This is a genomic window from Streptomyces fructofermentans, assembly GCF_014651055.1.
Lineage (GTDB): Bacteria > Actinomycetota > Actinomycetes > Streptomycetales > Streptomycetaceae > Streptomyces > Streptomyces fructofermentans.
The window spans coordinates 18,840-76,510 of sequence record NZ_BMWD01000009.1 but is presented as its reverse complement, the minus strand read 5'-3'; the positions used below and the strand labels follow the sequence as shown (position 1 = coordinate 76,510).

Below are 57,671 nucleotides of genomic sequence, written 5' to 3'. Positions count from 1 at the left end.
GCTGGCCAAGGTCCCGGCCGGCCAGTACCAGGACATGGTCCTGGAGGCGAAGGACGCCACCCTCCTCGACTACGGCACGATGAAGGCCGAGAAGGTCGACAGGATCACGGTCGTGCAGACCCTCAAGGGCAACGTGGAGGCCTCCGAACGCATAGAGCGGACCGCGGGCCGGGACGTCGTCGTCTGGGACGGCCTCTCCTACGTCCAGGGCCCCGACGGCGAGATGGTCTCCAAGTTCCCCGAGCGCTACATCTTCGACGCGCACACGCAGGAACCGGTCCACGCCACCGGGGAGTCGGTCGACGGCACGCCCGTCCGGCGCGAGGGCCTGGAGTTCAAGTGGCCCTTCCTGACCGAGAAGCGGGACTACGAGTACTTCGACGCACAGGCCCGCATCACGGCGCCCATCCACTACAAGGGCACCGAGGACTTCCGGGGCGTGGAGGTCTACTACTTCGAGCAGACCATCCCCTGGACCAAGGTGCCCTTCCCGAAGATCATGCCCGTCGAGGGCATCACCCCGGAGTCGGTGGCGGAGACGGGCACGACCCGCTGGTACACCACCGTGCGCAAGTTCTGGGTCGAGCCCGTCACCGGGGCGCCCGTCTACGGGGAGGAGATCCACCGCGAGGAACTGCGAGGCGGCACCCTCCTGGGCGGCCGCGACAAGGTGACGGCGTTCGCCGGCCACGTGAAGATGCGCGAGGACTACATCCGCTCCACCGTCGACCTGGTCGAGTCCCAGCGCGTCGCCGTCCTGCTGATGACCTCGTACCTGCCCTGGGGCTTCCTCGTCCTGGGTGTCGGACTGCTGTCGCTCTCCCTCTACCTGGAGGCGCGCGGCCGCCGCCCGGGCGGCCCGGCGCCCGCGCAGGACCGCGAACCGGAACCCGTCGGCGCCTGACCGCGACCGCGGGAACGTCGGACAGGGACCGGCCCCGAACGGCCCCCGGCCCGGTCCCTGGACAGGCCCCGGAGACCCCCGGGCACGCCCGGAACGTCCCTGGGGCCCGGGAGGAACAGGCCGGCACGGCAGCGCATGCCCGCACCGACGGCGCCGTACGGACAGGGCCGGACCGGCCCGGCGACCGCCGCGCCCCGCCCGAGCGGGAGGCGCGGCGACCTGTCAGCGGTTCAGGCGGGCCTTCGTGTGCCGGGTGGGCGCGGCCGTCGCCGGGTCCTCGGGCCAGGGGTGCTTCGGGTAGCGCCCGCGCAGTTCCGCCCGTACGCCCCGGTAGCCGTCCTTCCAGAAGGACGCGAGGTCGGAGGTGACGGCCGCCGGACGTCCGGCGGGCGACAGCAGGTGCACGAGAACGGGCACCCCGGCGAGCGAGGGGGACTCCCGGGCGCCGAACATCTCCTGCACCTTCACCGCGAGCACGGGCCGCTCGGGATCGGCGTAGTCGACCCGGATCCTCGACCCGCTCGGCACCTCGACGCGCTCGGGCGCCAGCTCGTCCAGCCGGGACGCCTGCCCGGACGCCCACGGAAGCAGGCGGTTCAGGGCCTGCCCCGCCTCGATCCGGCCCAGATCGGCGCGTCGCGAGGCCCGGCCCAGTTCGGGTTCGAGCCACTCGTCCACGCGCGCGTGCAGCGCGTCGTCCGACACGTCGGGCCACGGGTCGCCGAGCCGGTGGTGCAGGAACGCGAGCCGCTGCCGCAGCATCTCGGCGTCCCGCGACCACCGGAGCAGGCCGAAGCCCTCCTCCCGCAACCCCGTGAGCAGCGCGTTCCGTACGGCACCGCGTCCGGCGGCGCGCAGGGGCCGCACCGTCAGCTCGACCGCTCCCAGCCGCTCGACCCGTCGCGCGACCACGTCCCCGTCGGCCCAGCGCACCTCGTCCCCCTCGCCGTGCAGGGCGGAGGCGGCAGCGCGGGCGACGCCCTCGTCGATCACCGCACCGAGCCGCACGCGCGCGTGCCCCGACCCGACGGGCCGGTCGGCGACGGCGACCGCGATCCAGGGGGCGTCGCGCAGGCCGCTCCCGTCGCCGAGTCCGGCCCGGGTGCCCGACACCATCAGGTACGAGCCGCCCTGCGCTCTCGCGACCCGCTCGGGGAAGGCGAGGGCGGCCACGAGTCCCGCGGCACGGTCGTCGCCGCCCGAGCCGTCGGCGCTCGCGGGCCGGCCGGGCCCCTCGGGGCGCGCGCGCCCGTCGGAGGAGCCGCGGGGTGCCGCCGCGGTCCGCAGCCTGCGGACCTCCGTGCGCCAGCGGGCCGCGTACCCGTCCGCGCCCCGCCGTGCCGCCCGCAGGGCCGACGCCAGGTCGTCCCCGTACTCGCGCGGCGGCTCCTCGCTCAGCAGCGCCACCACCTCGGCGGCGCGCTCCCGGCCCGCGGAGGGCGCCGCGTCCAGCAGGGCGCGCCCGAGCCGCGGATGGAGGCCGAGCCGCGACATCCGTATGCCGCGCTCGCCCGCGCGCCCGGCGGCGTCGACGGCGCCGATGGCCTCCAGGACGCCACGGGCGGCCGCCATGGCCCCGGACGGCGGCGGGTCCAGCAGCGCCAGCCCCGAGGCGTCGGGATCGCCCCAGCAGGCCGCCTGGAGGGCGAACGCCGTCAGGTCGGCCACCTTGATCTCGGGCGCCGGGAAGCGCGGCAGCCGTCCGTCCTCCGCCTCCGTCCAGCACCGGTACACCGCGCCGGGTGCCTCCCGCCCCGCCCGTCCGGCCCGCTGCCTGCCCGCCGCCTGCGACGCCCGTACGGTCGTCAGGGCGCTGAGGCCGCGCGCGTGGTCCACCCGGGGCTCGCGCGCCAGCCCGCAGTCCACCACCACCCGCACCCCGGGGACGGTCAGCGACGACTCGGCGACGGCGGTCGCGAGGACCACCCGCCGCCCCGTACCGCCCGAGAGCACGGCGTCCTGCACGGCCGCCGGCGCCCGGCCGTGCACCTGCAGCACCTCGACCCCGGGCAGCCCGCCGAGCTGCCCGGCGACCCGCGTGATCTCCCCGACGCCCGGCAGGAAGCACAGGACGTCCCCCTCGCGCTCGGCGAGCGCGCGCCGCACCACCGACGCCACGTGCGTGAGCAGTACGGGGTCCACACGCATCCCGTGCGGAGGGCGCACCGGGCGCGCGGGCGGCGCCCACACCACCTCCACCGGATGCGACACGCCGGCCGCCTCGACCACCGGAGCGTCGCCGAGGAGCCGCGCCCACCCCTGGGCGTCGGTCGTCGCGGAGGCGGCCACCAGCCGCAGCTCGGGCCGGAGCGCGGCCCGCACGTCGAGGAGGAAGGCCGCGACGGTGTCGGCGTCCAGGTGGCGCTCGTGGCACTCGTCCAGCACGACCACGTCGACGCCGGTCAGCTCCTGGTCGCGCTGCAGCCGCTGGAGCAGCACGCCGGTCGTGACGACCTCCACGCGCGCGCGTGGCCCCACGACGCGCTCCCCGCGCACGGTGTAGCCGACGCTCTCTCCGGTCCGCTCGCCGAGCAGCCACGCCATCCGGCGCGCGGCGGCCCGGGCGGCGATCCGCCGGGGCTCGGCGACGACGACGCGGCGGGCGGGCCCGCCGCCCACGAGGCCGGCGAGCACCAGCGGGACGAGGGTCGTCTTGCCGGTGCCGGGCGGCGCGACGAGCACGGCGGTGCCGCGCTCGTCCAGCGCCGCGCCGAGGGCGGGCAGCGCGTCGCGCACGGGCAGGACGTCGAGGGCGTCCTGGCGGATCACCGGCTCAGTCCCGTACGCAGACGAAGATCGCCGTGCCCGGGATCAGGTTGCCGCGGAGCGGCGACCAGCCGCCCCACTCCTGGCTGTTCCAGGCCGGCCACTCGGGCTCGACCAGGTCGACCAGCCGCAGACCCGCCGCCACGATGTCCCGGACGCGGTCGCCGACCGTCCGGTGGTGCTCCACGTACACCGCGCGTCCCGTCTCGTCCTGCTCCACGTACGGCGTGCGGTCGAAGTAGGAGGCGGACACGCTCAGGCCCTCGGGGCCGGGCTCGTCGGGGAACGCCCAGCGGATCGGGTGGGTGACGGAGAAGACGAAGCGGCCGCCGGGGCGCAGCACGCGGCGCACCTCGGCGAGGACCGCGACCGGGTCGGCGACGAAGGGCAGCGCCCCGTACGCGGAGCACGCCAGGTCGAAGGAGCCGTCGCGGAAGGGCAGCGCCCCGGCGTCCGCCTCCACGAGGCCCACGCCGTCGGCGCCGATGCGCAGGGCGTGCTGGAGCTGGCGGTGCGAGAGGTCGAGGGCGACGGGCCGGGCGCCCTGGGCGGCCAGCCAGCGGGAGCACTGGGCGGCCCCCGCGCCGATCTCCAGGACGTCCTTCCCCTTCAGTTCCTCCATCGGGCCGAGCAGCTCGGCCCCGATCTCGTCGAGTCCCTCGGGGCCCCATACGAAGCGGTCGTCGCCGAGGAAGGTCCCGTGCTCGATCTGGTAGTCGTCCGCGTTCCGGTCCCACCAGCCGCGATTGGCTCGGGAACTCTCGCCGCCCCCCGCGTCGCGGCGGGTGGCCTCGGGCTCGGACGGTTCGGGCTCTTGGATGATCGGCTCCCTCGTATTAGTCTGCGATTTCTTCCGTCCAGCCCGTTCCGGCGGCGGTCACGAAAGGGGCGACACGGGGTCCGCGTGGCCTCGTGAGACAGGTCTTGTGCCGGGTATGCGGCGATCCGCCCCGGGTGTGCGCCTTCGCGCATTGACCCTGCCCGGCTGCCCCCGTATGCTACAAGTTGCGCTGCGGGCCTGCGCTCCTCAGACGTAGCAGGCTGCGCTCGCATCTGTCGTATGTCCCCTCGGTTTTCGAGGCGCCACCGGCATGTGTCCCCCAGGGGGCACGGCCCGGATTCGGCGCTTCCTTGGCTGTCCGGCTTCTTCAGAGCGAAACGGGCTCCCGGCGTAAGCAGTACCTACGACTCACTGTCCGTACCGGAGCCCTTTCCCACATGACGAGCAGCACCGAGACCACCTCTACCACGCCGCAGGTAGCGGTCAACGACATCGGTAACGAGGAAGCCTTCCTCGCCGCGATCGACGAGACGATCAAGTACTTCAACGACGGCGACATCGTCGACGGCGTCATCGTGAAGGTCGACCGGGACGAGGTCCTGCTCGACATCGGTTACAAGACCGAAGGTGTCATCCCGAGCCGCGAGCTCTCGATCAAGCACGACGTCGACCCGAACGAGGTCGTCAAGGTCGGCGACGAGATCGAAGCCCTTGTTCTCCAGAAGGAGGACAAGGAAGGCCGCCTGATCCTCTCGAAGAAGCGCGCCCAGTACGAGCGCGCCTGGGGCACCATCGAGAAGATCAAGGAAGAGGACGGCATCGTCACCGGCACCGTCATCGAGGTGGTCAAGGGTGGTCTCATCCTCGACATCGGCCTCCGTGGCTTCCTGCCGGCCTCCCTCGTCGAGATGCGCCGTGTCCGCGACCTCCAGCCCTACGTGGGCAAGGAGCTCGAGGCCAAGATCATCGAGCTGGACAAGAACCGCAACAACGTGGTCCTGTCCCGCCGTGCCTGGCTGGAGCAGACCCAGTCCGAGGTCCGCCAGACGTTCCTCACCACCCTGCAGAAGGGTCAGGTCCGCTCCGGCGTCGTCTCTTCGATCGTCAACTTCGGTGCCTTCGTGGACCTGGGTGGCGTCGACGGCCTCGTGCACGTCTCCGAGCTGTCCTGGAAGCACATCGACCACCCGTCCGAGGTTGTCGAGGTCGGTCAGGAAGTCACCGTCGAGGTCCTCGACGTCGACATGGACCGCGAGCGTGTCTCCCTGTCGCTGAAGGCGACGCAGGAAGACCCGTGGCAGCAGTTCGCCCGGACCCACCAGATCGGCCAGGTCGTGCCCGGCAAGGTCACGAAGCTGGTTCCGTTCGGTGCGTTCGTCCGCGTGGACGAGGGCATCGAGGGTCTGGTCCACATCTCCGAGCTGGCCGAGCGCCACGTGGAGATCCCGGAGCAGGTCGTCCAGGTCAACGACGAGATCTTCGTCAAGGTCATCGACATCGACCTCGAGCGCCGCCGCATCAGCCTCTCGCTGAAGCAGGCCAACGAGTCCTTCGGTGCCGACCCGGCCTCGGTGGAGTTCGACCCGACGCTGTACGGCATGGCCGCGTCGTACGACGACCAGGGCAACTACATCTACCCCGAGGGCTTCGACCCCGAGACCAACGACTGGCTCGAGGGCTACGAGTCCCAGCGCGAGGTGTGGGAGAACCAGTACGCCGAGGCGCAGACGCGCTTCGAGCAGCACCAGGCCCAGGTCATCAAGTCCCGCGAGGCGGACGCCCAGGCCGAGGCCGAGGGTGCCAGCACCACGGGTGCGGCTCCGGCCGCCTCCGGTGGCGGCGGCGGTTCGTACTCCTCGGAGTCGGACGACAACTCCGGCGCCCTGGCGTCGGACGAGGCCCTGGCTGCCCTCCGCGAGAAGCTCGCCGGCGGCCAGAGCTGATCGCTCACCGCTAGGCGCAAGCCGACTGCTCATCGCGGGCCCGCACTCCTTCGGGGGTGCGGGCCCGCGGTGCGTTGTGGCGGCGTCTCGCGTCGCGTGGGTCGGGTCGGTAGGTGGGTCGGTGAGGCGTCGCCCCTGCGCCACGTGCGATGCGTGGCGTCCCGCCGGGCGTGACCCGGGCGGGGGTCTGCCGCGCCGGCGCGGGGCGGCGGGATCGCGATGCGGGGGGCTGCCGCGCCGGGGGACGCGTCCGGGCTGCGGAAACACGGGTGACATGCCGGTGACTGACGGGCCGTAACGGGCTGCTGGGAGGCTTCCCCGGGCGGGAGCGGGAGCGGGGGTGAGGGCGCGGGCGCGGGTGCGCGCGGAGCGGTCGGTGTGCCGTACCCGCTTCCTGCTCCGAGCCCCGGCGGGCCCGTCGCCCGGCGTAGGGGAGACAGGGATCGGGCTCCCGTCGCTAAGCGTGCCCGTACAGCGGCACAGAGCGACGGAGGTCAGGGGTGGAGATCCCTGGGGCCGGGGGCCGGATTCCGTCACGCGGCCGTGCGGTGCCGTGGTCCCGCCCCGGACCGTGAGAGCGGTGAAAGGCGGCGCCGGAGGGGCGCGGGCGGGGAATGCGGGCGTTGCCGGCCGCGTTGTTCCCTAGGAACACGAGGAGGAGCGGTCACTGTGCTTGATCCGCAGGGTTTGTACGCCTGGGAGCCGAAGGGCCTGGCTGTCGTCGACATGGCGCTCGCGCAGGAGTCGGCCGGTCTTGTCATGCTCTACCACTTCGACGGATACATCGACGCGGGCGAGACCGGCGAGCAGATCGTCGACCGGCTGCTCGACTCGCTGCCCCACCAGGTCGTCGCCCGCTTCGACCACGACCGGCTCGTGGACTACCGGGCCCGTCGTCCACTGCTGACGTTCAAGCGCGACCGCTGGGCCGACTACGAGGAGCCGACGATCGACGTGCGGCTCGTCCAGGACGCCACGGGGGCGCCCTTCCTGCTGCTCTCCGGTCCCGAGCCGGACGTCGAATGGGAGCGTTTCGCCGCGGCCGTCCAGCAGATCGTGGAGCGCCTCGGCGTGCGTCTGTCCGTGAACTTCCACGGCATCCCCATGGGCGTCCCGCACACGCGGCCCGTCGGTCTCACGCCGCACGGCAACCGCACGGACCTCGTCCCCGGCCACCGCAGCCCCTTCGACGAGGCCCAGGTCCCCGGCAGCGCGGAGTCGCTCGTCGAGTACCGCCTCATGGAGGCCGGCCACGACGTACTGGGTGTCGCCGCGCACGTGCCGCACTACATCGCCCGGTCCCCGTACCCGGACGCCGCCCTGACCGTCATGGAGTCGATCACCGCCGCTACCGGCATGGTGCTGCCCGGGATCGCGCACACGCTGCGGACCGAGGCGCACCGCACGCAGAACGAGATCGACCGGCAGATCCAGGAGGGCGACGAGGAACTGGTCGCGCTCGTCCAGGGACTTGAGCACCAGTACGACGCGGCCGCGGGTGCCGAGACCCGCGGCAACATGCTCGCCGAGCCCGTGGAGATCCCGTCGGCGGACGAGATCGGGCTCGAGTTCGAGCGGTTCCTCGCCGAGCGGGAGGGCGACGGATAGCGGCTCGCGCACGGCACCGGTGCCACGTTGTACGGCACCGGTGCCGTGTTTTGCTTTCCGGTGCACCGCCGCGGTGCCCGCCCTGCGGCAGCGCGCGGCCACGGCCTAAGCTCGGAGCATGCTGAAGGTGGGCCTGACCGGTGGTATCGGCGCCGGCAAGAGCGAGGTGTCACGGCTGCTCGTGGAGCACGGGGCCGTGCTGATCGACGCCGACAGGATCGCGCGCGAGGTCGTCGCACCGGGAACTCCCGGACTGGCGGCGGTGGTCGAGGCGTTCGGCGAGGGCGTGCTCACCGCCGACGGGAGCCTGGACCGGCCGCGGCTCGGCGCGATCGTCTTCGCGGACGCCGAGCGGCTCGCCGTCCTCAACTCGATCGTGCACCCCCTGGTCGGAGCCCGGTCCCGCGAACTGGAGGAGGCCGCGGCGGAGGACTCGGTGGTCGTCCACGACGTGCCGCTGCTGGCCGAGAACGGCCTGGCGGCGCTCTACGACCTGGTGATCGTCGTGGACGCGGCGCCCGAGACCCAGCTCGACCGGCTCGTCCGGCTGCGGGGCATGACGGCCGAGGACGCGCGCGCCCGCATGGCCGCCCAGGCGACCCGCGAGAAGCGGCTGGAGATCGCGGACGTCGTCGTCGACAACGACGTACCCCTGGAGGAGCTGGAGCGGCGCGTCGGGGACGTGTGGGCGGAACTGGCGCGGCGGGCACGCCCGGCGTCCGGTTGATGGGCGGCGGGCACGCCCCGCGTCCGGATGACGGGCGGGTCCGCCGCGGAATACGAGGGGCCCGCGGGGCGTTGACCGGGTCCAGTGAGGGAAGGACTCTGCCGTGCCCGAGACCAGCGGATTCGCCGGACGTACTCCGGAGACGCATGTCATCGACTTCCGTGCCGCCGAGCAGTTGCTGGCCGCACGGGATCCGCGGGGTGCGGTGAAGCTGCTCGACCGAGTCATCGCCGTACACCCGGAGAACACGGCGGCGCGGCTGCTGCGCGCCCGCGCCTTCTTCGCCGCGGCCCAATTGCGGCCGGCCGAGCTGGAGTTCACGATCGTGCTGGAGCGCGAGCCGGACAACGCGTTCGCGCACTTCGCGCTCGCCCGCACCTACGAGCGCTCCGGACGGCCAGATCAGGCCAAGCGCCACTTCCGGCTCGCCGCCGCGCTCGACCCGCAGCCGGAGTACCTGGCCGCGGCCCGCTTCGACGACTGAGCCTCCGGAGTTCCGGGTTCAGAACCGGTGCTCCGGCGGACGGTACGGCGGGATGTCGCGCCCGGGCTGGTAGTGCGGGCCCTGGCGCAGATGCCGCACGACGACCGCAAGATCGACGCTGACGACCAGGCACAGGACCGCGCAGGCGATCATCCAGCCCGTCCGTGCGGTGAGGGCGAACGCCGTCGTCCCCACGACCGCCCAGACCAGCCCCCACACGCTCAACCACAGCCGCGCCCGCAGCGCACTGCGCGCGGTCGCCGGTTCACTGCCCGTACGCATCCGGACCACCTGTCCCTACCGGAAAAAGTACTCTTCGTCGTGCACGTTCACCAAGAGGCGGACGAACGGGAGAGCGGCTGTGCTGGTGGAGACGCTGCGGGCGGACGAGAAGCTGGCCCGGTGGCTGCGGGACCTGGAGAGCGAGTGCGCACCCCGGTCGGACGGGACCGACCTGCGGGACGGGCCGGACCTGCCGGACGCGAACGACCTGCCGGACGTGCTGCTCGACCTGTCGGTGCCGCACGAGCACGTCAACGAACTGGTGGCGCTGCGTGAGCTGCTGGCGGCGGACCCGGCGGCGATGACACTGCTGCGGCAGTGCGTCGGCCGGTTCGTGCGCGACATGGGGGAGATAGGCGGGGGCTGGGAGCCGCCGCCGTTCCCGGCGAGCACCGGGGCGCTGGGCCGCACCTTCAACGTCTTCGTGTTCGTCGCCGCGCTTCCCCATGTGCGGGCCTACCACCGGCAGCGGGGCATCCCCGCCGACGTGTCCCGGCGCACCCTCGCGGACCTCGGGCGGCACCTGGCCGTGCACCAGCGGCGCTCCGGCACCGTGGGGCTGCGCGTGCCGTGGTGGATCGGCCTGCACTTCCACGGGGAGCTGTACCAACTGGGGCGGCTGCAGTTCCAGCGCGCCCGGCTCGGCGGGCACACGGGGCGAGCGGCGGCCGCCGCGGGCCTCGACACCGGGCCCGGCGAACTCTGCCTGAGCCTGCACATCGCCGACTTCCGGGGGCCGCTGTCGCCCGAGGCCTGCGACCGGTCGCTGGACCAGGCACGGGAGTTCTTCGCCCGCCACTATCCGGAAGAGCGCCACGAGGTCGCGGTCTGCCACTCCTGGCTGCTCGATCCGCAGCTCAAGCGGCACCTGCCGGCCGACTCCAACATCGTCCGGTTCCAGGAGCGGTTCCGGCCCGCGCACGAGGAGACCAAGGCGGACGACAGGAACCCCGTCGGGTTCGTGTTCGGCGACCCGGAGCTGCCGGTGGAGGGGCTGCCGCGGCGGACCGGCGTCGAACGCGCCGTCGGGGACCACCTGCGGGCGGGCGGCCACTGGTACGGCGGGCACGGCTGGTTCGCGCTGTAGGCATGCCCGCGGCCGCACGCTGCACACGTGTCCTTCGCACTGTCACTCGAACGAGTGGGAGTCGGCGGGCCGGGAACGGGCCGGTCCGTACCGGCCGTTGGGCGGGTATGACGATCGAAATGCGTGAGGGGTACGAGGGGACGGGACCCGGAGCCATCACACCGGACGGCTGCGCCGTGGAGTTGTACGCACGCCTGCCGGTGCGCGACGAGCCGGACATCGTCGCCGCGGCGGTACCGCCGGGGGCGCGCGTCCTCGAACTGGGCTGCGGTGTGGGGCGGATGACGCATCCCCTGCTGGCACGGGGCTTCGAGGTGACGGCCGTGGACGAGTCGGCCGAGATGCTGGAGCGCGTGCGTGGAGCGCGCACGATACGCGGGCCCATCGAGACGCTCGATCTGGCCGAGCGGTTCGACGTGGTGCTCCTCGCGTCGTTCCTCGTCCACGCCGGGGACGCCGGGGTGCGGCGCGGAATGCTCGACGTCTGCCGGAGCCATGTCGTGGACGGAGGCTGTGTGTTGATCCAGCGCGAGGGGGAGGACTACCACACGAATCTGCCGCGCGAGCGGGTGGACCCGGGCGGTTTCACGGTACGGATGGTGTCGGCGGAACCGGTGGGGGACGGCGTCAACTCGGTCCGCGCGGAGTACGAGTTCCCGGACGCCGTCTGGACCCAGACGTTCCTGGCGAGACCGCTGACGAGGGACCAGTTCGAGACGGCGCTGGGGGAGGCGAGCCTGAGGGTCGACCGGTATCTGACGGAGGACGGAACCTGGGTGCGGGCTGTGCCGGCGGCCTGACGGCCCCCCGTGGTCCGGGGTAGCGGTGGGTTCGGCGATGAGTTTCGGGTGCGGGTGCGGTCTGACTCCGTGACAGCGAACGAACCGCTTCCCACAGGAGACGTCATGTCCGAGACCACCGTTCCCGCATCCTCCGGTACGTCCGCCCTTTCCGGCCCCACCGGGCCTTCCGCCCCTTCCACCTCTTCCGCCCCATCTGCCGTGGTTGCCGCTCCCGGGCCGGTCGTCGGGGAGTCTGCGACCGCTCGGGGGCGTCGGGCCCGTACCGCCCTGCTCGCCCTGCAGGTGGTGCTCGCGCTCTTCTACGCGGTGGCGAGCGCCCTGCCCAAGCTGATCGCGCACCCCTCCGCCGCCGAGGGCTTCGACGAGATGGGCTGGGGCAGCGCGGGCATGTACGGCATCGGGGTGCTCGAACTGGCCGGAGCGGTGGCGCTGCTGATTCCGGTGCTCTCGTCGCTCGCAGCCATGTCGCTGAGCGCGCTGATGCTGGGCGCCTTCGTCACGCAGATCGTCGTCTTCGACGGGGAGAACGCGGCGACCCCGCTCATCCTGATCGTGCCGCTGGCACTCATCGCCTGGGCCCGGCGGGGACAGAACGCGGAACTGCTGAGGCTCGTACGCCGCCGGGCCTGAGCGCACCGGGCTCGTGCGGCGGGGAGCCTCATGGCACGGCACGGCTTCGCGCAGCGCGCGGCACGGTGTCCGGCGGGGAGTCCATGCCCGGGCCGGACATCGCGCCGCGCGCTGCGGTGGGTGCCGGGTGCCGGGCGCTTCGGTGAGGCAGGGGGCTGGGGGCCGGGGTGCGGTGGTGGGTGAGATGCGGTGGTGGGTGAGGTGCGTCCGGTCGGTGCGGAGGGCGTCCGGTTCCGTGGGCCCGCATGCCCGTGGTCTGCGGTTCTGCGGGTCCGGGTCCGGGTCCGGGTCCGGCGGTCGGGGGTCCGGCCCCGTGCCGGGTGGTCGGGGCGGTGGGCAGCCGGCTTGTCCGTCAGCCCGGTGGTGCCGGGTGCGGTCCGCGCCGGTTGCGGAGTGCGCCCGGCTAGGGCCTGGGGGGCAGGGCGTGCGGGTCAGGGGGTGTTCGGGGTGTCGTGCGGAGGGATGGGGCCGCGCAGGCGTTCCATCTCGCGGCGGTCGCGCTTGGTGGGGCGACCCGTACCCCGGTCGCGTACGCCCGCCGGGGCGACGGCCTCGCGGGGCGGGGGAGGCGGGCTGTTGTCGACGTAGCACTCGGCGGCGACGGGGGCCCCGACCCGCTTGCGGATCACGCGCTTCACGACGACGACCCGCTCACGGCCCTCGTGCCGCAGGCGCACCTCGTCGCCGACCCGGACACCGTAGGCGGGCTTGACGCGCTCGCCGTTCACGCGGACATGGCCGCCCCGGCAGGCGGTGGCGCCCAGCGAACGGGTCTTCACGAGGCGTACGGACCAGATCCAGGCGTCGATGCGCACGGTCTCGCCGTGCGTGGGCGCGGCGGCCTTCGCGACCGCCACGGCGTCGGCGCCCGCACCCGTGTCACCGCCGGTACGCGCGCCACCGCCGGCACCCGTGCCCGCGTCGGCTGCCGTGCCCGCGGCGGCTGCCGTGGCAGCACCCGTGGCAGCACCCGTGCCGGCGGCCGTGCCCGTGTCCGTGGAGTGGGCCGGGCGGGGCGTCGCGTCCTCGCGCGCCCTCCGGTTCCCCTGGGTCCCTGAAGCCATGCTCCGACCTTAGCCCTCGGTGGGCGTACGGCCGGAACCGTTTTCCGCCGCGGCCGGATCGGTCGGGGCCGACCCGGCCGACGGTTCAGGCTTCCGGGGGCCGTCTGTCGGTCGGGTGGCCGTCGGCGGGGTCGTCGCCGAGGACCCGGTCGTCGAGGTGCGCGCCGAAGTGGTCGCTCTGGCGCGCCATGATCTCCCGCATGGAGGTGCCGCGGGGAACGCCGTACACCGTGCCGGGGAAGTCCAGCTCCCTCTGCACCTCCCACAATGCGTCGTGCCGCCCCGGTTCGAAGAGCCGGGCCTCCGGAGTACCGGCGGCGATCCAGCCGATCGGTACGACGGTGCCGGGCGGCAGGATCGAGTTGGCGTGCAGGACGCTGTTGATCCGCAGCTCCGAACCGGCGCCCACGACCGATCCGGGGAAGGCGCAGGCGCCCGTGGCGACGAAGACCTCGTCCTCGACGCGGGCGCCGTTGATGTGGGCGTGCGGGCCGACGAGCACGGAGTTCCCGATGATCGCGGGATGGTGGCGGCGACCCCGTACCAGGGCGTTCTCCATGATGACGACGTCCGATCCGGTGCGTACCTCGCCGTCCTCCGCCGTGAGCACGGCACCGTGCAGCACACGGGCGCGCTCGCCGAGGGTGACGGCGCCGCACAGCACCGCGGAGGGGGCCACGTAGGCGGAGGACGGGACGAAGGGGCTTCGCCCGCGGTGCTCGATCAGCACGGGGCGGCTCCGGGTCCGTCCTGATCCCTGGTCGCGGGAGCCGTGCGCGGCTGAGGGCGGGGGTGGGCGGCGGACATCGAGTCGGGGGAGGCGGCGGGACCGGTGCCCTGGGGCTTTTGCCAGCCCTGCCCGCGCAGGATCTCCGACACGTCGGGTGCCCGGTAGTGGTCGCCCTTGAGGACCTTGCCGTCCGCCCGGCGGTGCACGCGTCCGTCGGGCCCCAGCTTGGTCATGTTGGAGCGGTGGATCTCGGCGATCACCTCGTCGAGGTCGATGCCGTGGACGAGTGCCGTGCCGTACGCGATGTACACGACGTCGGCCAGTTCGTGGGCCAGCCTGTCGAGCGGGCCCGTCACGGACACCTCCGCCACCTCCGCGGCCTCCTCGACCAGCAACTCGCGCCGTGCCGCCGCGAGTTCGGGCGAGACCTCCATCGGTTCCGTACGGGCGTCCAGTCCGAAGGCCAGATGGAACTCGCGGACGAGGCGCGCGGGGGAGGAGGGAGGGAGGGGTGGAGCGGGGGAGGAGTGCATCCGGGGATGCTACCGGGGTGCCCGGACGTTCCCCCGGTTCGTCTGCGTCCGAACAGACCGGAGGCTGCGGGGAGGTGCCCGCCGAGGCGGCCTTCCGCATCGGCCACGCGGGCGTGCGCCGGGACGGCACCCGGGAGGCCGCCGGTGGCGGCGTCCGGCTCACCGCTGCCGACGGCAGCCGAGGCGACTGGCCGCCGCCGAGCGGCGCCGGCTGCTCGGACAGGAACGGCGGTGCGCTGCTCATCCCCGCGTACGGGGCGGCCGGGTACGAACTGCGGGCCGCGGAGAGCACCACCGGGCGGCGTTCACTCGCCGTCGACTCCGGCGGGGGACCTGTCCTTCGGCGTCCGGCCCCGCGGCCCGCGGGCGGTCGCCCGGTGACTCCCGGGTGCGGGCGGTGTCGGCGAATAATGCTTTGTGGAGCGCGAGTTGCCGCCGTTAAGGTCGGTGACGTGGCGAAACTCAATCAGATCATTGCTGTCGAGAAGGGCATCAAGTCCAAGTCCCACCAGGACCTGACGGCTGCTCATCACGGGCTGCAGAAGCCCGCTCTGCTGGCCGGAATCTCGCGTACGTACCAGCCCAAGGACGAGGAGGGCGAGCAGTTGCCGCCCGAGTCGACCCGGGTCCAGGTGCAGGCCGAGGACGTGCTGCGGGAGACCGCGGCCACCCTGACGCGGCTGTTCGACGTGACCGCCACCAAGGACTGGGCCAACTGCACGGCCCGCGCGGACGTCAAGGTCGACGGTCAGGTCCTCGTCGCCGACGTGCCGGTGTCGTACCTGCTCTTCCTGGAGAAGCAGCTCACGGACCTCAACACCTTCGTGCGCAAGCTGCCCGTCCTCGACGCCTCCGAGTCGTGGGTGCAGGACCCGTCGACCGACGCGTGGAAGACGGAGCCGGTCCGCACGCTCCGTACGAAGAAGGTGCCCCGCAACCATGTGAAGGCGGAGGCCACCGACAAGCACCCGGCGCAGGTCGAGGTGTACTACGAGGACATCCCGGTCGGGTACTGGACGACGGTGAAGTTCTCGGGTGCCCTGCCCGCCCGCCGAGTCAACGAACTGCTGGGCCGGGTGGAGAAGGTGCAGCAGGCCGTCAAGTTCGCCCGTGAGGAGGCGAACGGCGCGGACGTCACCGACAAGCGGGTCGGGGACGCCGTGTTCGGCTACCTGTTCGGGTAGCCTCGAAGACTCCCCGGTCCCTTGTGACCGGGGTGCGCGAGGAGCGCAAGCTGAACCTGAAGCTTGTCGTGACTGCGCGGTTCCAGTGGAGGTTCGAGTCCTCCCCGCGGCACCAACCGGCATCCGTACGCGATGCCTTCGCGCCGCGGTGGCCCAACTGGCAGAGGCAGACCGCGATCAATCTCAGACTATTGCTCCAGTCTCAGCATTCGCCGCCGATCGCCGGATCGACCGGGCTCGGGCTCCGGGCGTCGAAATGCCGGTTCAAGTCCGGCTCGCACAGCTCGATGTGCGATGGTCCAAAGGCAGGACGCGGCGACATGACACTGACCTGAGTTCTCAAGCGTGCCGGTGTGCTGTATGGGTGGCATCACAGGGCTCGGGGGCCGGCTACGCCCCCGGGCCCGCTCCCGTTTCCGGGGGCGTTCCCCCGCGTCGGGAGCATGGCCCGGGCCGGGGGTTGCCCGGTGGGGGGCGCGTTCCTCGTGTCCCTGGGGAGTCTCCTTCGGCACCGGGTTGCCTGGGCCGGTGCGGCAGGCTGCCGTGCTGTCGCGCAGTTCCCCGCGCCCCTGAGGGTGGGTTCCGTGCGGGGTGCCTTCTGTGGTGGCCGTGAGTTGGCGTGCTGTCGCGCAGTTCCCCGCGCCCCTCGGGGGTGGTTCGGCACCGGGTTGCCTGGGCCGGTGCGGCAGGCTGCCGTGCCGTCGCGCAGTTCCCCGGGCCCCTGGAGGGTCGTTCGGCACGGGGTTGCCTGGGGTCGGTGTCGTAGGCCGCCGTGCCGGTGCGCAGTTGCCCGCGCCCCTGGGGGTGGGCGGGCGGTGCCTGGTTGCCTGCTGTGCCGGGCGTGAGTTGGCGTGCAGGCTTCGCGCGCCGAGGTGGTGTCACACCGTGGAAACGCCCCCGTCGGGTTCCTGGTGGAGAACCGAACTATCGTGGACGGCACCGCCCAGGCCGACGTCGCCCGAAGGCATCCCGCCCTCGACCGACAGGAGCACCGTGCCCGCGCCGCGCGTCCCCCTTCCCCCTGGTTCCGTCCTGCCGCCCTGGCTCGCGCACGCCCTGCGTACCCAGCGGGGGCCCGTGCCCTGGAGCGCCGTGGTCCGCGGGGCACTCGCCGCCGGGCCGCTGCTGCTCGCGGCGGTGCTCGCCGGGCGGGAGTCGCTCGGAGTGGTGGCCGCCCTCGGGGCCATGCTCGCCGGCATCAACGACAGGCCCGGGAGCCGGCGTGCCGCCGTGCACCGGGTGGGCGTCCCGGCGCTCGCCGGAGCCGCCGGGCTCGCCGTCGGGACCTACGCCGGCGCGAGCGCCGGAGCGGTCGTGCTGACACTGGTCCTGACGGCGCTCGGCCTCGTCGCCGGTGCCGTGAGCGCCGCCGGGCCGGTCGCCTCCGGAGCCGCCACCCAGCTTCTCGTCGCCGCGGCCGTCGGGGCCGGGATGCCGCTGCCCGAACCCGGCTGGGAACGGGCCCTGTTCTTCCTGGCCGGTGCCGGCTGGCTCATCGTGCTGCGGCTCGCGCTGCCCACGCCGGGGGCCATGGCGGACGACTTCCGGTTCGACGGGGAGCGCGCGGCGGTCGCGGGCGTGTACGACGCCGTCGCCGGGCTGCTCGCCGCGACCGGCGGGCCGCACGCCGGGACCCGCAGGGCCGCGCTGACCGCCGCGCTCGACCAGGCGCAGGACGCGCTCGCGGGACCCCGGCTGCGGCGCCGCGCCACCTCCTCGGCCGAGCGGCGGCTGCGCGCGCAGTACGCCGCCGCGCTGCCCCTCGCCGAGGCCGCGACCGCCCTGGCCTGGTCGGGCGAGCCGCTGCCCGCGCGTACCGCGGAGGGTCCGCGACGGCTCGCCGCGGCGGTGCGGACGGGCGGTGCGTGCGGAGCGCTGCCCGCGCCCGCCCGCTCCGTACCGGGGCTGCGGGCCCTGGACGACGCGCTGCTGCACGCCGCCGACGCCTTCGACCGGGGCGGGCGGCGGACCCCCGTCCCCGCGGACGCCGGTGAGCCCGACGGACACCGCGCCCTGGGCCACGCCGCCCGCAGGACCCAGCAGAAGGGCCTGCACTCCAGAGGCACCGGCGCCCGGGACCTGCTGCGCGCGGTGACCGGGGCGGGCGGACGCGAGTACGGCTTCCGGGTCGGGCTGTGCTTCGGCACCGGCGCGGCCGTCGCGCAGGCACTGCACCACGCGCACTGGTACTGGCTGCCCGCCACCGCCGTGTTCCTCGTCAAGCCGGACCTCGGGCCCCTCGTCTCCCGGGTGCTGTGCCGGGCGGCCGGGACCGTGCTCGGGGCGCTCGCCTTCGTCGTGCTCGCGGCCGTGCTGCCCCGGCCCGGAGGTCTCGTGGCCGTCGTGGCACTCTGCGGCGCCCTCGTTCCCGTCGCCACCCGGCACTTCGCCGCGCAGACCGCCGTCGTCACCGTCCTCGTGCTCGCCCTCGTCATGGTCGGCGGTGAGCCGGAGGCGTCCTGGAGCCGCATCGGCGAGACGCTGACGGCCTGCGCGATCGTGCTCGTGGTCGGGCACCTGCCCGTGCCCGGGCAGCGCGGCGGGAACGTGGGCGCCCGGCTCGCGTCCGCCTCCGACGCGGCACACGCCTACCTGGTCCACGTACTGAACGCCGGCGACCGGGCGGCCCGCTGGGCGCTGCGCCGGGAGGCCTACCGGACGCTGGCCGAGGCACGCGCGGCGATCGAACGCGCCGGCGCCGAACTGCCCACGCTGGCCCGGCAGGCGGAGGGGGCCGACGAAGTCGCCGCGACGCTGGAGCGCCTCGTGGACACCACGACCGCCTGCGCCGTCCACCTCGACGACACGGGACGGCTCACCCCGCGGCACACGGAGCGCCTCGCCGTGCTGCTCGACACGCTCGTCGAGCAGCGGGAGGCCTCCGGACCCGCTGCGTCCCGGGCCGGACTCGTCACTACCTGAGGACGGACGCCCCGGGGGCGGCCGATGCCGGGCCGGCCCGCCGGCCGGTCCGCCCGCCCGCGCGTCAGGGCTCGATCCGTGCCCACACCGGCGCGTGGTCCGAGCCCGCCGCGTCCCGCCGCTGCACCGGATCGTCGTCGATCGAGGGCAGGGCCACGTCCTGGACGGGCGTCCCCGTACCGGCCGCGCTCACCTGGTCGAGGAGCAGCCGGCTGACGAGTATGTGGTCGATGAGTTCGGGACGCCCGGAGTGCACCCGGGAGAACCGCTGCCCCTCCGGAATGAGCGGGGCGATGTTCCACAGGCGTGCCGCGTCGCCCTTGTCCGGCCGTTCGAAGCCGGGTGTGCCGATCTCGGAACCTGGCGGCCCCTGGAGGATCTGGGTCGTGGCGGCCGCGACGCCGTCGTTGAGGTCACCGAGCACGGCGACGTTCCGCTCCCTGCCGGCGCCGTCCAGGAGACCGTCGGCGACGGTACGCAGCGCCGCGGCCTCTGCGGCCCTGCGGTACAGGGCGTACGCGCCGAAGCGGGCCCGCTCGCCCTCGTCGCGCGGCTGGAACCGGCCGCCCGGGTAGGTCAGCAGCTTCGACTTGAGATGGCAGACCGCGGCGGTCAGCCGCATCCCCCGCACCGTGGTGTCCACGGCCAGGAAGCCGCGGCCCGTGCGGGACACCGGTTCACCGTCGTCGTCCCCCTGGACGGGACGCATCGGTTCGGGCAGCCGGTCGGTGTCCGTGACCGTCCGCAGCGCGGTCCGGCTCAGGAAGCCGACACGGATGCCGCGGCTGTCCGGGTGCCCGGAGAGCGCGATGTGCCAGTCGCCGTCCAGTCTGGCCGCAAGATCCTCCAGCGCCTCGGGGTCACCGACCTCCTGGACGCCGAGCAGCGTCGGGTCGAGTTCCGCGACGACCGCGGCGAGAGCATCGAGCTTCGCCTCGTACGCGGCCTCCGTACGCGGGCCGAAGCCACCGCCGGGACGGTACAGGTTCTCCAGGTTCCAGGTGCCGAGGAGCATGCCGGGCTCCTTCCAAGAGGCGCTCCGGGGAGCACCGCCCGTCGAATGATGAGGCCAGCGTGCGCGCACGGACGGCCGGGCGACAGGGGGCGGGGACGGGATGCGCGGTTCACGTCCCCCGGCATGACGATCCCGCCGTACCGTGGCGTGATGACCTCGCCCGAGCGAACGCCCGACGCGAAGGGCGCGGCCGATCTCATCATCACCCGCTGCACGGCACTCGTGCACGACGATCATGAGGGGATCGGCTTCGTCGAGGACGCCACCGTCGTCGTACGGGACGGCCTGGTGGAGAGCGTGACGGCCGGTCCGGCCGGTGCCGGGGCCGCCGAGACCATCGACGCGCACGGCCAGGTCGCGATGCCGGGACTCGTCAACTGCCACACGCACACGCCGATGGTCGCGCTGCGCGGACTGGCCGAGGACCTGCCCGTCGAGGAGTGGTTCAACGACGTGGTCTGGCCCGTCGAGTCCAACCTCACCGCGCGCGACGTGGAGTTGGGCGCGCGGCTGGCCTGCGCCGAGATGATCCGCGGCGGTGTCACCTGCTTCGCCGACCACTACTTCGCCATGGACACGGTCGCCGCCGTGGTCGCCGAGAGCGGCCTGCGCGCCAATCTGGGGCAGGCCTTCTTCTCCTCGCAGGGCGTCGAGGGACGCGAACGGTCCCTCGACTTCGCGCTCCGGCACCGCGGCACGGCCGGGGGCCGCGTCACCACCTCGCTCGCCCCGCACGCGCCGTACACCGTCGACGACGCCGACCTCGCGGCCACCGCTGCTCTCGCCCGGGAGCACGGTCTGCCCGTGCACATCCACGCCGCCGAGAACCGGGACCAGACCGCGTCCAGCCTCGCGCGCCGCGGCCGCACACCCGTCGAGGTCCTGGCCGACACCGGACTGCTCGGCACGGACCTGCTGATCGCCCACGGCACCGGCATCACGGAACGCGACCTGCCCGTACTCGCCCGCGCTGCCGGCCGCGTCGCCGTGGCCTGCGCGCCCCGCGGCTACCTCAGGTTCGCCTGGCCCACCACCACCCCCGTACGGGCGCTGCGCGAACTCGGCATCCCCGTGGGCCTCGCCACGGACGGGGCCGCCTCCAACAGCTCCCTCGACGTATGGGAGTCCATGGCCCTGCTCGCGCTCACGCAGAAGTCCGCCGAGGGCGACCCGAGATGGCTGACCGCCCGGCAGGCACTGCACCACGCCACGCTCCAGAGCGCGCGGGCCGTCGGCCTCGGCGGCGAGATCGGCAGCCTCGCCCCCGGACACAGGGCCGACATCGTCCTCGTCGACCTGAGCGGCCCGCACACCCAGCCGGTGCACGACCTCGCGGCCGCGCTCGTGCACAGCGCCCGCTCCGGGGACGTACGGACGACGATCGTCGACGGGCGGGTCCTGATGCGCGACCGCGAACTGCTCACGGTCGATGTGCCCACGGTCGTACGGGAGATGGGCGCGCGGATGCCCGCCCTCGTCGACCGGAGCCACGGCCGGCGGATCCAGGACTACGACACCTGAGGCGGGTCGCGGACGCGGGGCCCGCACGCGGTGACCGGCCCGCGCCGGATCCGTGTCGGAGACGTACCGAAGGTAAATCCGTACTCCACCGATGAGTTCCGTCCGCCGCTCCGGTCCACCACGGGGAAGGCACCGCATCGAAGGAGTAACCATGACGCTTCCGCGGATCGTGTCGCGCGAGGAGTGGCGTGCCGCGCGCGAGGAACTGCTGGTCAAGGAGAAGGCCGCGACCCGCGCCCGCGACGCGCTCAACGCCGAGCGGCGCAGGCTGCCGATGGTCGAGATCGACGTGGGCTACGTCTTCGAGGGGGGCGACGGGAAGGCGACCCTGCTCGACCTCTTCGCGGGGCGCAGGCAACTCGTCGTGTACCACTTCATGTTCGCGCCGGAGTGGGACGCGGGCTGCCGCGGCTGTTCGGCGTTCGTCGACCAGATGGGGCACCTCGCGCACCTGCGCGCGCGGGGCACCGAACCGGCCCTGGTCTCCCGGGCGCCCTACACGAAACTCCTGCCCTTCCAGGCGCGCATGGGCTGGACGGTGCCCTGGTACTCCTCCCGCTCCAACGACTTCAACCTCGACTTCCGGGCGTCAGTCGAGAGCGACCCGGCGGGCGACGCGACAGGGGACGCGACCGGGACCGGTGACGGCACCGGGGGCGGAACGCGGACGCACGAACGGCCGGGCGTCAGCTGCTTCCTGCGGGACGGGGACCGGGTCTTCCACACCTACTCGGCGTACGGGCGAGGGCTGGAGGGACTCGGCTCCACCACGAGTCTCCTGGACCTCACGGTGCTGGGCCGGCAGGAGGAGTGGGAGGAGCCCCGGGGCCGCGCGGCGGCACTCGGAGCACTCGCGGGCGCCGACCGGATCAGGTACCACGACGAGTACGACGACTGAGGCGGTCGCCGGGGGAGGCCACCTCACGGCTCCCGGTGACCGAGTGTCAACTACGTCTCAGTCGTGTCACTTCCCGAGACGTCCACCCCATGTCCGGCGTTTAACTCTTCAAAGGCTCTTTGAATTCTTCAAGGACTTTTCGGAGAGCGGCACGACATGGAGGTGCAGGGTGGTGAACGGGCGAACGGTGCTGGAGCGCTTTCCCGCCGGTGGACCGCGCGGCTCGTGGCCGGCGGAGGAGTTCGCGCACGCGCGGCGCCAGGAGGGGCAGCACGTGGAGGTCGTGATGGACCTGACCTCGGACACTTTCCTGGTCGTCGTGCGGGAACTCGTCGAGTGAGCGGCGCGGTGCGACCGGCCCCCGGCGCCGAGTGAGTGGCGTACCGGCCGGCTCCCGGTACCGAGTGGGTCGCACCCTGGCCGGCTCCCGGTACGGGGCCGGGCGCACGCTGGCCCGCCTTCGACCTCTGGAGCCACCTCGCCCGACCGAGCGGCCCGACCGACCGGCCGCCCGCCCGACCGGCTGACCGAGCGATCGACCGGCGCGGCTCCGGACGCGACGGACCTGGCCGGAGCCGAGCGGCCCGAAGGGGCCGAAGCGGACCGAAGGCCGGAGCGGCCCCAGGCGTGAGCGGAAGCCCCCAGGCGTGAGCGGAAGCCTCAGGCGCTGACGGGCCGGGTCCACGCCGGGGGAGTCCCCGTCACCCGGCAGAGGGCCAGGTAGAGGGGGATGGGCGGGGTGTAGGGAAACATGCCGTCCGGTTTGTGGATGAGACCCGGAAGACCGGCCGAGGAGGGCACGACGGCCCCCGCGGTGTACCGGGCGGGGGCGGGCCACTCCAGGGCCACGTCCGAATCGCGGGGCACTAGCCACCACCACTGTGTGTCGTCGGCGTACACACAGCCGATGCGCGGCAACCGCGGCAGCAGGATCCGGCCGAACACCGCCGGCATCGACACCGCGTCGCAGCCCAGGGGCGTCCGCATGCCCTCCGGGACGGCCAGTCGCACGGACCCGCCGGTTCCGGAGGCCGTCCGCCGCTCCCGCTCCCGCTTGAGGCGGACCAGCGTGTCCAGGCTCAGCGTGCCCGGCGCACCGGCAGACGCCGCCCTCGCACCCATTCGGCCTCCGTCCGTACTCGCAGTGTCACTCACGGCGTCCGAACCGGCGGGGACGCCGGTTGGAACGATTCAGATCAGAACCGACGCGCGTCGGTCGCGGGCAGGGTCAGAACCGCTCGTGCCCGACCGGAGGCGTGTGCGTCTCCGTCCGCGGCGAACGCGTCCCCGCTCTGGGCGTGTGCGACTCGGTGCGAGGCACGTGGCTCTCGGTGCGGGGCGCGTGCGCGCCCGTCCGCGAGGAGCCGGCAGGGGCCGGCCGGCTCCTCGCGCCCCAGCCCAGGTCCGACCGCGGCTCGGCGCCGTTGTTCGCCGATCGCGGCAGTTCCGCCCAGACCAAAAGGCCCGGTCCGGTCTCCTGGGCGCCCCAGGCGGTGCACACCGCCGCGACGAGAAGCAATCCCCTCCCGTGCTCCTCCTCGGGACGTTGCGGCGACGGGTGGGGCTCACCCGGCGCACAACCCTCGTCACGTACGGCTATTCGCACATGGTCCTCGCCGTCGAGCAGCTCGCACACCACATGGCGGCTCGCCGTGTGCACGATGGCGTTGGTGACCAGTTCGGAGACGATCAGTTCCGCCGTGTCGCAGGTTTCCTCGCAGACCGACCATCCCGAGAGCCTGGCGCGCGTCAGGTGCCGGGCCTGTGCTGCGGAGCCCGGGTGTGCGGCCAGCTCGAAGCGGAACCGGCGGGCGGCGGCCTCTGCGGGGGGTGCCCCCACAGCGGCGCCAAGGCCCGAGCGGTCCTCGGTGGCGTCTGTTCCTAACGGCGCGGACGGAATCACGCTTGCCACTATCTCCCCGTCGTGAACACTTGGCAAGTGTCACTCTGAAAATTGCAGAGTGCAGTGTTCCGCGCCGTAGCGCCGTGGCACACTGCTCGCAACAGCACGTGGCGCGGCGTCAGTTGGGTACCCGAAGGGGTACCGGAACGGGCGCCGCCCGGGCTGTCCGGACAATGTGGAGGTGGACGTGAGTGAGCCACGGTCCGCGCCGACGGTCGGGCAGGTCGTCCTCGGGCGGCGCCTGCTGGACCTGCGGGAGCGCGCGGGGCTCAAGCGTGAGGAGGCGGCCCGGATACTGCGGGTCACCGCCGCCACCGTCCGCCGCATGGAGACCGCTGAGGTCGCCCTCAAGATCCCGTACCTCCAGCTCCTGCTGAAGTCGTACGGCGTCTCCGACGACGAGGCCGAAGCCTTCGTGGCCCTCGCGGAGGAGGCGAACCAGCCGGGATGGTGGCAGCGCTTCCACGACATCCTGCCGGGCTGGTTCTCGATGTACGTGAGCCTGGAGGGCGCGGCCGCCCTCATTCGGTCGTACGAGCCCCATTTCGTTCCCGGAGTGCTCCAGACCGAGGAGTACGCGCGGGGCGTCATGGAGTCCGGTGCCATCGGCCAGACCAGACCCGAGGACATCGAGCGCCACGTGGCGCTGCGCATGGAGCGCCAGGCACTGCTGACACGTGCAGACGCGCCCCGGTTCTGGGCCGTGATGGACGAGACGGCCCTGCGCCGTCCCGTGGTCGGGCCCGAGGTCATGCGCGACCAGATCGACAAGCTGCTGGAAGCCGCGAAGCTGCCCAACGTGACGCTGCAGGTCGCCCCGTTCTCCTCGGGGCCGCACGCCGGCACGTACGGGCCCTTCGTGCTGTTCCGATTTGCCATGCCCGAACTGCCGGACATGGTCTACAGCGAGTACCTGACCGGCGCCGTCTACCTGGACGCGCGCGCAGAGGTGGCGACCCACCTCGAGGTCATGGACCGCATGGCGGCTCAGGCCGCCACGGCACATCGCACGAAGGAGATCCTGCTGGATCTCCGCAAGGAGCTGTGAATGGATCGCATCAAGTCCCGGATACGCGCCGCGCGGATCTACAACGGCATGCCCGCCAGGGAGTTGGGCAGCGAGGGCTGGCACAAGCCCTGGAGCGGCGGCAACGGAGGCAACTGCCTGGAGGCGATGAAGCTGGCCGACGGCAGGATCGCGGTGCGTCAGTCGGCGGACCCGGACGGTCCCGCCCTCATCTACACCCCCGGCGAGATGACCGCGTTCATCCAGGGCGCCAAGGCGGGGGAGGCGGACTTCCTGCTCTCCTGAACCGGCACGCCGGTGTTCGAACCCTCTTGCTTAATCAGCCTTCCGATGTCCGCCGTCCCAGGTTTCTCGACCTCCCGCATTTCCCGTCGTCCTGCGTTTCCCGTTTTCTGAGCTCTCATTTCCTGCGTTTCGTCCTCCGTCTCGTCCTCTGACTTCTGATTCGCCTTCGATTCCTCGCCCTCGGTTCCGGGGGGCCCGTCGGCCGGCTCCTGGTTCCGGCCCTCTGCCCCACGGTCCCCCGAGTCCTCCCGGGCCCGGTGTCCCGGGTCCTCTCCCGGTTCACCCCCGTGGATCACGCGTCGCGGCGCACGCCGACTCCTGACCGGAGCCCGGGTTCCGTGCGCCGCGACGCCGAGACCACCCTGCCGGGGTCACCTTGCCCGGACCGCCTCTCCGAGACCGCCTCACCCGGACCGCCTCTCCGAGACCGCCTCGCGGGACCGAGAGGTCGGCCGGGCCGGGTGACCTGAGGGGCCCGCACCCGGGGCGCACGCGCCGAGGGAGGCCGTATTCCGGTGCCGCACGCGCTGTGCCCTTCCGGCGAACGCCGCGGCACGGCGCACCGCTGCGGACCGAACCGCGCCGCACTGCGCCGCACCGGCCTCACGCGGACTCCGGCAGCGCCGCGCACAACGCTTCCAGCGCCGCCCCGTACGCGTGCTCCGCGGGCGTCGCGTACCCCACGACCAGCCCGTCCGGCGCGGGACCGGCCGCCTCCGGGTGCCGGAAACCCGCCAGCCCGTCCAGCGCCAGGCCCTGCCACTCGGCGGCCTTCAGCACGGAACGCTCACTTCCCGGCGGCAGCCGCAGCACGGCGTGCAGTCCGGCCGCGACCCCGGTGACCTCCACTCGCGGGGCGTGCGCGGCGAGCGCGGCCACCAGCCGGTCCCGCCGCGCGCGGTACCGCTGGCGCATCCGCCGCACATGACGGTCGTACGAGCCCGACACGACGAAGTCCGCGAGGGCCAACTGGTCCAGGACGCCGGCCCACGCCTCCCGTTCGCCCTTGGCCGCCAGCACACCGTCGACGTGACGCTCGGGCAGCACCATCCAGCCCAGCCGCAACGCGGGGGACAGGCTCTTGCTGACCGAGCCGATGTGCACCACCCGCTCCGGATCCAGCCCCTGCAACGCCCCCACGGGCCTGCGGTCGTACCGGAACTCCCCGTCGTAGTCGTCCTCCAGGACCACCCCCGCCCGCGAGCGCGCCCAGTCGACGACGGCCGCGCGGCGCCCGGGGTGCAGCGGCCCGCCTGTCGGGAACTGGTGCGCGGGCGTGAGGAGTACCGCACGCTCCGCTCCGAGTCCGTCCACCCGGGCCCCGTCCTCGTCGACCGGCAGCGGGACCGTGCGCACACCGGCCGCCGACAACAACGAGCGGTGGAACGGCAGGCCGTACGACTCGACCGCCAGCGGACCCCGCAGGACCGCAGGGAACAGCAGCCGCAGCGCGTGCGCGAAGCCCGAGCAGATCACGATCCTGCCCGGCTCGGTGCGCACCCCGCGCGTCCGGGCCAGATACTCCGTCAGTGCCTCCCGCAGTTCTGTGCGGCCCGCCGGGTCACCCGGTCCGAAAGCCTCGTTCGGTGCCGTCCGGAGCGCCCGCCGGTACGAGGCCAGCCACGCCGCACGCGGGAACGAGGACGCGTCCGGAGTGCCCTGCCGCAGGTCGTGGCGCGGTCCACGCGTGCGTGCGGGTGCCTTCCTGGGTACGCGTGTCCGGTCGCCCAACGGCTTCGCACGCTCGGCGACCCGCGTCCCCGACCCCTGACGAGCGGTCAGCCAGCCCTCGGCGACGAGCTCGGCGTAGGCGTCCGCGACGGTGTTGCGGGCCACGCCCAGGTCGGCGGCGAGCGAGCGGTACGGGGGGAGCCGCGTCCCCGGGGCGAGACGTCCGCCGCGGACCGCCTCACGCAGGGCGCCGATGAGCGCGGCCCGGCGGCCGCCAGGACCGGACAGGCCGGGACGCAGGTCGAGAAGCAGGTCGGCGCCGACGGCCTCAGCCGAATTGACCCATGATTCCGCCATGGAAATGCACCCTACAACGGGTCTCTGACACCCATAGATTCATGGTCATGACGCACACGGTGAACGACACGCAGACGACGCACCCGGCCGGCGCGGACACCCGCCTCGACGGCGAAACCCCTGCGCGGGGCGCGACGAGGAACGCCTCCCGGGCCCGCACGGAGGCCCCTGTGGGCGGAGACGGCCGCCTCGACTTCGCGAAGTCCGCCCCCAAGGCGTTCCGCGCCCTCGTCGGATTCGACACCGCGGCCCGTGAAGGGCTCGAACCCGCCCTCGTGGAGCTGATCCAGATCCGCGCCTCGCACCTCAACCACTGCGCGTACTGCCTGCACATGCACACCAACGACGCCCGCAGGGCCGGTGAGAGCGAGGACAGGCTGCACATGGTCGCCGTCTGGCGCGAGGCCCCGCACTTCTTCACCGAGCGGGAGCGTGCCGCACTCGAACTGACCGACGCCGTCACCCTCGTCGCCGACGGAGGAGTCCCGGCCGACGTCCACGCCCGGGCCGCCGCGCAGTTCGACGACGGGGAACTGGCCCACGTGCTCGCCCTGATCCTCACGATCAACACGTGGAACCGGATCGCCCTCGCGACGGCCAGGACCGCGGGCACGGACGGACGCTGACCCGTGGGTTGTGCGGGTGTGCGGGCCGTGCGGGTGGGCAGGACGCGGCGGGGGCGGCGAGTGCGGCGGTGGCTGGCGCACGCAGACGTGCGGGACGTCCGGGCGGGCTCGGCCCGTTGGACGGGCCCGAGGGCTGCCGTGCGGTCCCAGCCGCCTACGCGGTCATCGGTCCGTCGTACGGTCCGACCGGCGTCGGCAGCGTCGAAGAGCCCGTCAGCCGCCGGTCGACCGCCGCGGCGACCGACCGGCCCTCCGCGATGGCCCACACGATGAGGGACTGCCCGCGCGCGGCGTCCCCCGCGACGAACACACCGGGCACGTTCGTCGAGAAGTCCGCGTCACGGACGATCGTCCCGCGGGCGTCCGTGCCGAGCCCGAGCTGATCGACCAGCCCGTCGGAGGGGTCCGGGCCGGAGAAGCCGAGAGCGAGCAGGACGAGATCGGCCGGCAGCACCCGCTCGCTCCCCGGCCGTGGACGGCGCCCCGCGTCGACGTCCACCAGATGCAGCGAACTCACCCGCCCCTGCGCGTCGCCCGCGAACCGGAGCGTGGACGCCGCGAACACCCGGGCGTCCGCGTCCGCCGCGGGAGCCGTGCCCAGTTCACGCGCCTCCTCGTGAGCGGCCGACAACCGGTACACCTTCGGATACACCGGCCACGGCTCCCTCTCCTCGTCCCGTTCCGCGCCGGGCCGTTCGTAGATGTCCAACTGCGTCACGGAACTGGCGCCCTCGCGCACCGCCGTACCCAGGCAGTCCGCACCCGTGTCACCCCCGCCGACGATCACCACGTGCCGGCCCGCGGCGGACAGCGGCGATGTCTCCAGGTCCCCCTCGCACACCCGGTTGGCCAGCGGCAGATACTCCATCGCCTGATGTATCCCGCTCAACTCCCGGCCGGGTACGGGAAGCTCACGCCACGCCGTGGCCCCCATCGCCAGCACCACGGCGTCGTACCGCCTCCGCAGCTCGGCCGCCCCCACGTCCCGGCCGACACGGGTCGACGTACGGAACTTGGTGCCCTCCGCCCTCATCTGCGCCACCCGCCGCTCCAGATGCCGCTTCTCCATCTTGAACTCCGGTATCCCGTAACGCATCAGGCCGCCGATCCGGTCGTCCCGCTCGTACACGGCGACCGTGTGCCCCGCCCGCGTCAGCTGCTGCGCGGCGGCCAGCCCGGCGGGTCCCGAGCCGACCACCGCGACCGTGCGGCCCGACAGCCGTTCCGGTGGCCTGGCCCGCGCGAACCCGTCCTCCCAGGCCCGGTCCGCGATGGCGGCCTCGACGTTCTTGATGGTGACCGCAGGCTGGTTGATCGCCAGCACGCAGCCCGCCTCGCAGGGCGCCGGGCACAACCGCCCCGTGAACTCAGGGAAGTTGTTCGTCGCGTGCAGCCGGTCGCTCGCCGCCCGCCAGTCGTCGCGGGAGACCAGGTCGTTCCAGTCGGGGATCAGATTGCCCAGCGGGCAGGCGTCGTGGCAGAAGGGGACACCGCAGTCCATGCACCGGTCGGCCTGCGTGCGGACGATCGGCAGCAGCGCCCCGGGTACGTACACCTCGTCCCAGTCCCGCACCCGTTCCGCGACCGGCCGCCGCGGCCACTCCTCGCGGGACGCGTTCATGAAACCCTTGGGATCGGCCATCGCCGCCCCCCTTGCGGACGCGAGCGGGCCCGTACGGCATCCGTCTCCGTAGCGATCGTCCGGGCGGCGGGCCGCAAGGGCATGTCGGCAGGCTCTACCTGCAACGATACGTCTCCGTCGTCGCTTCCGCCCCAGCGGAGAGCCGGTGGCCGCCGCCTGTCGGGACCTCGCACGCGTCCCTGCCGGACGGCACCTCACGGCTCCTCGCACGCGTCCCTTCCGGGCGGCACCTCACGGCTCCTGGGACGCGTCCCTTCCGGAGAGCCTCTCAAGGCTCCCCGGACCCCGCCGTCAGACCCTGCGGGTGGTGCCCGCAGCCGCCTCGGGGCCGGACCGCCGGACCGCCGGACCGCCGGGACCCCTGCGCGCGCCCGGTCGGCTCCGGCACGTGTCCTGCGCCCCGGACGCGCGCCGGTCACGTGCGCCGGTCACGTGCGCCTCAGGTGAGCGCCAGCACGTACGACAGGGTCGAACCCACCGCCGCGAGCGTCCGGACGTGGTTCCACGTCGACCACTCGCTCACGTAGGCCGGCCAGTACGCGACGGCCTCCGGCGAGCCCGGCTCCATCGTGGCCAGCCTGTTGTTGCGCGGAACGTTCGCGGCGATCGTGACCCCGAAGCATCCGAACAGGTACAGGGCGCTGCCCAGGAGCAGTTCCACGGTCGCCCCGTCCGGCCACAGGACGAACGTGACCACCGCGAGCACGGCACAGAGCACGGCCGAGCCCAGGAACACGAGCATGAACGCCGGTGTCACCGCGGTCACGTTGATCGCCTGCATCGCCGCAACGCCCTGCGCGGGCGGCAACGCGGCGAGCCCCTTCATCACGAACGTCGAGAACGCGCAGAAGACCCCCGCCACCAGTCCGGTGCCGAGCACACCCGCCACCGTCAGCACGAAATACGGTCCCTCGATCATGGCCACTCCCGCCCGCTCGAAACCCCTGGTCGACACCTCGCGCGCCGCTCCCGGACCAGCCGGCCCGTCCGCGAACCCACAAGATCCTGCACGGCGCCCTCTGTCACCACAAGTGAAATCCCGTACGGCGAGCGTGACCATGGCCGAGAGGCTCGACCGCATGTCCGCACGTCTCCGTCGCGAGGCCGCCGCTTCCAGCCGGTGTCTTCCCCCCGCCCCCGCCCTCCCCGCCCCCGCCCCCGCCCTCCCCGCCCTCCCCGCCCTCCCCGATCCCGCCTTCCCTGTCGTCTCCTCGTCCCCGTGCGTCCGCGCGGCATCATGGCCGTGTGCGACTTGAAGCGATCACCTGGGAACGGCTCGGCGACCTCCTCGCCGAGCGCCTGCTCGACCTGACACCGGCCGACGGCAGTCCCTGGCCGCGCGTCGCCGTGGACGGGGCCCCCGCGGCCCGTCCGGGAGACCTCGCCGCGCTCGTCGCCGAGGCACTGCGCCCACGCGGCCGGTCCGCCCTGGTAGTCGGCACGCAGGGGTTCCTACGACCCGCCTCCCTCCGGCTCGAACACGGCCACCAGGACGTGGAGGCCTACTACGACGGCTGGTTCGACACCGGCGCCCTGTGGCGCGAGGTCTTCGGCCCACTGGAACCCGGCGGCGACGGACGTGTCCTGCCCGACCTCCGCGATCCGGCGACCGACCGGGCCACCCGCAGCCCGTACGTCCAACTCCCTCCCAAGGGCGTGCTGTTGCTGCACGGTCCGCTGCTCCTGCACCACTGGTTCCCCTTCGACCTCACCGTTCATGTGCGCCTCTCACCGGCCGCCCTGCGCCGGCGCACCCCCGAGAGCGAGCAGTGGACGCTTCCCGCCTACGAGCGCTACGAGGACGAGACGGCTCCCGCCGACTCCGCCGACGTCCTGGTACGGGCGGACGATCCGCGCCACCCCGCCTGGAACGGGTGACTTGCCGGGCGCCGCGGGAGCCGCCCGGGCCGCGGGAGACACGGCGAGGTCTGCGCGAGGTCTGCGCGAGGTCCGTGTGGGGGCCGCGTGGGTCGGGTGCGGCGAGGCAGGCTCCGGGTGCGTATCTCCCGGCCCCCGGAGAGAATGAGGGGCGCCGGGACTAGCGGTGCCTCCCCGCGCCGCGCCGGCCGTCCGGCACCGGGAGGTACTGCATGACCACCGCCGGAGACATGATGCACCGCGGCGCCCAGTGGATCCCCGCTCACGAGACCCTGGACCGGGCCGCTCAGTTGATGCGTGAACTCAACGTCGGCGCACTGCCGATCAGCGACGAGAACGAACGGCTCTGCGGCATCCTCACCGACCGCGACATCGTGGTCGGCTGTGTCGCGATGGGCCACGACCCGGCGCGCGTCACCGCCGGCGACATGGCCAAGGGCACGCCACGCTGGGTGGAGGCCGACGCGGATGTCAGCGAGGTGCTCGGTGAAATGCAGGGGCACCAGATCCGCCGCCTTCCCGTGGTCGAGAACAAACGCCTGGTCGGCATGATCAGCGAGGCCGACCTGGCCATGCACCTGACGGAACAGCAGCTCGCCGGCTGGGCCGAGAGCGTCTACGCGAAGGGCTAGACCCGCTGACGCACGTGCCCACGGCTCAGCGGGACCGTCGGCGGGCCGGCGTCACAGGGCGTTGCCCGGGGCCCCGGGCTCGGGGCGACGCCCGGTGATCGTGAGCCGGTGAGCGCGTCCGCCCGCCGGCCCGCTGGTCGTGAGTGCGAGTACGGTCCCCGAGTCCGCCCGGCGGGACGCGCCGGGCGGCCGCGTCACAGCCAGCCGTTGCGCTTGAAGCCCCGGTGGAGCGTGAAACACGCGACGGCGATCACCGCGAGCGCCAGGGGGTAGCCGAACCTCCAGCGCAGTTCCGGCATGACGTCGAAGTTCATCCCGTAGACGCCGCAGACCATCGTCGGCACCGCGATCAGCGCGGCCCACGCGGTGATCTTCCGCATGTCCTCGTTCTGCGCGACGCTGACCTGAGCAAGATGCGCCTGAAGGATCGAGTTCAGCAACTCGTCGAACGCGGCTATCTGCTCGGCGGCCCGGAGCTGGTGGTCCGAGACGTCCCGGAAGTACGCCTGTATCTCCGGATCGATCACCCGGATCGGCCGGGTCGCGAGATCCATGACGGGGCGGCCGAGGGGGACCACCGCCCGCTTCAGCTCCAGCAGTTCACGCTTGAGCTGGTAGATGCGGCCCGGATCGGCCCGGGCCCCGTCGGTGGAGAACACGTCCGTCTCGACCTGGTCGATGTCGGCCTGCACCGCGTCCGTGACGTTGAGGTAGTCGTCCACCACATGGTCCGCGATGGCGTGCAGCACGGCGGCCGGTCCCTTGGCGAGCTGCTTGGGGTCGGCCTCCAGCTCCTCCCGCAGCGGGCCCAGTGATCCGTGCCTGCCGTGCCGCACGGTGATCACGAAGTCCCGCCCGGCGAACACCATGATCTCCCCGGTGTTCACCACCTCGCTCGTGGCGGTCAGTTCGGTGTGCTCCACGTAGCAGACGGTCTTGAACACCGCGAACAGCGTGTCCCCGTAGTGCTCCAGCTTCGGCCGCTGATGGGCGTCCACCGCGTCCTCGACCGCGAGCGGGTGGAGGTCGAACAACTCGGCGATCCCCGCGAACTCCGGCTCCGTCGGCTCGTGCAGTCCCAGCCAGACGAAGCCGCCGTCGGCCTTGCGGACGCGCTCCACCGTTTCAGCCAGGTCGCGCCCCGCGGGAACCCTCGATCCCTCCGCGTACGCCACGCAGTTCACCACCGACGAGCCCAGCGGGGAACGTGCGGGATGGCTCAGGTCGACACGGGGGCGCCGTCGTGTCAGCCGCGCCACCTTGCGGAGTCCGCCGACCCTGCTCAGGCCCGTGACCTTCCGCAGATTCCCTGCCATGGACATCTGGATCTCCTCGCGTGGATCTCCTCGCGCCGCACTCTGCGCCTTGCCGCGGCCAGTCTGCCAGGACGTCACATCCGGCGGGAAAGCCTGTGGGAACGGAGCGTTCCGCTCCTGATGCCGCTCGGGTGAGGGGTGCGGAAGGGGGTGTGGGTCGACGGAGGGTGGCCGGGGCCGGAAGCGTCGGCCGGGGTCGGGTGCGCCGGGAGCGTCGGCCGCGGAGACCAAGCGGACAAATGGGATGATCAACGTATGACGCAAACCGACGGACATCTCCTCGACAGCCGGCAGCCCGAGGCGGGGCCCCGCCACGACGCCCTCGCGGCCCTCTTCGACCCCACGACGTTCCGGCACCTGGAGCGACTCGGCATCGGATCCGGCTGGCGCTGCTGGGAGGCGGGTGCGGGCGGCGCGTCCGTGGTGTCCTGGCTCGCGAAGAAGGTCGGGCCCACCGGCCGCGTGGTCGCGACGGACACCGACACCTCCTGGGCCGGTCCGGCCGTGCGTCCGCCCGTCGAACTGAGGGTGCACGACGTGGGGGCCGACGCTCCGCCGGGGGAGGGCTTCGACCTCGTGCACGCCCGGTTCGTGCTGGCCGATGTCGTCGACCGGGAGCAGGCGCTGCAGTCGATGGTCAAGGCGCTGCGGCCCGGCGGGCGGCTGCTGGTGGAGGAGGCCGACCCCGCGCTCCAGCCACTGGCCTGCCCCGACGAGCACGGGCCCGAGCAGCACCTGGCCAACCGGCTGCGCGCCGCCCTGTGCGAGTCGTACGCGCGCAACGGCACCGACCTCGGCTACGGGCGCAGGCTTCCGCGGCTGCTCCGGGAGGCCGGGCTGCGTCAGGTGGAGGCCGAAGCGTACTTCCCGGTCACGTCGTCCGGGTGTGCGGCGCTGGAGTCCGCGACGCTCCGCCAGTACCGGCAACGGCTCGTCGAGACGGGGCTCGCCACCGACCAGGACATCGACCGGCATCTGGCGAACGTGGCCGCGGACGGGACGGACCTGGCGTCGGCCCCCCTGATCTCGGCGTGGGGCCGCAAGCCCTGACCCCCGGGCGAGGCCGGCGGACGGCCCGGTCCCGCGACGGCCACCGGTACCGGACGGGGTCGATCGCTTCCGTGCGACGGGCGCGAGCCTCCGGACGACGGTCGCGGGCTCGCGTGAAGGCCACGGGCCTCCGTGCGACGGGCGCCCGCCCCTCCGCGTGCCCCCCCGTGGGACGGACCGTGGGGCGGAAGTCCGCCCCCGCGCAACGAACGCGCGTACGAGTGGGGCTGCCTGCGGAGCGGACGTGAGCCGCTGAGGGCGGGCCGCCGGCGCCGCGCCGCCGGGCCCGTACTAGCCGTCGGGCCTCCCGCCCACCCGTTCCACCGCCCGGGCTCCCGCCAGGCATCCCTCGGCGACGGCGTCCTCCGCCCCGGCCCCCGAGAGCAGTGCGGCCAGGAAGGTGCCGGTGAAGGCGTCACCGGCACCGGTGGTGTCGACCGGGTCGGCGGGCGCCGCCGGGACCCGGGCCCGGACCTCCCCGGACCGGGCGATCAGGGCCCCGTCGGCTCCCTGCTTGACCACCACCAGCCCCGCCTGGCGGCTCAACTTGCCCGCCGCGTCCGCCGGATCGGGCAGGCCGGTCAGCAGACAGGCCTCGTCACGGCTGGGCAGGAGCGCGTCCACGCCGTCCGCCAGCGCGAGGAACCGGTCCACCCCCAGGTCCGCGAGGAACCCCGCCGACGCGGGATCCACGCTCACCGGGACACCACGCGCGCGTGCCGAATCCATCGCGGCGGCCACGAACGTCCGGCTCGGCGCGGAGAAGAACAGATAGCCCGACAGGTGCAGCCACCCGACACCGTCGAGCAGCTCCGGCGACCAGTCCCCGGCGTCCAGCCGCAACGACGCGCCGCTGTCCGTGAGGAAGGTGCGCTCCGCCGCCGAACCGCCGTCCACCAGGCAGATCACTGTGCCCGTCGACGCCAGCGGGTCGACGACCAGCAGCGGGAGGACCCCGGACCGCGCGAGCTCCCGTTCGTGCCACGCGGCCGCGTCCGAGCCCACCCGTCCGAGCAGCCGCACCTCGCAGCCGCCGCGCAGAGAGGCCCAGCAGGCCACGTTGGCGCCCGCGCCGCCCGGCACCGTGCGGATGGCGGCGGAGGTGTCGGTGCCCGGCGCGAGCGGTCCCCGGTGCCGGGCGACGACGTCCGTGATGACATCGCCGACGACCAGCAGGGCGCCGCCCCCGGGCCTCGGCGTGCCGTCGTCGTCGCCGGTCACACCGCTGCCCAGGCCGCCGCGATCCGCCCCGCCAGTCGTACGTTGCCCCGTACCGCCGCCAGATTGGCGCTCAGCGACGCCCCGTCCGTGTGCCGTACGAGGTGGTCGAGGAGGAACGGCGTGACCGCCTGGCCCCTCACGCCCTCCGCCTCGCACGCGTGCAGCGCGTCCGCGAGCACGCGCGCGTGCAGGTCCGGGTCGAGTTGTTCGTCCTCGGGTACGGGGTTGGCGACGATGAGCGCCGACTCCGGCCCGTCGAGGGAGTCCTGGGCGCGCATCACCGCAGCCACCTCGGCCGGCGACTCCAGCGTCCAGTCCACCGGGTGACCCGAGTCGGAGAGGTAGAAGCCGGGGAAGTGCGTCGTGCCGTACCCGGCGACCGTGACACCCAACGTCTCCAGGCGCTGCAGCGTCGCGGGCACGTCCAGGATCGACTTGACGCCCGCGCACACGACCGTGATCCGGGTGCGCGCCAGCAGTCCCAGGTCGGCGGACTCGTCCTGAGTCACCGTCCATTCCCGGTGCACACCGCCGAGCCCGCCCGTGGCGAACACCCGTACGCCCGCCTGGGAGGCGAGCAGAGCCGTCGCCGAGACGGTGGTCGCCCCGCTGACACCGGCGGCGACGGCCGGCGGCAGATCGCGATGCCCCAGCTTGCGGATGCCGTCCTCGTTGGCGATCCGGTCCAGCTGTTCCTTGTCGAGGCCGACCAGCGGCCGACCGTCCAGGACCGCGATCGTCGCGGGAACCGCGCCCTCCTGCCGTACGGCGTCCTCCAGTTCGAGCGCCACCTGCAGATTGCGCGGACGCGGCAGCCCGTGCGCGATGATCGTCGACTCCAGCGCCACCACGGGCCGTCCCGCCGCGAGCGCCTCCCGCACCTCTTCGGACACCACCAGCACGCGCGTGCCTCCTGTCTGTCGGTTCTCCCTCATCCCTGGCGGGCGGCGCGCCCGGCCAAACCCTTGCGGTCGCCGCGAGGGCCCCGCAGCCTGGGGGCATGACGGACAACTCGACACGTCTCGACCATGTCGTTCTCTGGGTGCGCGACCCTGTCGCCTCGGCCGGCTTCTACGAGGGGGCGATGGGCCTGGAGCCCATCGGGGTCGCCGAGTTCACCGACGGAAGGACGTCCTTTCCGTCCGTCCGTCTCAACGAGGAGACCATTTTCGACCTGGCGCCCCAGACACTGGCCGCACGCATGGACGTCGTTCCGGGCGCGGCCGGCAGCGCGGGCCATCCGGTGAACCACGTATGCCTGTCCCTCACGTGCGAGGACTTCGACAGCCTGCGCGCCCGGCTCGAGGAACGGGCCGTGCCGCTCTCGGAGTTCACGCACGACGCGTCCGGCGCCCGCGGGAAGGCCAAGCGGAGCTTCTACTTCCGAGACCCTGACGGGAACGTCTTCGAAGCGCGCCACTACGACTAGTTGCCGTGGGCCGCATGATTCCCCACAGGTCCGGGCTCTTCCGCGCAGGCCCGCCAGAGTCTCTTTGCGTGAAGCCCCGCCGAACGGTGGGAGAAAGGGGTGCCCCACGCGCGTGGGGCACCCCCTTCGACGGCCTCGTGTCTCAGACGGGCCGTACTCCCGCCAGCGCCCCGTGCGGATCGAGGACGTACTTGCGGCTCGCGCCCTGATCGAACTCGGCGTAGCCGCGCGGCGCGTCGTCCAGGCCGATCACCGTCGCGTTGACGGCCCTGGCGATGTGGACCCGCTCGTGGAGGATCGCCTTCATCAGCCCTCGGTGATACCGCATCACCGGGCACTGACCCGTGGTGAAGCGGTGGCTCTTGGCCCAGCCCAGCCCCAGCCGCACCTTGAGCGTCCCGGTCCGCGCGTCCTGGTCGATCCCGCCGGGATCGTCGGTCACGTACAGGCCCGGAATGCCCAGCGCGCCGCCCGCGCGGGTGATGCCCATCAGCGAGTTGAGGACCGTCGCGGGAGCCTCCGGGGCGTCGGGTCCGTGCGCCCGCGCCTCGAAGCCCACCGCGTCGACGGCCGCGTCCACCTCCGGCTCGCCCAGGATCTGCGCCACCTGCTCACCCACGTCGCCCCGGCTGACGTCGACCGTCTCGCAGCCGAAGCTCCTGGCCTGCGCCAGACGCTCGGTGTTCAGGTCGCCGACGATGACGACGGCGGCGCCGAGGAGGTGCGCCGACGCCGCGGCTGCGAGCCCGACCGGCCCGGCCCCGGCGATGTACACGGTCGAACCGACCTCGGTCCCTGCCGTCACCGCGCCGTGGAACCCGGTCGGGAAGATGTCCGACAGCATGGTCAGGTCGAGGAGCTTCTCCCTGGCCTGCTCCGGGTCGGGGAAGCGCAGCAGATTGAAGTCCGCGTACGGGACCATGGCGTACTCCGCCTGGCCGCCGACCCAGCCGCCCATGTCGACATAGCCGTACGCCGCGCCGGGACGCGCCGGGTTGACGTTCAGACAGATGCCGGTGTCGCGCTCCTTGCAGTTGCGGCACCGCCCGCAGGCGATGTTGAACGGCACCGAGACGATGTCCCCGACCTCGATGGTCTCGACGTCCGGACCCCGTTCGACGACCTCTCCGGTGATCTCGTGCCCGAGGACGAGTCCCTCGGGCGCTGTCGTGCGGCCCCGCACCATGTGCTGGTCGCTGCCGCAGATGTTGCTGGCGAGGACTTTCAGGATGACCCCGTGCCGGCACTTCCGGCCCACGTTGTCGCGTGCCACTCCCGGTCCGTCCTGCAGTTCGAGCGTCGGGTGGTCGATCGTCCTGACTTCCACCGCGCCCGGCTTCAGGTACGCGACTGCCCTGTTCCCGTTGCTCATGCGTGATCGCCGTCCCTTCGGCCCCCGTGAATCGGATGCCAGTGGCTGTGCGCATGGCGGAGTCTGCTACCGCTGTGCCCTTCCGACCACCCTTCGCGCGGGCCCAGTCGAAGGCGCGCCTCGACGGCCCTCGCGCGCTGTCCGTAGGGCGGTCGGGCTCGGCTACGACGCGGACTCGGGCGACGGCGACGGCGACGGCGTGGAAGTGCGCGAGGGCGAGGGCGAGGATGTCGGTTCGTCGGGCGTCGTCGTGCGGCGGGTGAACATCGCCAGCGCGCCCAGCGGCAGCAGCAGACAGGCGGCGAGGAGGTTCAGCCAGCCGAAGCCGGCCTGCGCCATCACGAGTCCCGCGGCCGCGCCGCCGAGGCCCGCCGACGTGTTCATGGTCAGGTCGGAGAGCCCCTGCGCGGCGGCGCGCGCGGGCTGGGGGACCGAGTCCGTCAGCAGGGCGGAGCCGGAGACGAGCCCGGCCGACCAGCCGAGGCCCAGCAGGAAGAGTCCCGCCGCTGTCTGCCCGTGCCGGCCGTCCGCGGTGCCCGCGAGGAGGACCGCGCAGGCCAGCAGTGCCATGGACAGGCCGATCACCGAGAGCCGGCCGAACCGGTCGGACAGCCGGCCCATCACGGGCGAGAACGCGTACATCCCGGCGATGTGGACGCTGATGACCAGCCCGATCAGGTCGATGCTCGCGCCGTGGTGGCCGAGGTCGATCGGTGTCATCGACATGACCGAGACCATCGCCGTGTGCGAGACGGCCACCGTCACCAGGGCGAGACGGGCGCGCGGTGAACTGCGCACCGCGGCCGCCCCCGCCCGGATGGACCGTGCCGCGGGCGACTGTTCCTCGACCGGAGCCAGGGCGCGGGCGGTGAGCAGCGGATCGGGCCGCAGCAGTACCGCGACCAGCAGGGCCGATATGAGGAACACCCCGGCCGCCCACACGAAGGGTCCCGCGGCCTCCGGTATGCCCAGACCGGCGACGCTGCGGCCCGCGGGCGCGGCGATGTTGGGGCCGAGCACGGCACCGATCGTCGTGGCCCACACGACGTTGGAGATGGCGCGTGCGCGCCGCTGGGGCTCGGCCAGGTCGGCGGCCGCGAATCTCGACTGGAGGTTCGCCGAGGAGGCGGCGCCGAAGGCGGCCATGCCGAGCAGCAGCAGCGGGAAGTTGTCCACGGTCGCCCCCGCGACCACGATCGCCGCCCCCGCGGCCCCGATCAGATAGGCGAGGACGAGCCCCGGCCGACGGCCGCGCGAGGTCATCAGCGCGGCCAGCGGCACGGAGAGCACGGCGGTGCCCGCGACGGTCGCGGTGGGCGCGAGCCCGGCCAGTGACTCGGTGCCCGAGACCTCCTCGGCGAGGACGACGGCGAGTGCGATGCCCGTGGCCACGCCGAGGCCGCCGAGGATCTGGCCGGCGACCAGCACCGCGGTGATGCGGCGGCGAAGCGCGGGAAGCGCGGCCGCGTCGACGGGGACGGCCACCTGCCGTTCGACGGCGGTCACAGCGACGCCTCGGGTGCGCCGGGACACGCCCGCCCCGCTCCGGTCCGGGTGGTGAACTGCACCGGGACGGATGCGTGCAGGCGGGTGATCTCGTGCGCCGGCCCGACCTCGGACGGCGCACGGTGAACGGTCCGGGCGCCCGGTCCGCGCGGGTCGGTGGAATCTGCCGCGCGTCCGCGCGGGAACGTGTGTGTCACCGGCGCAGTCTCCCCCCTCGTCCCGGACTCGGGACACCTCATGACGACGACAACGACGACAGCCCCGGCGGGGACTTCCGCCCGGCCCTCAGAAAAGGGGCTCCGGCAGTACGCCCTCCAGCGCGAGCAACTGCCGCTTGGTCTCCAGGCCTCCCCCGAACCCGCCGATGCCGCCGTCCCGCTCCACGACCCGGTGGCACGGCACGACGACGGGCAGCGGGTTCGCGCCCATGGCGGTGCCCACGGCCTGCGCGGCCCCCGGCTGCCCCACCCGCCCGGCCAGGTCGCCGTACCCCACCACCGTCCCGTACGGCACGCCCGAGGCCAGCTCACGCAGTACCTGACGGTTGAAGCCGGAGATCAGCGACCAGTCGAGCGGCAGGTCGAAGTCGTTGCGCTCCCCGGCGAAGTAGGCCGCGAACTGGCGTATCGCCTCGGTGAGCAGGGGGGAGTCGGGCGCCTCCACGGGCTCTGCGCCGAGCCGGGACGCCAGCCGCTCCAGAGCTTTGTCGCGGACCGCGTCCGTGGCGTGGAAGACGACGCTGACCAGGCCCTCGTCCGTCGCCGCGAGGAGCAGCGGACCGATGCGGCTCTCGACGAGGGCCCACACCACCCGCTGCTCGTTCTGCCCATGGCTGTTCATGTCGTCCACCGTACGGCGCACCACTGACAACGCCGGTGGCCCGGGGCGCCCACGGGCGTCCGGACCACCGGCGACGGCACCCGGCAGGGCGGGCACGGACGCGGCCGACCGCCCCGCCCGGCGGTCCGTGCGTCAGCCCCGGAGCAGGGCCGCGCGCACCACGTCCGGCTTGTTGGTGATGACGCCGTCCACGCCGAGCCCCGCCGCCCGCCGCGCGCCTGCCGCCGTGTCGACGGTCCAGGTGAGCATCTCCAGCGGACGGCCGTGGGGTCCTTCGAGTCCGTGCAGCGCGGCGACGTAGCCGAGGGAGATCGTCGTGTGCGACGAGTTGACCTGGTCGGCGAACCGCGCGTACGCCGGCAGCTCCCAGACCTTCGGCGTGCCCAGGAAGCCCGTCTTGATGTCGGGCCGCAGCGTGTGCACGGTCCGCACGCTGTTCGTGCTGAAGCTCTGGACGACCAGCCTGTTCCGCACGTGGGAGGGCGCCAGCCACCCCTCGTTGCCGAGGACCTTCAGGGTCTCCCGCTCGATGCCCGGGTAGAGGGCGGGGTTCTTGATCTCCAGTACGAGCTTCTGGTGGTTGCGCGAGACCCGCTTCATGTACTGCTTCAGCGTCGGCACGCGCGCGCCCGCGTACCGGGCGCCGAACCAGCTGCCGGCGTCCAGACGGGCGATCTCCGCGGCGGTGAAGTCCCTGACCTTCCACGGGGCCCGGCGGGGGAAGAGGCGCTCCACGTCGGTGGTGCGGGCGAGGCTGTCGTCGTGGATCACCACGAGTACGCCGTCCCTGGTGCGCTGGACGTCGTTCTCGACCCAGTCGAACCCCAGGGCGTCCGCCTTGTCGACGGCGGCCAGGGTGTTCTCGGGCGCGTAGGCCGAGGCGCCGCGGTGGGCGACGACCGAGGGCCGCTCGGTGCCCGTGTCCGCGTGGGCGGCCGTGGACGGAAGGGCGAGGACGGAGGCTCCCAGGAGCGCGGTGGTCGTGACGGCGGCGCGCGCGTGCATACGTACTCCTTGCGTGAGCGATCACGGACAGTCCAAGAGTGACAGCGGAGGGTCAACAGCAGGGGAGTACAGGATGGCCACAAATTGAATGGAGTTGCCCAAGTCCGATCACGTGTGCCGCACAACTGCGGCAAGGACGTGATTCTTTGCCGGATAATCGTTCGAGCGTTCCGCCGAGGGTCATACTCTCTGCGTCATCCACGGCCGCCGAGGCGGTCCTGGGACGGGGGGCATTTCATGATTTTCAGGAAGTAACAGGGCGGAAGGGCAACCGCGCATGCAAGGCACGGTCGACGGATTCAGCTACGGACTCGTCACGCCCGTGGTGGCGTACCTCATGGCCTGCCTCGGTGGGGCGCTGGGGCTGCGCTGCACGACGAGGTCGATGCTCGTCACCCGTTCCTGGCGGGCCGGCTGGCTGGCGCTCGGCTCGGCGGCGATCGGCTCCGGCATCTGGACCATGCACTTCATCGCGATGATGGGCTTCTCGGTCCACGAGACCCCGGTCCGCTACGACCAGCCCATGACCTTCGCCAGCCTCGGTGTCGCCGTCGTCATGGTCGGCGTGGGGATCTTCATCGTCGGCTACCGGGGTGCCTCCGGAACGGCCCTGTTCACCGGGGGCACCATCACGGGCCTCGGCATCGCCTCGATGCACTACCTGGGCATGGCCGGCATGCGGCTCAACGGGAAGCTGGAGTACAACACCCTCACCGTCGCCGCCTCGGTCGTCATAGCCGTCGTCGCCGCGATAGCCGCCCTGTGGGCGGCGGGGCAGGTGCGCGGCTTCCTGTGGACCGTGGGCGCGAGCCTCGTCATGGGGCTCGCCGTCAGCGGCATGCACTACACGGGCATGGCGGCCCTCAGCGTCCATCTGCACAGCACGTCGAGCGCCCCCGCCGGAGAGTCGCCGACGACCCTGCTGGCACCCCTGATGATCGGCCCGCTGGCCTTCCTGCTGCTCGCCGCCGTGGTCGTCATGTTCGACCCGCTGATGATCATGGGGAAGCCCGACTGGAGCTCCGTCGAGCAGAAGCCGGGGATACCGGCCCACATGGTCCGCCACACCGGCCGCCGCCCGCTGTCGGGACAGCGCCGAAGCGCCCGGCGCCCGGGGTCCCGCACCCCGCAGAGCTGGTGATCCGTCCCCGTTGTCAGTGCGGAGTCGTACGGTGGATCCATGCGGCCCGTATCCAAGATCGAACGCACGGTGGCGCCTTTCGAGGTCGTCAGCCCCTACCAGCCCAGCGGCGACCAGCCCGCTGCCATCGCCGACCTCGAGCGGCGCGTCCGCGCCGGTGAGAAGGACGTCGTCCTCCTCGGCGCGACCGGCACGGGCAAGTCCGCGACCACCGCGTGGATGATCGAGAAGCTCCAGCGCCCCACGCTCGTCATGGCACCGAACAAGACCCTGGCCGCCCAGCTGGCCAACGAGTTCCGCGAGCTGCTGCCGAACAACGCGGTCGAGTACTTCGTCTCGTACTACGACTACTACCAGCCCGAGGCGTACGTCCCCCAGTCGGACACCTACATCGAGAAGGACTCCTCGATCAACGAGGAGGTGGAGCGGCTGCGCCACTCCGCCACCAACTCGCTGCTGACCCGCCGCGACGTGGTCGTGGTCGCCTCGGTCTCCTGCATCTACGGCCTGGGCACGCCGCAGGAGTACGTGGACCGCATGGTCAACCTCAAGGTCGGCGACGAGATCGACCGCGACGACCTGCTCCGGCGTTTCGTCGACATCCAGTACACCCGCAACGACCTGGCCTTCACGCGCGGGACCTTCCGCGTCCGCGGCGACACCATCGAGATCTTCCCGGTGTACGAGGAGCTGGCCGTCCGCATCGAGATGTTCGGCGACGAGATCGAGGCGCTCTCCACGCTGCACCCGCTCACCGGCGAGATCATCAGCGACGACCAGCAGCTGTACGTCTTCCCGGCCACCCACTACGTCGCGGGACCCGAGCGACTGGAGCGCGCGGTCAACGACATCGAGAAGGAGCTGGGCGGCCGCCTCGCCGAGCTGGAGAAGCAGGGCAAGCTCCTGGAGGCCCAGCGGCTGCGCATGCGCACCACCTACGACCTGGAGATGCTGCGCCAGATCGGCTCCTGCTCCGGCGTGGAGAACTACTCGATGCACTTCGACGGCCGCGAGCCCGGCTCCCCGCCGAACACGCTGCTGGACTACTTCCCGGACGACTTCCTGCTCGTCATCGACGAGTCGCACGTCACGGTCCCGCAGATCGGAGCCATGTACGAGGGCGATGCCTCCCGCAAGCGGACCCTCGTCGACCACGGCTTCCGGCTCCCCTCCGCCCTGGACAACCGGCCCCTGAAGTGGGAGGAGTTCCAGGAGCGCATCGGCCAGGCCGTCTATCTGTCCGCGACCCCCGGCAAGTACGAGCTCTCCCGCGGCGACGGCTTCGTCGAGCAGATCATCCGCCCCACCGGCCTGATCGACCCCGAGGTCGTCGTCAAGCCGACCGAGGGCCAGATCGACGACCTCGTGCACGAGATCCGCAAGCGCACCGAGAAGGACGAGCGCGTCCTGGTGACCACGCTCACCAAGAAGATGGCCGAGGACCTCACCGACTACTTCCTGGAGATGGGCATCCAGGTCCGCTATCTGCACAGCGACGTCGACACCCTGCGCCGTGTCGAGCTGCTGCGCGAACTGCGGGCCGGCGAGTTCGACGTCCTGGTCGGCATCAACCTCCTCAGGGAGGGCCTCGACCTGCCCGAGGTCTCCCTCGTGTCGATCCTCGACGCCGACAAGGAGGGCTTCCTGCGCTCCGGCACCTCGCTCATCCAGACCATCGGCCGCGCGGCACGCAACGTGTCCGGACAGGTCCACATGTACGCCGACAAGATCACCCCGGCGATGGAGAAAGCCATCGACGAGACCAACCGCCGCCGGGAGAAGCAGGTCGCGTACAACACGGAGCGGGGCATCGACCCGCAGCCGCTGCGCAAGAAGATCAACGACATCGTGGCGCAGATCGCCCGCGAGGACGTCGACACCGAGCAGCTGCTCGGCTCGGGATACCGCAGGTCCGCGGACGGCAAGGCGGCCAAGGCCCCCGTCCCCGCGCTCGGCTCCAAGGCCGCGAAGGCCGCGAAGGGCTCCAAGGCGGCCAAGGGCGGGGCGACCGTGCCCACCGACCGCCCCGGTGCGGAACTTGCGGAGCAGATCGAGGAGATGACCGAGCGGATGCGGGCGGCCGCCACCAACCTCCAGTTCGAGATCGCCGCACGGCTGCGCGACGAGGTGTCGGAAATGAAGAAGGAACTGCGCCAGATGAAGGAAGCCGGTATCGCCTGAGGCTCCGGGCGGCGCGGTGTGTTGCAAGACCGACACAAAGTGTGCACCAGGGTTCGGCGTTGTCAGTGGCCCTGCGTAGTCTTGCTGGTCAACCGCAGGACTCTGCGGCAACAGGGGACAGTTCGAGAGGGGAACAGCGCGTGACGGTCAACATGACCAAGGGTCAGGCCATCAGTCTGCAGAAGAACGACGGGGGCACGCTGACCGCGGTCCGCATGGGGCTCGGCTGGCAGGCGGCCCCGCGACGTGGTCTGTTCGGCTCTCGCACCCGGGAGATCGACCTCGACGCGTCCGCCGTGCTCTTCGCGGACAAGCAGCCCGTCGACGTGGTGTTCTTCCGTCACCTCGTCAGCGACGACGGCTCCGTGCGCCACACCGGTGACAACCTCGTCGGCGGCGTGGGCCAGGGCGGCGACGACGAGGCGATCCTCGTCGACCTCGCGCGCGTCCCGGTCCACATCGACCAGATCGTCTTCACCGTGAACTCGTTCACGGGCCAGACGTTCCAGGAGGTGCAGGACGCGTTCTGCCGTCTGGTCGACGAGACCAACGGCCAGGAGCTGGCCCGCTACACCCTGGCCGGCGGCGGTCAGTACACGGCGCAGATCATGGCGAAGGTGAGCCGCGCGGGCGCGGGCTGGCAGATGACCGCACTCGGCACGCCGGCCAACGGCCGCACCTTCCAGGACCTGATGCCGGCGATCCTGCCGCACCTGTAGGCAGTCGGGCACCGGGGTACGAGAACACATAGGGGGAACGAAGGCAATGACGGCTGAGCTGGTCCGGGGGCAGAACCATCCGCTCCCAGAAGCGCGAATCGAGATCCGGGTGTCGGCCGGGAAACCGATCGTGGCGGGGGCCACGCTCAGCGACGAGCAGGGCGCGGTGCACGGCGTCGAGTGGGTGGCCCACCCCGGGTCACCCACGCTGCCCGGCATCGAGGTGTCCAAGCAGGCGGCGGCGGATCACCGTCTCGCCTGCGACCTGGACGCGCTGCCGGAGTCCGTGCACCGGGTGAGCGTGCTGCTCGCGCTGCCGTCCGGCGTCGGCGGCCCGGTCCGCTTCGGGGCCGTCGCGGCGCCCTTCGTCGCGGTCACCGGACTCGACGGTTCCGAGGTCGCCAGCTACACGATCACGGGACTCGACGCCGAGTCGGCCGTCGTCGCCCTGGAGCTCTACCGCAGGCAGGGCGCCTGGAAGGTGCGGGCCATAGGCCAGGGGTACGCCGGCGGCCTCGCCGAACTCCTCACCGACCAGGGGCTGCCCCAGGCCCACCAGCTCGCGGGCACCATCAACGAGGCCGTCGCCCAGGGCCTCGCCCGATCCGTGGCCGCGCCTCCGCCGCGCACGGCCGACGGCGACCGGTCGCGGCAGGCCGCGACCCCGGTGCGCGGCCAGGACCAGGGCGGCACCGCGCCCCAGGGCGTCCACGGCCAGGTGCCGCCGCAGCACGGCCACCCGGGCGGCCAGACCTCCGGGTCCGCGGGGCCCTCGGGGGCCGGCACCACAGGACACGGGGCGCCCCCGTCCGGCTACCCCTCGGGACCGGGGCAGGCGGACCCCTCGGCCGTCACCCCGTCCGCCGGGGTGGGCGGGCCCGTCAACTACAGCCACCCGGGCCGGCAGCCCGCCGCCCCGCCGCCGCCCCCTCCCACCGCGCCCCCGGCCCAGCCGGGACAGCCCGCCCAGCCCGTCGCGGGCGACGCGACCGGCTGGTCGATGGAGGAGCGCCTGTACAACCAGGTGTGGGGCATGTTCGAGGACCTGGCGCGCAGCGCTGCCGCGTACCGGAGTGCGGTCGACTTCGCCGAGTCGCGCATGGAGCAGGAGCTGGACAAGGTCCTGTCCGACCCCCGCAGCCGCATCGGCGGGCAGGGCGACGCCGCACGGGAGGCGGCCCGCGCCAAGCACTCGCAACTGGTCGACCGGGCCCGGGAGTCGCTCGACCGCGACCTCGCCCAGCTCACCGCCGAGTCCGAGGTGGTCGAACCCGCGCTGCCGCCCGCGTTCGCCCGCTGGGACAACCCCGTCTGGCAGGGCTACCGGGTGCCGATGGAGGTCCCCATGGCCCTGCGCCTGGGCGATCTGCACCTGCCCGAGAGCGCCGGCCTGAGCATTCCGATGCTGGTCCGGCTGCCGCTGGAGCGCGGTCTGTGGATCGACAGCGGCCGTGCCGGTTCCGTCGACGCCTCGATCGCCGACTCGGACGAACGGCGCCGCCTGGCCATGGAGACGGCCGTGGCGCACGCCGCCCGGCTGCTCGCGGTCTACCCGGCGGGCGACTACGCCGTCCACGTCATAGATCCCGGAGGCTCGGGCGCCACGGCGCTGGCTCCGCTCACCAGCACCGGAGTGCTCGCCGCACCGCCCGCAGTGGGCGCCGCGGGCGTGAACGAGGTGCTGGCCGGACTCACCCAGCGCGTCGACCTGGTGCAGATGGCGATCCGGGGCGGCGCGGCCGACTCGCTCCCGCCGGACCTGGACACCGCCGAGCAGCTGGTCATCGTCAACGACTTCCCGCACGGCTTCGACGACCGAGCCGTCACCCAGCTGCGCTACCTCGCGGACGAGGGACCGGCCGTCGGCGTCCACCTGATGCTGGTGGCCGACCGGGAGGACGCGTCCGCGTACGGGCCGCTGCTCGACCCGCTGTGGCGCTCGCTGCTGCGTCTCACCCCGGTGCCGGACGACCACCTCGCCGACCCGTGGGTCGGCCACGCGTGGACCTACGACCCCTCACGCGTGCCGAACGGCAGCCAGGTCCTCCAGCACGTACTGACCCAGGTCGCGGCGGCCCGCCGCTCCTGGAACCGCTGACCCCGGCCGCCTCCCAACCCTTCCCCAAGAGATCGTCAAGCCTCCTGAACTGCATATTTGTACTTGCCTTTACCAATCTCTTTACCTTTCCTTGGTGATTGGGGTACTGTCGTCCGCACGGAGGGGAGTACTCCCTACCTACTGCGGCGTACCCGTCAATACGGATCTGGCCAGATCCCGGGGCGTCGGCCCGCGACGGATCGGGGCGCATCGAGCGCCCAGGACGCAGCGGGTGGAAGAGACCTCCGGCAGCGACGACGCTGACATTTGCCGTTACGTACTGCCGGAGGCGCAGTGGATGTTTCCGTGACCCTTTGGGTCCTGACGATCGTGGGCCTCGCGGCCCTCATCGCGGTCGACTTCTTCATCGGCCGCAAGCCGCACGACGTGTCCATCAAGGAAGCCGGAATCTGGACCGTGGTCTGGATCGCCCTGGCCGCGCTGTTCGGACTCGGACTGCTCGTGTTCGGTGGCGGGCAGCCGTCCGGCGAGTTCTTCGCCGGCTTCATCACCGAGAAGTCGCTGAGCGTCGACAACCTCTTCGTCTTCGTGCTGATCATGGCGAAGTTCGCGGTGCCCTCGCAGTACCAGCAGCGGGTGCTCCTCGTCGGCGTACTCATAGCCCTGGTCCTGCGCGCGATCTTCATCGCCGCGGGTGCCGCGATCCTCGCCAGCTTCGCCTGGGTCTTCTACCTCTTCGGCGCGTTCCTCATCTACACCGCCTGGAAGCTGATCCAGGAGGCCAGGGCGGACGCCGACGACGAGGAGTTCGAGGAGAACCGCCTGCTCAAGGCCGCCGAGCGCCGCTTCGGTGTGGCCGACCGGTACCACGGCACCAAGCTGTGGATCCAGCAGAACGGCAAGCGCGTCATGACGCCGATGCTGGTCGTCATGCTCGCGATCGGCACCACGGACGTGCTCTTCGCGCTCGACTCGATCCCCGCGATCTTCGGTCTGACGCAGGACCCGTACATCGTCTTCACGGCGAACGCGTTCGCGCTGATGGGCCTGCGGCAGCTGTACTTCCTGATCGGCGGACTGCTAAGGAAGCTGGTCCACCTCAGCTACGGCCTGTCGGTCATCCTCGGCTTCATCGGCGTCAAGCTCGTGCTGCACGCACTGCACGAGTCGGGCGTCCATGTTCCGGAGATATCCATCCCGGTCTCGCTGGGTGTGATCTGCGCCGTCCTGGTGATCACCACGATCACCAGCCTGATGGCCACCAGGAAGCAGGCCGCCGAGGAGACCGCCGTCACCGACGGGGACCCGAAGGACGAGGACGTCCGCAAGGACAGCATCGACGTCTGACCGCGTTCGGACGAAGAGGCGACACCCATCGGGAGCGGTGTCCGGCGCATCGCCGGCCACCGCTCCCGTTGTCCGCCCGTGTGCCCGAGCGCCGTGTCACCGGCGTGCGGGGCCCACGGGCTCCTGCGACGATCGCTGCATGATCGCTCGGCTCCGGACACTCGCGACGCAGTGGACCGCCCTCGTGCCCGTGATAGCGATCGTGCTCCTGGTGTTCACCTGGGGACGCGACCTGCCGGGCCCGGTGGTCGCCGTGGTCACCCTCGTACTGGCCGGAGCGGTGCTGTCGGCCGTCCACCACGCCGAGGTCGTCGCACACCGGGTCGGTGAACCCTTCGGCTCACTGGTCCTCGCGGTGGCCGTCACGATCATCGAGGTCGCGCTGATCGTCACCCTCATGGCCGACGGCGGCGACAAGAGCTCGACTCTCGCCCGGGACACGGTGTTCGCGGCGGTGATGATCACCTGCAACGGCATCGTGGGGCTCAGTCTGCTCGTCGCCTCGCTCCGCCACGGGCTGGCGGTCTTCAACGCGGAGGGCACCGGCGCCGCCCTCGCGACCGTGGCGACCCTCGCCACGCTCAGCCTGGTGCTGCCGACGTTCACCACCAGCAAACCGGGGCCCGAGTTCTCCACGGCCCAGCTCACCTTCGCGGCCCTCTCCTCACTGGTCCTGTACGGGCTGTTCGTGACCACCCAGACCGTACGGCACCGCGACTACTTCCTGCCGATCACCCGGCACGGCAAGGTCATCGATGTCGACGAGCACGCCGGAGTTCCCTCGTTCAGGACCACGATGACCAGTCTGGGACTGCTCGGCCTGGCCCTCGTCGGAGTCGTCGGCCTGGCGAAGGGCGTGTCGCCCACGATCGAGTCGGGGGTCGAGGCGGCCGGTATGCCGCACGCCGTGGTCGGTGTGATCATCGCCCTGCTCGTACTGCTCCCCGAGACCATCGCGGCGATCCGCGCCGCCCGCCGGGACCGGGTGCAGACCAGCCTGAACCTCGCGCTCGGTTCGGCCATCGCGAGCATCGGCCTGACCATCCCCGCCGTGGCCGTCGCCTCGCTCTGGCTCTCCGGCCCCCTCGTCCTCGGCCTCGGTCCCATCCACATGGTGCTGCTCGCCCTGACCGTGGTGGTCAGCTCGCTCACCGTGGTCCCCGGCCGGGCAACCCCGCTCCAGGGCGGAGTCCACCTGGTGCTCCTGGCCGCGTACCTGGAACTCGCGGTCAACCCCTGACGACGGCCTGCCCGCCGGCCGCCCCAGTGCCCGCCCCCGCCCCGGAGCCCGAGCCCGCCCCCGCCCCCGAGCCAAGTTCCGGTCCCGCCCCCGCACCGGCTTCCGAGGACACCGCCCCCGCACCCGCCCCCGAGGACACCGCCCCCGCACCCGCCCCCGAGGACACCGCCTCCGGACCGGCCTCCGACCCCGCCCCGGACCCGGCGGTCCCCATCCCCCCACCCGCGGGCGTCCCGCCGACCGGCCGTGTCTCCGGCAGCAGGGCGAAGCACCCCAGGCTGAGCAGCGCCACGGCCGTCAGATAGGCGGCCACTCCCCAGGGCACCCCCGTGCTCCGCTCGGCCACGGCCGTCGCCACGATCGGGGTGAGGGCGCCCCCGAGCACTCCGCCCAGGTTGTAGCCCACGGCGGCGCCCGTGCAGCGCACCCGCGGTTCGTAGAGCTCCGGCAGGTACGCGGCGATCACGGCGAACATCGTCACGAACGCGACCAGGGCCACCAGGAAGCCGAGGAACATCAGCGGGGGTTCGCCCGTCGACAGCAGCGCGATCAGCGGGAATATCCACACCGCCGCAGCCGTACAGCCCACGAGGCACAGCGGCCGCCGCCCGTAGCGGTCCCCGAGCATCGCCGCGAACGGTGTCAGCGCGCCCTTCACGACGACGGCGGCCATGACGCAGGCCAGCATGACGGTACGGCTCACGCCGAGCCGCTCGGTCGCGTGGGCGAGCGACCAGGTCGTCACCGTGTAGAACACCGCGTATCCGACCGAGAGCGCCCCGGCGGTCAGCAGGACCAGGCGCCAGTGGCCCCGCACCACCTCGGCGAGCGGCATGCGCGCGTGCTCGCGCAGTTCCAGGAACCGGGGGCTCTCCACCAGGGAGGAGCGCAGCCAGAGCCCCGCCGCGGCGAGCACCCCCGCCGCCCAGAACGGCACCCGCCAGCCCCAGGAGGCGAACTGGGCTTCGGTGAGCGTCGCCGACAGCGTCAGCATCACTCCGTTGGCGAGGAGGAAACCCAGGGCGGGACCGATCTGCGGGAAGCTCGACCACAGGGCCCGCCGGTCCGCCGGGGCGTGCTCGGCGGTGAGCAGCACCGCCCCGCCCCACTCCCCGCCGAGCCCGAGCCCCTGCAGGAACCGCAGTGCGAGCAGCAGCACGGGAGCGGCCGTCCCGATGGATTCGTACGTCGGTACGCAGCCGACCGCGACGGTCGCGGCGCCGGTCAGCAGCAGCGAGGCGACGAGGACGGGCCGACGGCCGTGGCGGTCGCCGATGTGACCGAACAGGACCGACCCCAGCGGCCGCGCCACGAAGCCGACCGCGAACGTCCCGAAGGCCGCGAGTGTGCCCGCCACCGGGGAGAAGGTGGGGAAGAACAGCGGCCCGAGGACGAGTGCGGCGGCCGTCCCGTAGACGAAGAAGTCGTAGAACTCGATGGCGGTCCCGGCGAGCGAGGCCGTCGCGAGCCGCAGCATCGACGGACCCTGAGGGCCCTGGGCTCGCTGAGGGTTCTGGGGGCTCTTCGCGGTGCGTACACGGTGCATGCCGCGTCAACCGCCCGTGGTCACGGCGGGTTACGGGGCGCCGGGGCCGGTCGTCGCCGGAACGGGACTCGGGGGTCGCGGGCGCCGTCGTCCCAGGAGGGCGGGGCAGGAGGGTGGGGGCCGTTCCGCTGTCGGCGCACCGTGATAGACCGGGGTCCGAGCAGCGGTCCCGAACGGGCCGAACCAGCCGAACGGACCGGAGGAACCGTGCCCCGCACCCTCGCCAACGCCCCGATCATGATTCTCAACGGCCCCAACCTGAACCTGCTGGGGCAGCGCCAGCCGGAGATCTACGGCTCCGACACGCTCGCCGACGTCGAGGCGATGTGCGCCGAGGCGGCGGCCGCGCACGGAGGGACGGTGGACTTCCGCCAGTCCAACCACGAGGGCCGACTGGTCGACTGGATCCACGAGGCACGCCTCGGCCACTCCGGGATCGTGATCAACCCGGGCGCCTACTCGCACACCTCCGTCGCCATCCTGGACGCGCTCAACACCTGCGACGGACTGCCCGTGTTGGAGGTGCACATCTCCAACATCCACCGGCGCGAGGAGTTCCGGCACCACTCGTACGTGTCGCTGCGCGCCGACGGGGTCATCGCGGGCTGCGGCGTACAGGGTTACGTGTTCGGTGTGGAGCGGGTCGCCGCGCTGGCCGGAGCGGGGCGGACGACGGCCTGACGGCACGTCCGGAGCACCGGCCCGTACGCACCCGGCCGGGCGGTGGCCGCCGGACGTCGGCCACCGCTGCCGGGCGGGGCCGCCGGCCGAGGGCGGAGAACGAGGGCCGGCGACCCGTCCGCGCAGGAGCCGTCATCCTGTGCGGGACTGCGTCCAGTGCACCGTGCGCACCCGGCCGCCGGGAGCGCACGCGCGCGGCGGGTATGTGCGCGCGCTTCACACGGGGCGCGCGGCCCCGTGGTTCGCGCGCCCTCCGGCACGGGGTCGGCGGGACGCCCCGCACGGACACCTCGGAGGCCTCCGAGGTGGTTGTCCGTACGGGGCGTCAGGCCGAGGCGGCTGCGCGCCAGGCCGGTTCGATGCCCGTTCGGCGCGGCGGGCCCGTCACCAGCCCCGGGCGCGCCATTCCGGCAGGTGCGGACGCTCCGCGCCGAGCGTCGTGTCGTCGCCGTGCCCCGGGTAGACCCAGGACTCGTCGGGCAGCGCGTCGAAGATCTTCGTCTCGACGTCGTTGATCAGGCTGGCGAACGCCACCGGGTCCTTGCGGGTGTTGCCCACGCCGCCCGGGAAGAGGCAGTCGCCCGTGAACACATGGGGGTGGCCGTGCGGGTCGTCGTAGACCAGCGCGATCGATCCGGGTGTGTGCCCGACCAGATGGCGTGCGACGAGCTCCACCCGCCCGACCCGGATCGTGTCGCCGTCACCGACCGGCACGTCCGTCGGTACGGGGATGCCGTCGGCGTCGTCCCGTCCCGCGTACGTACGCGCTCCCGTGGCCGACACGACCTCCGCGAGCGCCTGCCAGTGGTCCCCGTGCTGATGCGTCGTGACCACGGAGGCGATGCCGTCGTCACCGATCAGTGTGAGGAGGGTGCCGGCGTCGTTCGCCGCGTCGATCAGCAGCTGCTCGTCCGTGGCGCGGCAGCGCAGCAGATAGGCGTTGTTGTTCATCGGGCCGACCGCGACCTTCGAGATCATCAGGTCGCGCAGCTCGTGCACGTCCGCAGGGCCGCCGACCGTCACCGCTCCGCTGTACGTCATGCGACTCAGCCTATAGCGGGGGGAGGGCGGGAAGCGGGCCGCCGTCCACACGCAGCCCCGAGCCGTCGTGCCGGCCCGCGAGCCAGCCGAGCAGCACGGGCGCGGGTCCGCCGACGGTCCGCTCCACCCCGCTGCCGGCCGCCAGGTCGGCCCCCGCCGGGCCGGGGCCGGCGGGTCGGCCGGTGATCCACGCGCGCGTGCCGTCCGTCACACGGGTCGCGGGGACGTCGGGGTGGCCGGCGAAGCGGTCCGTGAGGAACTCGATCTCCCGCTCCACGAAGGTGTCCGGCAGGTCGTCGAGCCCGTACCCGATGCCCAGGTCGACGTGGTGCAGCTCGATCTCGATCCACCGCCGGAACGGCACCCGCGAGGCCGTGTCCGTGACCCCGTTGCGCAGCTCCACGGTGCGGGACCAGTCCGCGGGCGCGGCGCCCGTCTCCTGGAAGCGGGCCCCACTGGCGCGCAGGTCGGCGAGCTGGGCGTCCAGGGGGCGCGGGGCGTCCCGCTCGATGTCGGCGTCCCGGGCATCGCCCGAGACGTACATCGGCCGGCCCTCCAGGACGTTCACGAGGGCGTCCGCGTTGCGGGACAGGTGGGCCAGGACGTGGCCGCGGCTCCAGCCGGGAAGCCGTGACGGCTCGGCCGCGGAGGCGTTGTCCAGACCGGCGACCGCGGTGAGGAGCCGCTCCGTCGCTTTCCGTACGGATGCCAGGTCGCGCACATGATCGTTCATGGGTCCGACGATAGCTCCGCCACACGTTCGGGTGAAGGCGGTCGGTGACCCCCGTAAATCGAATGCACGTGCTATATGGTCGGGTGCGGCGTCGGGCATTCTTGAAGGTCCGGGATTGTTACCAACCAGGGAAACCAGACCGGCGTTGTCAGTGGCTCCCCCTAGTCTGAAAAAGACGGGGCCGCGGCCCCTGTCACTTCTTCTCAAGAAAGGTGCGGACCGGCGTGGCCGACCGTCTCATCGTCCGTGGAGCGCGCGAGCACAACCTCAAGAACGTCTCGCTCGACCTCCCGCGCGACTCGCTCATCGTCTTCACGGGCCTGTCGGGGTCGGGCAAGTCCTCGCTGGCCTTCGACACGATCTTCGCCGAGGGGCAGCGGCGCTACGTGGAGTCGCTCTCCTCGTACGCCCGGCAGTTCCTCGGTCAGATGGACAAGCCCGACGTCGACTTCATCGAAGGGCTCTCCCCGGCGGTCTCGATCGACCAGAAGTCGACCTCGCGCAACCCGCGGTCGACCGTCGGCACGATCACCGAGGTCTACGACTACCTGCGGCTCCTCTTCGCGCGCATCGGCAAGCCGCACTGCCCCGAGTGCGCCCGCCCCATCACGCGCCAGTCGCCGCAGGCCATCGTCGACAAGGTCCTGGAGCTGCCGGAGGGGAGCCGCTTCCAGGTCCTGTCCCCGCTCGTGCGCGAGCGCAAGGGCGAGTTCGTCGACCTCTTCGCCGAGCTCCAGACCAAGGGGTACAGCCGGGCCAGGGTCGACGGCGAGACCGTCCAGCTGACCGAGCCGCCCACGCTGAAGAAGCAGGAGAAGCACACCATCGAGGTGGTCGTCGACCGCCTCACGGTCAAGGCGGGCGCCAAGCGCCGCCTGACCGACTCGGTGGAGACCGCCCTCGGACTCTCCGGCGGCATGGTCGTGCTCGACTTCGTCGACCTCCCGGCCGACGACCCCGAGCGCGAGCGCATGTACTCGGAGCACCTGTACTGCCCCTACGACGACCTGTCCTTCGAGGAGCTGGAGCCCCGCTCCTTCTCCTTCAACTCGCCGTTCGGCGCCTGCCCCGAGTGCTCCGGCATCGGTACGCGCATGGAGGTCGACGCCGAGCTGATCGTCCCGGACGAGGACAAGTCCCTCGACGAGGGAGCCATCCACCCCTGGTCCCACGGACACACCAAGGACTACTTCGGCCGTCTCGTCGGCGCCCTCGCGGACGCGCTGGGCTTCCGCACCGACATCCCCTTCGCCGGCCTGCCGCAGCGCGCCCGGAAGGCGCTGCTGTACGGGCACAAGACGCAGATCGAGGTCCGCTACCGGAACAGGTACGGCAGGGAGCGCGTCTACACCACGCCCTTCGAGGGGGCCGTCCCCTTCGTCAAGCGGCGGCACGGCGAGGCCGAGAGCGACGCGAGCCGTGAGCGCTTCGAGGGCTACATGCGCGAGGTGCCCTGCCCCACCTGCCAGGGCACGCGCCTGAAGCCGCTGGTCCTCGCGGTCACCGTCATGGACAAGTCGATCGCCGAGGTCGCGGCCATGTCCATCAGCGACTGCGCGGACTTCCTCGGCCGGCTGAAGCTCAACGCGCGCGACAAGAAGATCGCCGAGCGCGTCCTGAAGGAGGTCAACGAGCGGCTGCGCTTCCTCGTCGACGTCGGCCTCGACTACCTGTCGCTCAACCGCGCGGCGGGCACCCTGTCCGGGGGCGAGGCCCAGCGCATCCGGCTTGCCACCCAGATCGGTTCCGGACTCGTCGGCGTCCTGTACGTGCTCGACGAGCCGTCCATCGGCCTGCACCAGCGCGACAACCACCGGCTGATCGAGACCCTGGTCCGGCTGCGCGACATGGGCAACACGCTCATCGTCGTCGAGCACGACGAGGACACCATCAAGGTGGCCGACTGGATCGTCGACATCGGTCCCGGCGCGGGCGAGCACGGCGGCAAGGTCGTGCACAGCGGCTCCCTGAAGGAGCTGCTCGCCAACGAGGAGTCGCAGACCGGCCAGTACCTGTCGGGCAAGAAGGCCATCCCGCTGCCCGACATCCGGCGCCCGCACGACCCCTCCAGGCTGCTCACCGTGCACGGCGCCCGGGAGAACAACCTGCAGGACATCGACGTGTCGTTCCCGCTGGGTGTGCTCACCGCCGTCACCGGAGTCTCCGGCTCCGGCAAGTCGACGCTGGTCAACGACATCCTCTACACGCACCTGGCCCGTGAGCTGAACGGCGCCAGGAGCGTTCCGGGGCGCCACACGCGCGTGGACGGCGACGACCTCGTCGACAAGGTCGTGCACGTCGACCAGTCGCCCATCGGCCGCACGCCGCGGTCGAACCCGGCGACGTACACGGGCGTCTTCGACCACGTCCGCAAGCTGTTCGCGGAGACGACCGAGGCGAAGGTGCGGGGCTACATGCCCGGCCGCTTCTCCTTCAACGTCAAGGGCGGCCGCTGCGAGAACTGCGCGGGCGACGGCACGATCAAGATCGAGATGAACTTCCTCCCGGACGTGTACGTCCCGTGCGAGGTCTGCCACGGCGCCCGCTACAACCGGGAGACCCTGGAGGTCCACTACAAGGGCAAGTCCATCGCCGACGTCCTGAACATGCCGATCGAGGAGGCCATGCACTTCTTCGAGGCCGTTCCGGCGATCTCCCGCCACCTCACGACGCTCAACGACGTCGGCCTCGGCTACGTGCGCCTCGGCCAGTCCGCGACCACGCTGTCGGGCGGCGAGGCCCAGCGGGTCAAGCTCGCCAGCGAACTGCAGAAGCGGTCCACCGGGCGCACGGTCTACGTCCTGGACGAGCCGACCACCGGACTGCACTTCGAGGACATCAGCAAGCTGCTGGTCGTCCTGTCCGGACTGGTCGACAAGGGCAACACGGTCATCGTCATCGAGCACAACCTCGACGTCATCAAGACCGCGGACTGGGTCGTCGACATGGGACCCGAGGGCGGCGCGGGCGGCGGCCTCGTCATCGCCGAGGGCACGCCCGAGGAGGTCGCCGGGGTCCCGGCCAGCCACACGGGCAAGTTCCTGCGCGAGGTGCTGGGCGCCGAGCGCGTCAGCGACGCCTCGCGGGAGGTGAAGGCGCCGCGCAAGGCGGCCGCGAAGAAGGCGGTCGCCGCCCGCTCGGCGCCGGCGAAGAAGACGGCCACGGCCCGGACGTCCGCAGCCGGGACCACCAGGTCCACGGCAGCCAAGAAGGCCCCGGCCAAGAAGACCACCCGGGCCCGCAAGGCCTGAGCCCGGAGCTTCGCCGACCGGGCGCGAGGCGCGGCGACGCGCTGGTGTCCGGGCCCGGTCGGCACTTCGGCCCCACGTGCGGCGCCCCAC

General features: G+C 72.5%; 48 protein-coding genes and 2 pseudogenes (1 of these 50 only partly in view). 28 read left to right on the top strand and 22 right to left on the bottom strand.

The window, feature by feature from the left end:
* On the top strand, nt 1–904 hold the 3' portion of the coding sequence (gene pgfA, locus IE265_RS15005; RefSeq protein WP_190036041.1) for a cell envelope lipid trafficking protein PgfA. Its footprint begins 89 nt before the window's first position; 904 of the gene's 993 nt are visible here — the last part of the coding sequence; the start codon falls outside the window, past its left edge; it ends in the stop codon at nt 902–904.
* Nucleotides 905–1,126: 222 nt separating this feature from the next.
* Here the strand turns inward: pgfA and hrpB are convergent, their stop codons facing one another.
* Nucleotides 1,127–3,673: an ATP-dependent helicase HrpB gene (gene hrpB, locus IE265_RS15000; RefSeq protein WP_190036040.1), complete on the bottom strand. Its 2,547-nt coding sequence runs from the start codon at nt 3,671–3,673 to the stop codon at nt 1,127–1,129.
* A 4-nt stretch (nt 3,674–3,677) separates the two neighbouring features.
* Nucleotides 3,678–4,493 carry a class I SAM-dependent methyltransferase gene (locus IE265_RS14995; RefSeq protein ID WP_190036203.1) on the bottom strand — a complete coding sequence of 272 codons (816 nt, stop codon included), beginning with the start codon at nt 4,491–4,493 and terminating at the stop codon, nt 3,678–3,680.
* A 395-nt stretch (nt 4,494–4,888) separates the two neighbouring features.
* Between IE265_RS14995 and rpsA the strand changes: the two genes are divergently transcribed.
* The 4 genes from rpsA (at nt 4,889) to IE265_RS14975 (ending at nt 9,213) form a co-directional block, all read left to right on the top strand.
* The gene (gene rpsA / locus IE265_RS14990; protein ID WP_190036039.1) at nt 4,889–6,394 is read left to right on the top strand and encodes a 30S ribosomal protein S1; all 1,506 of its coding nucleotides are present in this window, start codon (nt 4,889–4,891) and stop codon (nt 6,392–6,394) included.
* 669 nt (nt 6,395–7,063) lie between these two features.
* On the top strand, nt 7,064–8,002 hold the full coding sequence (locus IE265_RS14985; RefSeq protein ID WP_190036038.1) for a PAC2 family protein: 939 nt from the start codon (nt 7,064–7,066) through the stop codon (nt 8,000–8,002).
* Nucleotides 8,003–8,120: 118 nt separating this feature from the next.
* On the top strand, nt 8,121–8,729 hold the full coding sequence (coaE, locus tag IE265_RS14980) for a dephospho-CoA kinase (protein ID WP_190036037.1): 609 nt from the start codon (nt 8,121–8,123) through the stop codon (nt 8,727–8,729).
* 103 nt (nt 8,730–8,832) lie between these two features.
* Nucleotides 8,833–9,213, top strand: a complete 381-nt coding sequence (locus IE265_RS14975; RefSeq protein WP_190036036.1) for a tetratricopeptide repeat protein — start codon at nt 8,833–8,835, stop codon at nt 9,211–9,213.
* A gap of 18 nt (nt 9,214–9,231) precedes the next feature.
* On the opposite strand, the gene IE265_RS14970 is transcribed toward IE265_RS14975, so the two are convergent.
* Complete coding sequence (locus tag IE265_RS14970; protein WP_190036035.1) at nt 9,232–9,495, bottom strand: DUF6343 family protein; 264 nt, start codon at nt 9,493–9,495, stop codon at nt 9,232–9,234.
* Nucleotides 9,496–9,574: 79 nt separating this feature from the next.
* On the opposite strand from IE265_RS14970, the gene IE265_RS14965 reads away from it, so the two are divergent.
* The 3 genes from IE265_RS14965 to IE265_RS14955 all read left to right on the top strand — a co-directional run bounded on the left by IE265_RS14965 (nt 9,575) and on the right by IE265_RS14955 (nt 12,015).
* Complete coding sequence (locus IE265_RS14965; RefSeq protein ID WP_190036034.1) at nt 9,575–10,582, top strand: acyltransferase domain-containing protein; 1,008 nt, start codon at nt 9,575–9,577, stop codon at nt 10,580–10,582.
* A 119-nt stretch (nt 10,583–10,701) separates the two neighbouring features.
* A complete protein-coding gene (locus IE265_RS14960) occupies nt 10,702–11,382 on the top strand; it encodes a class I SAM-dependent methyltransferase (protein ID WP_190036033.1) in 681 nt (226 codons plus the stop codon).
* 105 nt (nt 11,383–11,487) lie between these two features.
* On the top strand, nt 11,488–12,015 hold the full coding sequence (locus tag IE265_RS14955) for a DoxX family protein (protein ID WP_190036032.1): 528 nt from the start codon (nt 11,488–11,490) through the stop codon (nt 12,013–12,015).
* A gap of 431 nt (nt 12,016–12,446) precedes the next feature.
* On the opposite strand, the gene IE265_RS14950 is transcribed toward IE265_RS14955, so the two are convergent.
* The 3 genes and pseudogenes from IE265_RS14950 to IE265_RS14940 all read right to left on the bottom strand — a co-directional run.
* Complete coding sequence (locus IE265_RS14950) at nt 12,447–13,079, bottom strand: RNA-binding S4 domain-containing protein (RefSeq protein WP_229916201.1); 633 nt, start codon at nt 13,077–13,079, stop codon at nt 12,447–12,449.
* An 85-nt stretch (nt 13,080–13,164) separates the two neighbouring features.
* Complete coding sequence (locus IE265_RS14945) at nt 13,165–13,809, bottom strand: gamma carbonic anhydrase family protein (protein WP_190036031.1); 645 nt, start codon at nt 13,807–13,809, stop codon at nt 13,165–13,167.
* Nucleotides 13,810–13,928: 119 nt separating this feature from the next.
* Nucleotides 13,929–14,342, bottom strand: a pseudogene (locus IE265_RS14940) (pyrophosphohydrolase domain-containing protein); the annotation flags it as partial.
* Between the two features lie 452 nt (nt 14,343–14,794).
* Here IE265_RS14940 and IE265_RS14935 point away from each other — a divergent pair.
* Both IE265_RS14935 and IE265_RS14930 read left to right on the top strand, forming a co-directional pair.
* Nucleotides 14,795–15,526: a DUF7873 family protein gene (locus IE265_RS14935; RefSeq protein ID WP_190036029.1), complete on the top strand. Its 732-nt coding sequence runs from the start codon at nt 14,795–14,797 to the stop codon at nt 15,524–15,526.
* Nucleotides 15,527–16,519: 993 nt separating this feature from the next.
* A complete protein-coding gene (locus tag IE265_RS14930; protein WP_190036028.1) occupies nt 16,520–18,448 on the top strand; it encodes an FUSC family protein in 1,929 nt (642 codons plus the stop codon).
* A gap of 64 nt (nt 18,449–18,512) precedes the next feature.
* Here the strand turns inward: IE265_RS14930 and IE265_RS14925 are convergent, their stop codons facing one another.
* The gene (locus tag IE265_RS14925; protein ID WP_190036027.1) at nt 18,513–19,463 is read right to left on the bottom strand and encodes an endonuclease/exonuclease/phosphatase family protein; all 951 of its coding nucleotides are present in this window, start codon (nt 19,461–19,463) and stop codon (nt 18,513–18,515) included.
* 150 nt (nt 19,464–19,613) lie between these two features.
* Here IE265_RS14925 and IE265_RS14920 point away from each other — a divergent pair, with 150 nt between their 5' ends.
* The 3 genes from IE265_RS14920 to IE265_RS14910 all read left to right on the top strand — a co-directional run bounded on the left by IE265_RS14920 (nt 19,614) and on the right by IE265_RS14910 (nt 22,222).
* The gene (locus IE265_RS14920) at nt 19,614–20,984 is read left to right on the top strand and encodes an amidohydrolase (protein ID WP_190036026.1); all 1,371 of its coding nucleotides are present in this window, start codon (nt 19,614–19,616) and stop codon (nt 20,982–20,984) included.
* 151 nt (nt 20,985–21,135) lie between these two features.
* Nucleotides 21,136–21,882: a DUF899 domain-containing protein gene (locus IE265_RS14915; protein ID WP_190036025.1), complete on the top strand. Its 747-nt coding sequence runs from the start codon at nt 21,136–21,138 to the stop codon at nt 21,880–21,882.
* Nucleotides 21,883–22,051: 169 nt separating this feature from the next.
* On the top strand, nt 22,052–22,222 hold the full coding sequence (locus IE265_RS14910) for a DUF8839 family protein (RefSeq protein WP_494486041.1): 171 nt from the start codon (nt 22,052–22,054) through the stop codon (nt 22,220–22,222).
* 320 nt (nt 22,223–22,542) lie between these two features.
* Here the strand turns inward: IE265_RS14910 and IE265_RS14905 are convergent, their stop codons facing one another.
* Complete coding sequence (locus IE265_RS14905) at nt 22,543–23,004, bottom strand: hypothetical protein (RefSeq protein ID WP_190036024.1); 462 nt, start codon at nt 23,002–23,004, stop codon at nt 22,543–22,545.
* A gap of 106 nt (nt 23,005–23,110) precedes the next feature.
* Entirely contained in the window at nt 23,111–23,794 is a 684-nt protein-coding gene (locus tag IE265_RS14900) for an ATP-binding protein (protein WP_190036023.1), read from the bottom strand.
* A gap of 178 nt (nt 23,795–23,972) precedes the next feature.
* On the opposite strand from IE265_RS14900, the gene IE265_RS14895 reads away from it, so the two are divergent.
* Nucleotides 23,973–24,833 carry a Sco1979 family transcriptional regulator gene (locus IE265_RS14895; protein WP_190036022.1) on the top strand — a complete coding sequence of 287 codons (861 nt, stop codon included), beginning with the start codon at nt 23,973–23,975 and terminating at the stop codon, nt 24,831–24,833.
* The gene (locus tag IE265_RS14890; RefSeq protein ID WP_190036021.1) at nt 24,834–25,097 is read left to right on the top strand and encodes a DUF397 domain-containing protein; all 264 of its coding nucleotides are present in this window, start codon (nt 24,834–24,836) and stop codon (nt 25,095–25,097) included.
* A 603-nt stretch (nt 25,098–25,700) separates the two neighbouring features.
* Here IE265_RS14890 and pdxR read toward each other — a convergent pair.
* The gene (gene pdxR / locus IE265_RS14885; protein WP_190036020.1) at nt 25,701–27,125 is read right to left on the bottom strand and encodes a MocR-like pyridoxine biosynthesis transcription factor PdxR; all 1,425 of its coding nucleotides are present in this window, start codon (nt 27,123–27,125) and stop codon (nt 25,701–25,703) included.
* Between the two features lie 41 nt (nt 27,126–27,166).
* Between pdxR and IE265_RS14880 the strand changes: the two genes are divergently transcribed.
* The gene (locus tag IE265_RS14880; protein ID WP_190036019.1) at nt 27,167–27,751 is read left to right on the top strand and encodes a carboxymuconolactone decarboxylase family protein; all 585 of its coding nucleotides are present in this window, start codon (nt 27,167–27,169) and stop codon (nt 27,749–27,751) included.
* Between the two features lie 154 nt (nt 27,752–27,905).
* On the opposite strand, the gene IE265_RS14875 is transcribed toward IE265_RS14880, so the two are convergent.
* Both IE265_RS14875 and IE265_RS14870 read right to left on the bottom strand, forming a co-directional pair.
* Complete coding sequence (locus IE265_RS14875; protein WP_190036018.1) at nt 27,906–29,393, bottom strand: glutamate synthase subunit beta; 1,488 nt, start codon at nt 29,391–29,393, stop codon at nt 27,906–27,908.
* Nucleotides 29,394–29,832: 439 nt separating this feature from the next.
* The gene (locus tag IE265_RS14870; protein ID WP_190036017.1) at nt 29,833–30,312 is read right to left on the bottom strand and encodes an anthrone oxygenase family protein; all 480 of its coding nucleotides are present in this window, start codon (nt 30,310–30,312) and stop codon (nt 29,833–29,835) included.
* 326 nt (nt 30,313–30,638) lie between these two features.
* Here IE265_RS14870 and IE265_RS14865 point away from each other — a divergent pair, with 326 nt between their 5' ends.
* Entirely contained in the window at nt 30,639–31,271 is a 633-nt protein-coding gene (locus IE265_RS14865; RefSeq protein WP_190036016.1) for a nucleoside/nucleotide kinase family protein, read from the top strand.
* Between the two features lie 212 nt (nt 31,272–31,483).
* A complete protein-coding gene (locus IE265_RS14860; protein ID WP_190036015.1) occupies nt 31,484–31,903 on the top strand; it encodes a CBS domain-containing protein in 420 nt (139 codons plus the stop codon).
* A gap of 194 nt (nt 31,904–32,097) precedes the next feature.
* Here the strand turns inward: IE265_RS14860 and IE265_RS14855 are convergent, their stop codons facing one another.
* Nucleotides 32,098–33,225: a magnesium and cobalt transport protein CorA gene (locus IE265_RS14855; RefSeq protein WP_190036014.1), complete on the bottom strand. Its 1,128-nt coding sequence runs from the start codon at nt 33,223–33,225 to the stop codon at nt 32,098–32,100.
* A gap of 249 nt (nt 33,226–33,474) precedes the next feature.
* Here IE265_RS14855 and IE265_RS14850 point away from each other — a divergent pair, with 249 nt between their 5' ends.
* Nucleotides 33,475–34,269, top strand: a complete 795-nt coding sequence (locus IE265_RS14850; RefSeq protein WP_190036013.1) for a methyltransferase — start codon at nt 33,475–33,477, stop codon at nt 34,267–34,269.
* A gap of 291 nt (nt 34,270–34,560) precedes the next feature.
* Here IE265_RS14850 and IE265_RS14845 read toward each other — a convergent pair whose 3' ends face one another.
* The gene (locus IE265_RS14845) at nt 34,561–35,490 is read right to left on the bottom strand and encodes a carbohydrate kinase family protein (protein WP_190036012.1); all 930 of its coding nucleotides are present in this window, start codon (nt 35,488–35,490) and stop codon (nt 34,561–34,563) included.
* On the bottom strand, nt 35,487–36,392 hold the full coding sequence (locus IE265_RS14840; protein WP_190036011.1) for a pseudouridine-5'-phosphate glycosidase: 906 nt from the start codon (nt 36,390–36,392) through the stop codon (nt 35,487–35,489). Before IE265_RS14840 ends, IE265_RS14845 begins: the two co-directional genes overlap by 4 nt.
* 98 nt (nt 36,393–36,490) lie before the next feature.
* Here IE265_RS14840 and IE265_RS14835 point away from each other — a divergent pair, with 98 nt between their 5' ends.
* Entirely contained in the window at nt 36,491–36,919 is a 429-nt protein-coding gene (locus tag IE265_RS14835) for a VOC family protein (protein ID WP_190036010.1), read from the top strand.
* Nucleotides 36,920–37,061: 142 nt separating this feature from the next.
* Here IE265_RS14835 and fdhA read toward each other — a convergent pair whose 3' ends face one another.
* The 4 genes from fdhA to IE265_RS14815 all read right to left on the bottom strand — a co-directional run bounded on the left by fdhA (nt 37,062) and on the right by IE265_RS14815 (nt 41,642).
* Nucleotides 37,062–38,291, bottom strand: a complete 1,230-nt coding sequence (fdhA, locus tag IE265_RS14830; RefSeq protein ID WP_190036009.1) for a formaldehyde dehydrogenase, glutathione-independent — start codon at nt 38,289–38,291, stop codon at nt 37,062–37,064.
* 162 nt (nt 38,292–38,453) lie between these two features.
* Nucleotides 38,454–39,797: an MFS transporter gene (locus tag IE265_RS14825; protein WP_190036008.1), complete on the bottom strand. Its 1,344-nt coding sequence runs from the start codon at nt 39,795–39,797 to the stop codon at nt 38,454–38,456.
* Nucleotides 39,798–40,082: 285 nt separating this feature from the next.
* Nucleotides 40,083–40,637: a methylated-DNA--[protein]-cysteine S-methyltransferase gene (locus tag IE265_RS14820; RefSeq protein ID WP_190036007.1), complete on the bottom strand. Its 555-nt coding sequence runs from the start codon at nt 40,635–40,637 to the stop codon at nt 40,083–40,085.
* A gap of 132 nt (nt 40,638–40,769) precedes the next feature.
* Nucleotides 40,770–41,642, bottom strand: a complete 873-nt coding sequence (locus IE265_RS14815; protein WP_190036006.1) for a glycerophosphodiester phosphodiesterase — start codon at nt 41,640–41,642, stop codon at nt 40,770–40,772.
* Nucleotides 41,643–41,919: 277 nt separating this feature from the next.
* On the opposite strand from IE265_RS14815, the gene IE265_RS14810 reads away from it, so the two are divergent.
* The 6 genes from IE265_RS14810 to IE265_RS14785 all read left to right on the top strand — a co-directional run bounded on the left by IE265_RS14810 (nt 41,920) and on the right by IE265_RS14785 (nt 50,329).
* Nucleotides 41,920–42,783: an MHYT domain-containing protein gene (locus tag IE265_RS14810; RefSeq protein ID WP_190036005.1), complete on the top strand. Its 864-nt coding sequence runs from the start codon at nt 41,920–41,922 to the stop codon at nt 42,781–42,783.
* A gap of 39 nt (nt 42,784–42,822) precedes the next feature.
* Nucleotides 42,823–44,964 (top strand): excinuclease ABC subunit UvrB, encoded by a 2,142-nt coding sequence (uvrB, locus tag IE265_RS14805; RefSeq protein WP_190036004.1) that lies wholly within the window; start codon nt 42,823–42,825, stop codon nt 44,962–44,964.
* 140 nt (nt 44,965–45,104) lie between these two features.
* A complete protein-coding gene (locus IE265_RS14800) occupies nt 45,105–45,683 on the top strand; it encodes a TerD family protein (protein ID WP_190036003.1) in 579 nt (192 codons plus the stop codon).
* A 46-nt stretch (nt 45,684–45,729) separates the two neighbouring features.
* Nucleotides 45,730–47,781 carry a TerD family protein gene (locus IE265_RS14795; RefSeq protein WP_190036002.1) on the top strand — a complete coding sequence of 684 codons (2,052 nt, stop codon included), beginning with the start codon at nt 45,730–45,732 and terminating at the stop codon, nt 47,779–47,781.
* A gap of 294 nt (nt 47,782–48,075) precedes the next feature.
* A complete protein-coding gene (locus tag IE265_RS14790) occupies nt 48,076–49,089 on the top strand; it encodes a TerC family protein (RefSeq protein ID WP_190036001.1) in 1,014 nt (337 codons plus the stop codon).
* Nucleotides 49,090–49,228: 139 nt separating this feature from the next.
* Nucleotides 49,229–50,329: a calcium:cation antiporter gene (locus IE265_RS14785; RefSeq protein WP_190036000.1), complete on the top strand. Its 1,101-nt coding sequence runs from the start codon at nt 49,229–49,231 to the stop codon at nt 50,327–50,329.
* A gap of 238 nt (nt 50,330–50,567) precedes the next feature.
* Here IE265_RS14785 and IE265_RS14780 read toward each other — a convergent pair.
* Nucleotides 50,568–51,806, bottom strand: a pseudogene (locus IE265_RS14780) (MFS transporter); the annotation flags it as partial.
* 276 nt (nt 51,807–52,082) lie between these two features.
* Between IE265_RS14780 and aroQ the strand changes: the two are divergent.
* A complete protein-coding gene (aroQ, locus tag IE265_RS14775; protein WP_190035999.1) occupies nt 52,083–52,556 on the top strand; it encodes a type II 3-dehydroquinate dehydratase in 474 nt (157 codons plus the stop codon).
* Between the two features lie 384 nt (nt 52,557–52,940).
* On the opposite strand, the gene IE265_RS14770 is transcribed toward aroQ, so the two are convergent.
* Both IE265_RS14770 and IE265_RS14765 read right to left on the bottom strand, forming a co-directional pair.
* On the bottom strand, nt 52,941–53,597 hold the full coding sequence (locus IE265_RS14770; protein WP_190035998.1) for an MBL fold metallo-hydrolase: 657 nt from the start codon (nt 53,595–53,597) through the stop codon (nt 52,941–52,943).
* Between the two features lie 10 nt (nt 53,598–53,607).
* The gene (locus IE265_RS14765) at nt 53,608–54,330 is read right to left on the bottom strand and encodes a maleylpyruvate isomerase family mycothiol-dependent enzyme (protein WP_190035997.1); all 723 of its coding nucleotides are present in this window, start codon (nt 54,328–54,330) and stop codon (nt 53,608–53,610) included.
* 224 nt (nt 54,331–54,554) lie between these two features.
* On the opposite strand from IE265_RS14765, the gene uvrA reads away from it, so the two are divergent.
* Entirely contained in the window at nt 54,555–57,581 is a 3,027-nt protein-coding gene (gene uvrA / locus IE265_RS14760) for an excinuclease ABC subunit UvrA (RefSeq protein WP_190035996.1), read from the top strand.
* Nucleotides 57,582–57,671: the final 90 nt, after the last annotated feature.

What these genes read in the sequence shown, in the direction of transcription:
- IE265_RS14955 (WP_190036032.1), top strand. Translation starts at nt 11,488, where the DNA reads ATGTCCGAGACCACCGTTCCCGCATCCTCCGGTACGTCCGCCCTTTCC.
- coaE (WP_190036037.1), top strand. Translation starts at nt 8,121, where the DNA reads ATGCTGAAGGTGGGCCTGACCGGTGGTATCGGCGCCGGCAAGAGCGAG.
- IE265_RS14905 (WP_190036024.1), bottom strand. Translation starts at nt 23,004, where the DNA reads ATGGGTGCGAGGGCGGCGTCTGCCGGTGCGCCGGGCACGCTGAGCCTG.
- IE265_RS14860 (WP_190036015.1), top strand. Translation starts at nt 31,484, where the DNA reads ATGACCACCGCCGGAGACATGATGCACCGCGGCGCCCAGTGGATCCCC.
- IE265_RS14850 (WP_190036013.1), top strand. Translation starts at nt 33,475, where the DNA reads ATGACGCAAACCGACGGACATCTCCTCGACAGCCGGCAGCCCGAGGCG.
- IE265_RS14880 (WP_190036019.1), top strand. Translation starts at nt 27,167, where the DNA reads ATGGTCATGACGCACACGGTGAACGACACGCAGACGACGCACCCGGCC.
- uvrB (WP_190036004.1), top strand. Translation starts at nt 42,823, where the DNA reads ATGCGGCCCGTATCCAAGATCGAACGCACGGTGGCGCCTTTCGAGGTC.
- IE265_RS14765 (WP_190035997.1), bottom strand. Translation starts at nt 54,330, where the DNA reads ATGAACGATCATGTGCGCGACCTGGCATCCGTACGGAAAGCGACGGAG.
- IE265_RS14970 (WP_190036035.1), bottom strand. Translation starts at nt 9,495, where the DNA reads ATGCGTACGGGCAGTGAACCGGCGACCGCGCGCAGTGCGCTGCGGGCG.
- IE265_RS14795 (WP_190036002.1), top strand. Translation starts at nt 45,730, where the DNA reads ATGACGGCTGAGCTGGTCCGGGGGCAGAACCATCCGCTCCCAGAAGCG.
- IE265_RS14810 (WP_190036005.1), top strand. Translation starts at nt 41,920, where the DNA reads ATGCAAGGCACGGTCGACGGATTCAGCTACGGACTCGTCACGCCCGTG.
- IE265_RS14925 (WP_190036027.1), bottom strand. Translation starts at nt 19,463, where the DNA reads ATGCTCCTCGGCACCTGGAACCTGGAGAACCTGTACCGTCCCGGCGGT.
- IE265_RS14915 (WP_190036025.1), top strand. Translation starts at nt 21,136, where the DNA reads ATGACGCTTCCGCGGATCGTGTCGCGCGAGGAGTGGCGTGCCGCGCGC.
- fdhA (WP_190036009.1), bottom strand. Translation starts at nt 38,291, where the DNA reads ATGAGCAACGGGAACAGGGCAGTCGCGTACCTGAAGCCGGGCGCGGTG.
- IE265_RS14785 (WP_190036000.1), top strand. Translation starts at nt 49,229, where the DNA reads ATGATCGCTCGGCTCCGGACACTCGCGACGCAGTGGACCGCCCTCGTG.
- IE265_RS14920 (WP_190036026.1), top strand. Translation starts at nt 19,614, where the DNA reads ATGACCTCGCCCGAGCGAACGCCCGACGCGAAGGGCGCGGCCGATCTC.
- IE265_RS14770 (WP_190035998.1), bottom strand. Translation starts at nt 53,597, where the DNA reads ATGACGTACAGCGGAGCGGTGACGGTCGGCGGCCCTGCGGACGTGCAC.
- rpsA (WP_190036039.1), top strand. Translation starts at nt 4,889, where the DNA reads ATGACGAGCAGCACCGAGACCACCTCTACCACGCCGCAGGTAGCGGTC.
- IE265_RS14960 (WP_190036033.1), top strand. Translation starts at nt 10,702, where the DNA reads ATGCGTGAGGGGTACGAGGGGACGGGACCCGGAGCCATCACACCGGAC.
- IE265_RS14835 (WP_190036010.1), top strand. Translation starts at nt 36,491, where the DNA reads ATGACGGACAACTCGACACGTCTCGACCATGTCGTTCTCTGGGTGCGC.
- pdxR (WP_190036020.1), bottom strand. Translation starts at nt 27,125, where the DNA reads ATGGCGGAATCATGGGTCAATTCGGCTGAGGCCGTCGGCGCCGACCTG.
- IE265_RS14875 (WP_190036018.1), bottom strand. Translation starts at nt 29,393, where the DNA reads ATGGCCGATCCCAAGGGTTTCATGAACGCGTCCCGCGAGGAGTGGCCG.
- IE265_RS14820 (WP_190036007.1), bottom strand. Translation starts at nt 40,637, where the DNA reads ATGAACAGCCATGGGCAGAACGAGCAGCGGGTGGTGTGGGCCCTCGTC.
- IE265_RS14950 (WP_229916201.1), bottom strand. Translation starts at nt 13,079, where the DNA reads ATGGCTTCAGGGACCCAGGGGAACCGGAGGGCGCGCGAGGACGCGACG.
- IE265_RS14815 (WP_190036006.1), bottom strand. Translation starts at nt 41,642, where the DNA reads ATGCACGCGCGCGCCGCCGTCACGACCACCGCGCTCCTGGGAGCCTCC.
- IE265_RS14890 (WP_190036021.1), top strand. Translation starts at nt 24,834, where the DNA reads ATGGATCGCATCAAGTCCCGGATACGCGCCGCGCGGATCTACAACGGC.
- IE265_RS14870 (WP_190036017.1), bottom strand. Translation starts at nt 30,312, where the DNA reads ATGATCGAGGGACCGTATTTCGTGCTGACGGTGGCGGGTGTGCTCGGC.
- IE265_RS14855 (WP_190036014.1), bottom strand. Translation starts at nt 33,225, where the DNA reads ATGTCCATGGCAGGGAATCTGCGGAAGGTCACGGGCCTGAGCAGGGTC.